Raw genomic sequence first — 57,671 nt, 5'->3', positions numbered from 1 at the left:
TTCTGTGGTTTCTGTTCTTAAACCAGAATGACACAGGGCACACGCATCTAATCTTTGTTGTCTGGATAATGAGCTGTACTTTATAATGTGTTTAGCAATCTTATCATAAGGGTTTTGTTTGTGATATTTTACGTGTTCTTTTACAGGTCCATGACAGCGTTGACAATCAATCCCATATACCAAATTTTCTCGATGAAATTGGTTGCCATTTTTATTGCCTGAGATATTCTGAGCATAGGTGGTATGGCATTCTAAGCAACGTTCTAAAACAGGTCTGGCTGGGGCTAACTGATCCGGTGCTCCCGGACTATTAATCCAACTATTAGTAGGAGTGAAATAAGAAGCTTGTAATTGAAACAAGTTATTATTATTCCACATCAAATAAGATTGCCCTTTAGTTCCAGAACCTACAACAATATTCATCTTTGCAGAATAAAAAGGAACATCTTGATCCTTGATTACTGGTTCCTGATAAAAACCAGTATTCTTTTCTATGAATTTAAAAGTAACATCATCGTTTAATCGTAATGTGTTTTTGCCTTCTTCAAAACTTCCTTTGATTGTGTTTTTGCTAGCAGGTTGGAAAGAATTAAAATGTGCGGTGCGATGATGATCTTCTACGATTTGTTGATGGCATTCTATACAAGCGGAAGAACTAATAAAATCCATTCCGTTTGAATGTGTAGCGATGGGTATGATGGCAACATATTCACTTTTGTTGTCTGATTTTTTTAGATTGAAAGCGAAATATGATACTGCACCAAGAATAATAATACCAATAGTTATAATGTACAATGTATTCTTTTGCATAAGTTCTGATGTGCGATTCTTTTACAAGATATAATAATTTTAAAACAGACACTTCTATAATGTATTTAAGAATTGATATAGGTCTGTTTCTTTATCTAGATTCAATTTCTTTTTTAGACGGTATTTAGATTTTAGTACACTATCAGGTAATACATTGAGCATTGTAGCGATTTCTTTAGTGGTAAGGTTCATTCTTAAGAAAGAAGCTAATCGTATTTCTTTTTCAGAAATTTCACTGTAGATGGACTTAAGCTTGTTATCAAAATTGTTGTGTACATCAGCAAAGTAAGATTTAAACACCTCCCAGTCTTTATCCTCGGCACTTTCTTTTTTTAATAACATCACGAGGCGTCTAAATTCAACTTTAAAAAGTTCAGGAGAATTCTTAATACGTTCTAGGTTTTCTTTTAATTCCTGGATGAAACTACTTTTTTGAACCAGATGCAATGTTTGTGAGGTGAGTTCTTTCTTTTTAAATTCGATTTCTTGCTTATAGATTTCCTCCTGCTTTTCACGTTCTATCGCATTCCTTTTTATACGTTGTCTGAATCCAAAAAACAGTAATCCTGAGAAGGCGATAAATGAAATCATTCCTCCAGCATATAAGGTTTTGCGTAAGTTGCTAATTTCTACTTGCTGGTTTAGGTTTTTTATTTCTTCTTTTTGTAAAGCAATTGCGGCTTCTTTTTTCTCTGTTTCATATATTATTTTTAGTTCTTCTATCTGTTGTGATTTTGTTTTATTAAAAATGCTATCGTTTAACAGTTGATATTGTTTTCGATCTTCTAGTGCTTTTTTCATTTGGTTATTTTGTTCATAAGTCTCAGACCTACTTTCATAAGCTATTTTAGAAAGATCAATCGCTTCAATAGAATCGGCTTTTTTAACAGATAGATTTAGAAAAGTAAGAGCTTCGTTGTATTTTCCCATCTCGGTAAGAATTCTTCCTTTTTCTCTTAAACTAAAAATTTCATTTGTTATAGAATTTATTTTTCGATGAATTTTTAGGGTGATATCCACATATTCTATAGCTTTAGTATACTGTTCATTATCCGTAAAAATCATTGCTAAGCTTCCATAAGCATTGGCTTTCATATCTGGAATATCAAGACTTTTTCCAATATCAAGACTTTTGTTAAAATAGTCCCGGGCTTGATCTTGTTCTTTAAGTTCTAAAAGTGCACTTCCGATATCATAGTATGTATATCCTTCCCAAAGTTTATCATTGGTTTCTAGATATATTCTAAGGGCTTCTTTAAAATATCCAATCGCTTCCTTATAATTTTTTCTAAAATGCTCTGTACGACCAATATTACGAAGAATATCAGCTTTTCTCCAGGGTTGTTCTTGTATAGTATCGATTATTTTCAATGCTTCTAGGCTTTTTTGAAGGGCAATCTTGTAATTACCTTTTTCCATGTATGTGCTTCCAATTTCGCCAATACTGATGCCGTATCTTAAGTAGTCTTCTTGTTCTAAATAAATATTACTAGCTTTTTCTTTCATTTGGATGGCTTCCGTAAAAGCTCCTTCCATTTTCTTGATACCTCCGAGAGCATCCAGAACCATAGCAATATTGTCCGGTTCATCTGTTTTTTCGAAATTTACTAAGGCTTGGTTGTAGTAAAACTTAGCAGAATCAGCATTTTGCCTAAGAATATAGCTTACCCCAATATGATATAATCCAATATTTCGTCCTAGTTCATAATTTATTTTTTCTGAAATGGAAACTGCTTTCCTTGCATAGTTTTCCCCTTTTTGAGGATCAGTATACGTTTCTTGATAGAATAATGCTTCTAAAGTCTCTATTTTAGGAATACCATCTGGTTGATTTTTATAAACACTCAGTAAGCTATCTAGTTTAGTATCGTTTTGCCCATATATAAATTTGAAATTACCAAGAAAAAAGCACAGAATTAAAGCATAAAATTTCATAAAGAATGGTCGTTTAGTTTCCATCTAAGGTACTTAATAAATACTTTAATTATATAAACTTGTCCATTGAAGGAATCATCTTTTTTAAACAAAAAATGTCTTAAAAATTGATTTTCTTCCACTTAATGAACTACAGAACCCCTTGAAAACACTAAGAAATTTCACAAAGAAGACTCGAAGTTAAGTGAAGCTAAAAAGTTATGTAACTCATTGATTTTTAATGCTTGTCCATACTTTGTCCATACTAAAAATTAGGTGCTAGGAGACTTTTCGGATAGTTTTGACTCGTTGAATCAAAAAAACATAAATCAATGAAAACTTCAATTTTAAAAATGCCCCAAGCGTTTATTTTAATTTGTATTATAAGTACGCTAATAGCATGTAGTTCTTGTAGTAAGGATGAAGATGTAATACCAGGAGATCCTGTTAATCCAGAGGCAAACAACATCAATGATTTTATTAAAAATCTTGATTATGATGCTAATCAATTATTGGGACTAGAAGATACAGGTGGAGAAGCGTTATTAAAGACTCCAGGAGAAACAACAACTGATAATTCGTATAATGAAGGAATAGAAACTACTTGTGTTAGGGTAGACTATAACCTTAAAGCAAATTTTGAAGACGTTGCGATTCTTCGTCCTACTAATGGTATCGTTTGGCCCGGTGCTTTAGTTATAGGAAATCAAACGATGAGAGATGGTTTACCCGAGGCATTTACACTAGGTAGAGCTCCTATGACCATTCGTTTGGACTTACCAGGTATTGGGGAAGCAGGAAATATTAGAATAGAAGATCCAAGAAATTCTAATGTACAAGCTAAAATTGATGAAGCATTAGAATATTGGAATGCTAATGCATATCAAGAAGGATATGTAAATGCTTCTAATTCATCCTATGCTGCAAGTACTTCGTACAGTTCTAAACAAATGAGTTTAGAAGTTGGAATGAATACCGAATGGGCTACAGGAGATGTTTCTGCGCAATTTAATTATGAAACTACTTCGACCAGAAGAGTGGCTATAATGGTATTTAAACAAGTTTTTTATACCATAACTATGGATACACCGGATAATCCGGCAGATGTTTTTAGAGCGGACGTATCATTAACTCAAATAGAGAATGCGTTTAATTCTACAACACCACCAGCATATGTGCATTCGGTAAATTATGGTAGAATTATTATGTTTAGAATGGAAACTACTGCTGAAGCTACTGAGGCTGAGTTGACAGGAGCGTTTAATTATGCTAGTGGTTTGAATAGTGCTTCTGGAACTGTAGAGGCGAAGTATAAAGAAATCTTGAATGAATCTAACATCACGACAGTAACCATAGGTGGTAACGCTGCTGTGGCCTCTGAAGCCGTTTCAGCGCAGAACTTTGGAGATTTACAATCCATTATAAAAGGCGAAAATGCAGTGTATAGTAGAGATAATCCTGGTGTTCCTATCGCTTATACGATTCGATTCTTAAAAGATAATAGTTTAGCCAAAATGGGATACACTACCGATTATGTAGCGCTTAACTGTACTGCCACAGGAAGACAACATAATCAAATAGAATTTATTAATAACGTTGCTGATAATTTTAGAATTGGTATCGAATATAAATCTAAACAAGAAGGTGGAACTATAGATTATGATAATATTGTCTGGAAAGAGAATAAAATTGATGGTTCGACTACAGCTATTACTCCACCTGACGGTGCTTATGATATTTTCTATTATGTAGAACGAGCTAAATTTGGTGCCGGATATGAAAGAAAATTAAAAGATAATATTGGTGGATATGTGCACGATTATGAAGACTGTTGGGAATCATACAGAGATATTCTTGAAGTAAAAGTAAGAACTTGTCAATAAAAAGATAGCATTACCCCTTTGCAAGGTCGGCATCCTAAGTTGTGATTCAACAGCTTGATGCCGGCTTTAGCGTTTTTCTAATTCAATTTATAATACACCGAATCATTTTCTAATGCTGTAAGCAACTCCGGAGATATATTTACCTTCTGTTTTCGACTAGGCATATGCAACTTTAGTTTTTCGGCCATTTCGAATATTACAAAATTTAAAGTGTGATTTCCAGAATGCTCTGTCAATAATTGCTTTAAACCATCAATTCTTTTATCAGAGAGGTCATTGATATCTAATTGTATGGTTAACTTTCTGGCATAGGTTTCCAGGACATCGTGTAGCAACTGAAAACTGTTAAACTGTATTCTAGGATCTCCTTTTTTACCGGTATCACGGTTTACCCAGCCTTCTTTTATAAAGGCTTTGGCATATACAAAGGTACTCTGTACCAAAAAAGGTCTGTGTTTTAGATAATCTTCTCCAAAAATCCTAAACTCGTGAGCGGTATTATAATCCTCAATAGTAAAAGTGGCCCAACCCTTTCCGTTTTTAGAAGTACGATGTTCTACTCCGGTAATCACTCCACCAAATGATATTTCACGATTCAGGTTGTTTTCTAAATCAGCAAAATTCAGTAATGTTCCGTTGCAGAAATATTTCATTTCGTATTTAAAATCATCCAGTGGGTGTCCAGAAATATAAATACCTACCACCTCTTTTTCTCGGGCAAGTTTCTCCATGGTCCCCCATTCTTCGCAAGGAGGAACTACTGGTTCTGGTATTTGAACATCACTGGCTTCTCCAAACAAACTTACTTGAGAGGAATTTTCATTCTCTTGATATTTAGCTCCATATTTCATGGCTTTTTCTAGGAAGGTAATTCCATCTCCATCTTGATGAAAATATTGGCCTCTATGTGTTTCGGTAAAAGAATCAAAACCACCTGCTAGCGCTAGACTCTCAAATGCTTTTTTATTAGCAGCACGTAAATCGATACGCTTTGCCATATCAAAAATGGATCTATAAGGCCCATCTTCTTTTCTGTTTTCTACAATGGTAGCAACAGCCCCGGTACCAACACCTTTGATCGCTCCCATACCAAATCGTACTGCGCCATCTTTGTTTACAGAGAATTTCCTATAGGATTCATTCACATCGGGGCCCAATACTTCTAATTTCATTCGCTTACATTCTTCCATAAAGAAAGTAACCTGCTTGATATCATTCATATTGTTAGAAAGCACTGCAGCCATATATTCTGCAGGATAGTGTGCTTTTAAATATGCTGTCTGATAAGCTATCCAGGCATAACAAGTGGAGTGGGATTTGTTAAACGCATAGGCAGCAAAGGCTTCCCAGTCTTTCCAGATTTTTTCAAGCTTGTCTTCGGCATGACCTTTTGCAGCAGCTTGTTCAATGAATTTAGGTTTCATTTTATCCAGAACCGCTTTCTGCTTCTTACCCATTGCTTTACGAAGTACATCGGCTTCACCTTTGGTGAAATCTGCCAGTTTCTGTGATAATAGCATCACTTGCTCTTGATATACCGTAATTCCGTAGGTTTCTTTTAGATACTCTTCACAAGCTTCAAGGTCATAGATAATTTCTTCGGTACCGTGTTTTCTGTTAATAAAACTCGGGATATATTCTAAAGGACCTGGACGATACAATGCGTTCATTGCAATAAGATCAGCAAAAACCGTAGGTTTTAGTTCCTTCATGTATTTTTGCATCCCGGGAGATTCATATTGGAACACCCCAACGGTTTCTCCTCTTTGGAATAACGCATAGGTTTCTTCATCATCCAGCGGAAAATTCTCAGGATCGAGTTCCACTCCGTGTTTTGCTTTGACAATTTTTACCGTATCCTTAATTAGGGTTAATGTTTTTAACCCAAGGAAATCCATTTTTAGTAAACCAGCACTTTCCACAACCGAGTTATCAAACTGTGTACAGTACATATCTGAATCTTTTGCCAAAGCTACAGGAACAAATTTGGTAATATCATCCGGAGTGATGATAACTCCACAAGCATGAATACCGGTATTTCTTACAGAACCTTCTAAAACTCGGGCTTGATTCAGTGTTTCGGCTTCCAGGTCACTTCCTTCAGCAATATTTAGTAATTCGTTTACTTTTTCTAATTCGTCACTTCTAAATTTTTTCTTAAGTACTGCTTCATCTACACCAAATATTTTCCCTAATTTGGACATGTTAGGAATTAATTTGGCTATTCTGTCAGCATCACTAAGAGGAAGATCCAATACGCGTGCAGTATCTCTAATAGAGGATTTTGCGGCCATCGTACCATAAGTAATGATCTGTGCGACCTGATTAGCTCCGTATTTTTCGATTACGTAATCCATTACACGTCCACGTCCTTCATCATCAAAGTCAATATCAATATCGGGCATACTTACACGATCCGGATTTAAGAATCTCTCAAAAAGTAGATCATATTTAATGGGATCAAGATTGGTAATCCATAAACAGTAGGCTACCGCTGATCCGGCGGCAGATCCACGCCCTGGTCCAACTGATACTCCCATATCTCTGGCTGCTCGAATAAAATCCTCTACAATCAAGAAATATCCAGGATATCCTGTATTCTCTATTACTTTAAGCTCAAAATCTAATCTTTCGTCAATCTCAGGAGTAATTTCTCCGTATCTTATTTTTGCTCCTTTATAGGTAATGTGTCTTAAGTATGCATTTTCTCCTCTTTTACCTCCATCGATCTTGTCTTCTTCTGATTGAAACTCCTCTGGTATATCAAAGGCAGGTAATAATACATCTCTGGCTAGAACAAACGGTTCTATCTTATCAATGACTTCCTGAATATTAATAATCGCCTCCGGAAGATCTTTGAATAGATTTTTCATCTCTTCAGAGGACTTAAAATAATACTCTTGGTTTGGCAAACCATATCGATACCCTCTTCCTCTACCTATAGGTGTAGCTTGTTTTTCTCCATCTTTTACACATAAAAGAATATCGTGAGCATTGGCATCTTTTTTCTCGCAATAGTAGGTGTTATTGGTGGCAATGGTTTTAATATTGTGTTTTTTGGAAAAATTAATCAGGACTTGGTTTACTCGGTTTTCATCTTCTTGATTGTGACGCATGATTTCTATATACAAATCATCACCAAACTCCTGGTGCCACCAAAGTAGGGCTTCCTCTGCTTGTTTTTCTCCTATATTCAACACTTTACTCGGAACTTCACCATAGAGGTTTCCAGTAAGTACAATAATGTCTTCTTTATACTGTTTAATAACTTCCTTATCAATTCTGGGTAAGTAGTAGAATCCATCAACAAAACCAATGGAAGACATTTTTGCCAGATTATGATATCCATTTTTATTTTTAGCGAGAAGCACAATTTGGTATCCATTGTCTTTTCTGGACTTGTCTTTATGATTCTCACAAACAAAGAATTCACAACCTACGATTGGTTTTATTTCTACTCCTGTAGGTTCCTCACCGTTTTCAATAGCTTCTTCATTAGCTGCTTTTACGCTTTTGTTATGATTTGTAACTGCAGAAACGAAATGAAAAGCTCCCATCATATTGGCGTGATCGGTCATAGCAACTGCAGTCATTTTATGTTTGGCAGTTTCTTTTACCAAATCAGGAATGCTGGTAGTTGATTGCAGAACCGAAAATTGTGTATGATTATGAAGGTGTGCAAAGTTTACTGAATCCAGCGCAGCAATGTTATCTTTAATCTCTTGTTGAGAGATATCAGAACCGCCCCGTTGATCCAGTGCCTCTTGGATTTTTTGTGAGGCTTTTTTGAGATTTATGTGCTTTAGACCTATTAATTGAATAGGTTCTGGGTTCTTTTCTTTAAAATTTTCGAAATAATCTGGTTGTACATCAAGTTCTTCTTGTGTAAAAACTTGTTTACGGATTAATTCAAAAAAACATCGGGTGGTAGCTTCTACATCTGCTGTTGCATTATGGGCTTCTCCAAATGCTGTTCCGAAAAGATACTCGTGTAATTCAGTTAACGTCGGAAGTTTAAATTTACCACCACGTCCTCCAGGAATTTGGCATAAACTAGCAGTGGTTTCTGTACAAGTATCTAGTACTGGTAATTCTTGTAGTTGATTATCAATGCCCAGTCTGTAAAATTCAGATCCCATGATATTGACATCAAAACCTACATTCTGACCTACAATAAATTTGGTTTTGGATAATGCTATGTTGAATTTCTCTAGAACTTCTGTTAATGTGATTCCATCTTGTTCAGCCAAAGCGGTAGATATTCCATGAATTTTCTCGGCATCATAAGGAATGTTGAATCCTTCAGGTTTTACTAAATAATCCTGATGTTCGATACAATTACCCATTTCATCGTGCAACTGCCAGGCGATTTGTATACATCTCGGCCAATTGTCAGTGTCACTTATCGGGGCGTCCCAACGCTTAGGTAAACCTGTTGTTTCAGTATCAAAAATTAAGTACATAAAAAGATCAGTTTCGAGAAAGTTCAATCTTCCGATGGAAGCGATTTTCAAAAATAACTAAAATGATAGGTTCGAGTGGTTAAAAGTTATTCAGATTTATTAACGATAAGGTATTTGTTTCTTTTTGGATACCTAAAAGATAGAGCTCAATAGATATTGTTAGGATTTATTAAAAATAAAAAGCGTTCACCAAAATAATTGATGAACGCTTTTCGAATTATAGTTGAGTTGTGATTAATATCCGTATTCAAATAATCCTTCTGTGACAACAACTCCGCTTGTAGTAGTAAATTCAAAACTACCGCTGATACATTTAGTTTCTGTATCGTGAGATGTTATTGTTAATCTACCCGAAACTGCAGAAGCTTTGTCATTGTATAAACTGTATGTTGCACTATATTCTCCCGATCCAGTTAAGGAATGAGTTCCAACGGTAACGTCTATTGGGAAAACGATAGTTATTTCTTCATCCTCGTTACTTGCTTTGATAAGAATTGACGGGTTGTTTACTCCAAATGGGATGGCATCGTGATCGTCGGTGATCATTTCATTACCATTAATCATAGCAGTCAGAGATGCATCAAGAAGACAAGGGTTGATTTCTTCCTCTTCTTCCTCTTCTTCTTCAACATTGATAATAATTTCCTCTTCCTCTTCAACTTCAGGAACAAAATTTTCTATAGGTAGTTTATAAAACCATCCATTTTGGAAGCTCATTGATTTTCCGTTACTTCCTTTTAGGTCTTCAAAATAAAAATTACCAGAAACTTGATTGTTATAAATTTCGGTAATAACTATTTGTCCGTTAGTTATTCCATCTTCTGAAATAAATTTTACGTTGTCTTCTTCAAAACTAACTTTGTTGATAGCTTGTTGTTCTAATCGGTACGTTCCGATATTTGTAGAAGAAGTAGTGAAACTGATGGATTCTGTGCCAGTATTTCCAACGATTACTAAAGTACCGTCATCGTGAATTATTGCTTTTCGAATATCAGGTCTGAATAATTTTCCATCAATCGTAGCTTGTAATCCTGGAGTGTTAAACTCCACATCAGTGGTGCAAGAATTAAAAATTAGACAGATAACTGCCAATACTAGGGTAGTTTTTTTAATCATACGCTTGGGGCTTTAAAAACCTAATTATGACAAAACTATAATTAGATGTTCGGGTACAAACATATAATGAAAATTTCAAGAAAACAATTTTTAAATGGAAAAAAACGTAATTTTTACCGATTAATGATAAAAAACATCGATGAAATACACAAAAACTCATTATGGATTGAATTTGAGTAAGTTTTTACACTTATTTAATGATTTCATATTTTATGTGGAGGTATAGTTATTTTGTGAGGTACATGAAGGAAGATTTTAAGATCAAAAATAAAGATGAGTCGTTCTAATGTTAATTTACTAAAAATGATTACATTTGCGCACTTAATTATAACCGGGGTCGAGTACCCAAAAATTAATTCATATGTCTGTTAAAATTAGATTACAGAGACACGGTAAAAAAGGAAAGCCTTTTTACTGGATCGTAGCAGCTGATGCTAGGGCAAAAAGAGATGGTAGATTTTTAGAAAAAATCGGTACGTACAATCCAAACACTAACCCTGCAACTATTGACCTAAATGTTGATGGTGCAGTAAAATGGTTACAAAATGGAGCGCAACCTACTGATACAGCTAGAGCTATCCTTTCTTATAAAGGAGCAATGCTGAAAAACCACCTTGCCGGTGGAGTTAGAAAAGGTGCTTTAACTGAAGAACAAGCTGAAGAAAAATTCAATGCTTGGGTACAGGAAAAAGAAGGCACTGTAGATGCTAAGAAAGATTCTTTAGCTAAAGCAGAAGCTGATGCGAAAGCAAAAGCACTTGCTGCAGAGAAAGAAGTGAACGCTAAGCGTGAAGCTGAAGCTGCAGAAGCTGAAGCTGCTGCAAAAGCAGAAGAAGCTGCCGCAGAAGCTACAGAAACAGAAGTAACTGAAGAAGCTAGCAACGAGGAAGAATAGTTGCATTACTAACGATGAAGAAAGAAGATTGCTTCTATCTAGGCAAAATCGTAAGCAAATTTAGTTTTAAGGGCGAGGTGTTGATAAAACTCGATACGGATGAACCCGAAAGTTATGTGAAAATGGAGTCAGTTTTTATTAACTATAATAAAAACCTGGTTCCATTTTTTATTGAAAGAAGTTCACTACATAAAAGTGATTTGCTTAGGGTGAAATTTGAAGATGTAGATTCAGAAGAAGATGCAGATGACTTGATGAAAGCAGAAATATATCTGCCGCTAGACCTGCTACCTAAACTTGAAGGTGATAAGTTCTATTTCCACGAAGTAATAGGTTTTAAGATCGTTGATCGTACTTTTGGAGAAGTAGGTATTATCAAACATATAAACGATAGTACGGCTCAAGCACTTTTTGAGATAGATCGCGACGGTATCGAAATTTTGATACCAATGAACGATGAATTTATAGATAAAGTGGATAGAGAGGCAAAAACAGTCTTTGTTGATACTCCAGAAGGATTGATTGATCTTTACCTTTAAGTAAAATTCCAAAAACTAAATTCCGACCTATAAATAGATCTAAAATTACTATTTGAGATTTAAATATTGAGATTTATTTGATGAAACCATTCCAGTTTAAACAGTTTATCATACATCAGGATCGATGTGCCATGAAAATTGGTACAGATGGAGTTCTGTTAGGTTCTTGGGTTCCAATATCTGATGAGATGAATTCAGTGCTGGATATTGGTGCTGGAACTGGTGTTATTGCGTTAATGATGGCTCAACGATCCTATGCAGAAACTATAGATGCCATCGAAATTGATGATCAAGCCTACGAGCAAGCGGTGGAAAATTTTGAAGCCTCGGACTGGGGAGATCGCTTATTTTGTTATCACGCCTCTTTTCAGGAATTTTTTCAGGAAATCGATGATGAGTACGACCTATTGATCAGTAATCCTCCATTTTATACGGATGATTATAAAACTGATGATTCAACTCGTGATATGGCCAGATTTGAAGATGCGCTTCCTTTCGAACACCTTTTTATAGGTGTTTCTCATCTACTTTCACAAAAAGGAAAGTTTGCGGTTATATTACCATATAAAGAAGAAAATAAAGTCATAGATATTGCAAAAGGAGTAGAATTGTATCCTCAAAAAATTACCAGGGTTAAAGGCACCCCTTCTTCCGAAATTAAAAGGAGTATGATGTTATTCGGTTTTAATGAAGTGTTGGTTAAAACAGATGAACTTATTATTGAAAACTCTAGACATCAGTATACCGAGGAGTATATTAAATTAACGAAAGACTTTTATTTAAAAATGTAAGAGAAGTGAATAAAAAAAGGAGAATTATAAAAATTCTCCCTTTTTCCAAATTTAATCACTCTACGAAGTTTAATTTATATTTCTATAAATCAACACTCTTAAGATTTTTAAAATAACTAGTCTTTAGCTACCCAGTTTCCTTCTGCATCACAATGAACTTCTACTGTTTCTCCATCTTCTTTAGTAAGTTCTAATTTAAACTCAGAAGCATCTTCCTTAGCGGCAGCTTTACTGATCGTTGCCCCGGCAAAATCTTTCGCCACAGCGTCAAGTACTGGTTGTGGTAAATTTTCAACAGCTAATTCAATATATTTTTCCTGAGTAGTAACTTCTACAGTTTCATCAGAAGACATCTCTTGTGCACTAATTCCTTGCGTTCCTAATAAAAGTCCAAAAGCTACTACTGGTAATACAAATAAATTTTTCATTTTGTTTTTAGGTTTTAATTATTCTTTATTTCGTTACTTAATGAAAAGGAATAATTATGCCAGAAGACTTTTAAGGAAGCTTAATTGGTTAAATTATTGAAAATCAATTGTTTAAATAAAAAACTAATAATGTTAAGGGTATCAAAAATGTGTAGAAATCGGTTTCGAAATGCGGAAATTATCCACAAATTTCGTGAAATTTACCGTTAATGTGTTTCTGTTATGAGTGGCTTTACCGTTATAGATTTTAAGTATTAGATATCCTCAGTGTTTTGTATTATATTTTAAGAAGTCAAAAAAAATTGGTTGCTCTTTTTTCATTAATTACATTTGTTAGCGGTTTAGTAACCATAATTTTGAAAATAGTATAAAATATAAATAGAAAATATAATGAAGCCCGATCTTTTTGAAGCACCAGATTATTATAATTTAGATGAACTCTTGACAGATGAGCATAAGTTAGTTCGCGATGCTGCTCGCAGTTGGGTGAAACGAGATGTATCTCCTATTATTGAAGAATATGCTCAGCGTGCTGAGTTTCCGAATCAAATTATTGCAGGATTAGCAGAAATAGGTGCGTTTGGTCCTTATATACCGGAGAAGTACGGAGGTGCCGGATTGGATCAGATTAGTTATGGATTGATTATGCAGGAAATAGAAAGAGGAGATTCTGGAGTTCGTTCTACGGCATCGGTTCAATCTTCTTTAGTGATGTACCCTATTTGGAAATACGGTAGCGAAGAACAACGAAATAAATACCTTCCTAAGCTAGCTTCAGGAGAATTTATGGGATGTTTTGGGCTAACCGAACCGGATCATGGATCTAACCCTGCCGGAATGACAACTAATTTTAAGGATAAAGGGGATCACTATTTACTTAACGGAGCCAAACTATGGATATCCAATGCTCCTTTTGCTGATGTAGCAGTAGTTTGGGCAAAAAATGAAGAAGGAAGAATCCACGGACTTGTTGTAGAACGTGGTATGGAAGGTTTTTCTACGCCAGAAACACATAATAAATGGTCGCTTCGTGCATCAGCAACTGGAGAGCTTATTTTTGATAATGTAAAAGTGCCTAAAGAAAACCTATTGCCGGGAAAAAGCGGTTTAGGAGCTCCGTTAAGTTGCTTAGATTCTGCGCGTTTTGGTATTGCTTGGGGTGCCATCGGTGCGGCAATGGACTGTTATGATACAGCTTTACGCTATTCTAAAGAACGAATTCAGTTCGATAAACCTATTGGAGGAACACAATTGCAGCAAAAGAAACTTGCAGAAATGATTACCGAGATTACCAAAGCACAATTGCTTGCTTGGCGATTAGGAGTTTTGAGAGAAGAAGGAAAAGCTACTACCGCTCAAATCTCTATGGCAAAACGTAATAATGTAGATATGGCTATAAAAATTGCGAGAGAAGCCAGACAAATTCTCGGAGGAATGGGTATTACAGGCGAGTATAGTATTATGAGACATATGATGAACCTGGAAAGTGTGATTACCTATGAAGGAACTCATGATATTCATCTTTTAATTACAGGAATGGATATTACAGGAATTGCTGCTTTTAAATAATATTGAATTTTTAAATTATTAACGTCTTAGTTTTTCTAAGACGTTTTTTTATGGATATTTGCCGCTCAAAAAAATCAAACAATGAAAAGGATATTTTTAATTTTAGTATGTGGTTTATTTGTATGTTCATCTTTTGCTCAGGATATGGCAAAGGTAGAACCGGTACAATTTCGAATAAATTTTCTAGCTCCGGGAGCAGAAGTTGAATTTGGAGTAACTAAAAGTTCTACCATATTACTAAATGCAGGGTTTTTGTGGGGTATTGGAACAAGTGAAGATTTTAACGGAACTACCGAGACTAACTTTGCGATTTTACCGATACTTGATGGTCAATACCGATACTATTATAATCTGAAACAAAGAGAAGAAAAAGGTAGAAATATATCCAAAAACAGTGGTAATTTTATTGCGCTAAAAGGAACCTATTATTTTACAGAAGGTTTTCTGGAGGCTTTGGAAGGAAATGATGAAGACCTTTTTACCGATGAAAGTGATCTGTCTGTAATTGGATTAACATATGGAATACAGAGAACATATTTTGATTGGCTTCATATAGGTTTTGAAGGAGGTATAGGTTACGGACAAACTCGTACAGATAATTTAATATTGCCCATACTATCATTTACTATTGGATACGCTTTTTAATTAATTGATAAGTGATTAAAAATATTTAAACAGATGAAAATATTTGGACATCGTGGAGCAGCTGGATTGGTTGCCGAAAACACATTAGAATCTATAACCGAGGCATTGAAGTATAACGTAGATGGAATTGAAATTGATGTGCATAAGTGTAAATCGGGAGAGTTGGTAGTCATTCATGATGAAACATTACAAAGAACAACTAATGGAGTAGGAAAGGTATCAGAGTTTACCTGGAAAGAATTGACAAAATTAAGAACACCTGAAGGCTATAGAATTCCTAAGTTAAGCCAAGTGCTAGATCTAATAGATGCAAGATGCATTTTAAATATAGAATTAAAAGGAATTGGAACAGCTCTGCCCGTTGTAGAACTTATAGAAAATCGAATCAAGGATACAAAATGGGATTATGACCATTTTATCTTATCCAGTTTTGATCATGCACAGTTGTTTCAGATAAAATATAGAACTTCTTCATTTAAATTGGGTGTGCTAACCGAAAAAAAAATCTCTTCCATATTAAAAGTAGCCGAAACGTTAGAAGCTTTTTCTGTACATCCGCTGATTTATTCATTAACAGAGGAAGAAGTTGCTTTGGCAAAAGATAAAGGTTATAAAGTGTATCCCTGGACCGTAAATGATCCATCCAAAATAGAATCATCAAAAACATGGAAGGTTGATGGTATCATTACAGATTTGCCTAATTTTGCTTAATGCAGTATGATCTTTTAATAATTGGTGGCGGAGCAGCTGGTTTTTTTACTGCTATTAATGTAGCAGAAAATGATCCAAGTCTAAAAATAGCTATTCTCGAAAGAGGAAAAGAAGTACTTTCCAAAGTCAGGATTTCTGGAGGAGGACGATGTAATGTGACTCATGCAGAGTTTATTCCTGATGTTTTAACTAAGAATTACCCACGAGGTGAGAAAGAACTAAAAGGGCCTTTTCATACTTTTATGACGGGCGATACAATGGAATGGTTTGATCGTCGCGGTGTAGCCCTAAAAATAGAAGATGATGGCAGGATTTTTCCGGTTTCTGATTCATCGCAGACGATTATAGATTGTTTTTTATCAGAAACCAAGCGGTTAGGTATCAAGGTCCTAACGAATCATTCGGTAAAAGATTTTTATCAGGAAAAGGATACCTGGAAAGTAATTACTAGTCAAGGCAATTTTGAAACAGTAAAACTGATGATCGCTACAGGAAGTAATCCTAAAATTTGGACAAAACTTAATTCCTTGTATCATAAAACTATCGATGCAGTTCCATCATTGTTTACCTTTAATATAAAAGATAATAGAATCAAAGGTTTACCGGGAATAGCAACGAATGCCTCCGTTCAAGTAAAGAATTCTAAATTATCTAGTGATGGTCCGTTGCTTATTACACATTGGGGAATGAGTGGTCCGGCGATTCTTAAACTTTCTGCTTGGGGAGCAATAGAATTGAATTCCTATCAATATAATTTTGAAATCATAGTGAATTGGATACAGGATTATTCTCAAGAAGAAGGATTGAATATGCTCAAAGTACTAAAAAATAAAAATCCAAAGCAACAAGTGTCTAAATACGCCCAGTTTGAGCTGCCTAAAAGACTTTGGCAAAGTTTAGTTGCCGCTTCTGGTATTGAGAGTACAACTCGATGGGCAGATACCAATAAATCCCAACTTAATAAACTTTCAGAAGAACTAACCAAAGGTGTTTTTCAGGTAAATGGGAAAAGTACGTTTAAGGAAGAATTCGTTACGGCAGGAGGAATTGACCTCAAAGAGATAAACTTTAAAACTTTTGAAAGTAAGAGATATAAGAATTTGTATTTTGCAGGAGAGGTGTTAAATATAGACGCCATAACAGGAGGATTTAATTTTCAGAATGCATGGACAGGTGCTTATATCGCTGCTCAGGCTATTACGTCAAAATAAATGAATATATATATCGCTTTACTTCGCGGAATCAATGTGGGTGGCCATAAAAAGATAAAAATGGCTGATCTTAAAGAGATGCTGGAAAAGTTAGGATTTAGCGATGTAGTGACCTATATCCAAAGCGGAAATATTGTTTTTAGAGATGCTTCAGGGAATATAGATCTTTTAGAGACCAAAATTCAGACTGCCATTAAGAATCGTTTTGATTTTGATGTACCTGTATTGATAATGACTCACAATACGCTGAATGAAATTTTTCAGAAAAATCCTTATACCAAAAGATTGGAAAGTGGTGAGATTGATGATAAAAAAATGTACTTCATGCTTTTATGTGATCAACCGGATCCTTTAGCAGTAGAAGAACTTTCTAAAGTATCTTTTGATCCGGAAGAATTCATAATTACTAAAAATGTAATTTACTTATTTGCCGCTATTGGGTACGGGAAAACCAAACTGCATAATAACTTTTTTGAAAAAAAATTAAACTGTCAAACAACCACTAGAAACCTCAGGACATTGAGTAAGTTGTTGGAATTAAGTTTTTTAAAAAATTAAGTTGTTTTAATACTTCTCGGAAATCTGTGTAAAATTTTGTACCTTAAAAAGGTTTAACCATTACCTTATTAACTATGAAAAAAATTACACTAGCACTTATTATTATTTTTATTTCCAATAGCACTTTCTTTGCTCAGGCCAGCGATAAAGAGCCTATAAAACAGTTATTGATGGATTATATTAATAAGATTAACGATCTGGAAAGAGGGGCTAAAAAAAATGATGTTTTGTACCTGTTTGATGAAAAATATAGCGGTAATACCGTTTATGTAAATTTATCAGGTGCTTTAGTCAGAAAAAATTATGACAAAAAGAATGTTTCCTCTCAATTAGATGATATTATTAATGATGATAACTATAACTTTCGGCTTACGTTAGACAAAGTTGTTTTTCAAAGTCAAAAAGACAACGCCGGAATCATTTCTGCCGTGGTTACGTTTGAATCCTTTATCAATAAAAAATTAGCCGAGAAAGGAACGATGTTGATGGATATGGTCGGGGTTAAGATCGATGAACGATGGAAGATAGTTCAAAATAATATGGTGCGCGTCTCTGAAGCCAAGGATATTGGAGAATGTGTTTGTTATATGTATGGAAATGGTGATACTAAATTTGTAACAGAAGTATACTTTCCTGCCGGATTAGAGTACAGCCAGAAATTAGAATCTTTTCAGATTACGAGAAAAGATGGTTCTAGATTAATAAAAACTCATAGTGAGGAGTTTTCTTGGAAAGGAAATGGTGGTTTATATTACAAAGGAAAATCTATTGGTCAAACAAAAGATGCTAAACTAGCGATACAAGCAGCGGTTAAGAATTTATATAAGGATTCTTGCGTTAAAGTGATATTTAACTAGACTGATATCCTGATTATAAAAATTTTTGAAACCAGAAGTCAAGATATCCTGCTAAATTATTATTTGGCAGGATATTTTATATTAAATTTTAATGATCAGCGGAGCATTCAATCTCTTAAGAATCCTTTCCAGGAGATTTCTATAGCTTGATTGATGTGCTTGTCCAGCAGTTTTACTTTTTCATTTTCATGGATTTTTACAAGAGATACTACATTTCCAAAAAATAGTTCTTCCATGACCATTGGATTGTATGATTTAAATACTTTTTGGCGAATGCCTGTTTTAAAAAAATTTTCGATTTCACCGTAGTATTGCCTTGCTTTATCCTTTAAAGATTGTGGAATCTCAGGAGACCTGGCTATTTGCTCAGAAAACACAAAGGCAAGTGGGTTGTTTACAAAATAGTGAAATAGATTGAGCCACATAATTGAAAACTGCTTTTTAATATCATCTTCAGGGATGTTACGCATTACTACAGTTCCGAAATCTTGTGTAAGCATTAAATAGAGTTCGGTTATGATCTCTTCTTTGTTCTTAAAATGATGATATACAGTTCCATTGGCAACCCCAGATTCTTTAATGATTTGCGAAAGAGAGGTTGCTTGTATTCCTTGTTTTGTAATTAATTCTAAAGTAGTTTGTAAGACGATTGACTTCTTGTTCATAAATAATTTATTCCTTCATTCTTGGTTTAGTTAAGTTGCCATATACTAAAATTCAACGCAGTTGCAAAAGCAACCCAAATCAAATAAGGGATAAGTAGGTAAGCGGCCGTAGAGTTAACAACTTTAAACCACCTGATTGTAAACAATAAAAGGATAAACAGGGCAAGTATATCCACAAGTGCTATCAATGGATTGCGCATTCCAAAGAAAAAAATAGACCACGCAGCATTGAGTAAAAGTTGAAACCCAAAATGATATAACGCAGTTTTTACCCATTTATGATAAAAACCTTTACTCCAAACAATTCCTGCTGCAATTCCCATCATAATATAAAGGATTGTCCAAACAGGAGCAAAAAGCCAATTAGGGGGCGTAAAGGACGGTTTTTCTAAAGTTACATACCAGGTGCTAATCGATGTTTGAGTAGCAATACTGCTCAAAAACCCTATTAATAGGCATAATAAGACAGCGATACCTATACGAAGTAACTTTTTTTTCATTAGGATTAGTTAGTTAAATACTAAAATAGCAATTTATTTTTACTAGCTTACTCTTAAAACCACATAACCGCTTATCTTTGCCAAAATTATTTTTGCATTATGGGTGATTATAGTCAGTTTATCACTAAAATATCTTCGGTATTACCAAATAAAGGATCTATTTCCTGTACATCACCAAGCAATATAGCATTAGTAAAATATTGGGGCAAACGACCGGTACAATTGCCAGAAAATCCTTCTATAAGTTTTACATTAGATACTTGTAAAACAGAGACTACATTGAAATATGAAAAGTTAGAAAATGTCTCAGAAGACTTTCAGTTTGAACTTTTTTTCGAAGGAGAACCAAAACCGGATTTCAAACCAAAAATCCAAAGCTTTTTTCAAAGAATTTCTGAATATGTTCCATTTCTTAAGCATTATAAATTTGTAATAGAAACTAGTAATACTTTTCCACATAGTAGCGGAATTGCATCTTCTGCAAGCGGTATGAGTGCTTTAGCATATTGTTTAATGCAACTAGAAAAACAGATCAATCCAAAGATGTCAGACAAAGAGTTTATTAAAAAAAGCTCTTTTTTGTCTAGATTAGGATCAGGAAGTGCTAGCAGAAGCATAGAAGGCCCCATAACAATATGGGGGGAACATAATGAGGTCGAAGGGAGTAGTGATGCTTACGCGGTTAGATTTCCCTATGACATCCACCCAAATTTTGCAGATTATCAAGATACCATTCTTCTTGTAGATAAAGGTGAGAAACAAGTAAGTAGTTCTGTTGGTCATGATTTAATGCACGGCCATCCTTTTTCATCAGAACGATTTAAGCAGGCAAATAAAAATATTATTTGGCTAAAAGATATTTTAATGTCAGGAGATTTAGATGAGTTTATTGAAGTAGTGGAAAGTGAGGCATTAACATTGCATGCGATGATGATGACTTCTCTGCCCTATTTTATATTAATGAAACCGAATACATTGGCGGTAATCAACAAAATTTGGGAGTATAGAAAGGAAACAGGATCTAAGATTTGTTTTACACTGGATGCCGGAGCAAATGTACACGTATTGTACCCGAATTCTGAGAAAGACAGAGTGATGGACTTCATTAAGAGCGAGTTAGTTGTATATTGTCAGAAAGGACAGTATATTTGTGATAAAATAGGATTAGGCGCAAAATTGTTGTAACTTTATCCTAAATGGTTAAACAAATTGGATAAAAGGAGAACAAACTAATGAAGGGACCACTATTTTACTCAAAAATACTTTTATTTGGTGAATATGGAATTATCAAAGATTCTAAGGGTCTTTCTATTCCTTATAACTTCTTTAAGGGTGCTTTGAAAGTGACTGATAATCCAAATGAGCAAGCTATTAAATCCAACAAAAGCTTACGTGATTTTGCGAACTACTTGGAAAAAATTCAGGATAAAGGTGTTGTGAAATTCGATTTACAAAGATTGAAAGAAGATGTTGAATCCGGAATGTATTTCGATAGTAGTATTCCTCAAGGATATGGAGTAGGTAGTAGTGGTGCATTAGTCGCTGCCATTTATGACAAGTATGCAGATGATAAAATTACGGTTTTAGAAAACCTTACTCGCGATAAACTACTGAAACTTAAAGAAATTTTTGGGCTAATGGAATCATTTTTCCACGGTAGTAGCTCTGGTTTAGATCCTTTAAATAGTTATTTGAGTCTTCCAATCCTTATCAATTCTAAAGATAATATAGAACCGGCAGGAATTCCTTCACAAAGCGTTGATAATAAAAAAGGAGCTGTGTTTTTATTAGATAGTGGTATCGTGGGAGAAACTGCTCCTATGGTAAGTATCTTTATGGAAAATATGAAACAAGAAGGTTTCCGTACAATGCTTAAAAATCAATTTGTAAAACATACAGATGCGTGTGTTGATGATTTCCTTCAAGGAGATATCAAGTCATTATTCTCAAACATTAAACAATTATCGAACGTTGTTTTAGATAATTTTAAGCCTATGATTCCTAAACAATTCCATGCACTGTGGAAAAACGGAATCGAAACTAACGACTACTATCTTAAACTATGTGGTTCTGGTGGCGGAGGTTATATTCTTGGATTTACCCAAGATTTCGATAAAGCTCAATCTGCTCTTAAAGATTATAAATTAGAGGTGGTTTACAACTTTTAATAGGTATACATCAGGATGCTTTCCAGAAAAAATAAACTCATTCTTCTAAAGTTATTGAGTTTGTTTTCTATTGTTAGAGGTTATAATATTCTTGTTATTGTCTTTGCGCAATACCTTACTTCTGTATTTATTTTAGCTCCTCATATACCATTGAGAAATGTTCTTTTTGATGCTAATTTGTTCGTCATTGTTTTAGCTTCTGCCGGAGTAATTGCTGCAGGATACATTATCAATAACTTTTACGACCGAGAAAAAGATCTTATCAATAGACCACAGAAAACCATGCTGGATCGTTTAGTGAGTCAGCGTACCAAATTAACCGGGTATTTTGTACTTAACTTTCTTTCGGTAATATTTGCTAGTTATGTTTCATTTAGGGCGGTTATGTTTTTCTCCTTGTACGTTTTCGGGATATGGTTCTATTCCCATAAACTAAAAAAAATGCCCTTTTTAGGAAATTTTGTTGCTTCAACATTATCTATAACACCGTTCTTTGCCGTATTTATTTACTATAAAAATTTTGACGAAGTTATTTTTGTTCATGCTACTTTTTTATTCTTAATGCTAGTGATGAGAGAAATGGTTAAAGACCTCGGAAACCTAAGAGGAGATGTCGCTCAGAATTATAAAACAATACCTATTATTTATGGTGAAGCTACTTCTAAAAAACTAATAAGTTTACTTGTTCTTGCTTCGTGCATTCCTATTTATCTCCTCCTTACAAAATATGAAATAGGTTATATGTACCTCTATTTCTACGTATGCTTGGGACTGTTGTTTTTATTTCTGATTGCTTTATGGAAATCAGACGGAAGAACACATTATGTTTGGTTACATAATATCCTGAAACTGATTATTGTATCTGGTGTGTTTAGTATTGTGCTAATTGATGTTAATATGATTTTGGATAGGATATTTTGGTAGAAAACAAAAAAAGCAGCTACATTATATGAATGTAACTGCTCTTTATATGTTTTGAATCAAAGTTTAAGCTTCAGGATTCAATACTTTTAATCTTAATTTGAATACTTTGTTTCCTGTTCTAGTGATATCAGAATCAACTTTTTTGTAGTTTAATCTAGACTTAACATAAGATTCCACTGCTTCTTTTTCTGAATCAACGTTTAGGATTACAATTTCTCCTTTGGCATTTAAGATAAACTCTATACTAGCGTTAATTTCGTTACGATCTAACCTGATTTGAGGTTTGTCTAATAAAAGAACAATCTCGCTTCTTAATTTTTGTTCTGTGGTTTCTTTTGTGGTTTTGTCATTTGCAAAAATCTGAGTTGACGCTAAAACTGCTACTACTAATACAATTAACTTTTTCATTTTTTGTGTTTTTGATTTGAGTTATAAAATATTGTTTGTTTAAATTTTATAGTACAAATGTAGATGTGATAGGTAGATTTTTTTGAATTTGAATTTTATTAGAATGTGTTCCTAAGTTTACCATTGTGTAAAAAAGAGAACGTTTTAACATAAATTGAACTTTGAATAATATATACTTTTTATAAGTTTACTTTGGGAGTATGAAGGTGGATTGATTTTTTTGGTGTTAAATTCTCAAATCTTGATATTATAGAGGTGCGAATAATTAAATTTTTGTCGCTACTCCAATGTTAACTTAAGGTTACCGAAGGGTTTAACCGTAATGCTGATATTTGAAATTAAGTGATTGAAAATCAATTTTTTGAACGTTAATTATTCGTTAACTAAATCCTTGAATTTTGTAAATCCTAACAGAAAACCTGAATGCATAAACTATAAACCTAGACATTCTTGATGAAGAATCAATTACTTACTGTTGCATTGGCACAGATATCACCAATATGGTTGGATAAAAATGCCACTATAGAAAAAATAAAAGAATCAATTATCGAAGCGGCCTCAAAAAAAGCAGAGCTTATCGTGTTTGGTGAGACGTTATTGCCGGGATATCCTTTTTGGGTTTCGCTTACAGATGGCGCTCAGTTCGATAATAAGATTCAGAAAGAAATTCATGCCCACTATGCTCAGAATGCTGTGGTTATAGAACACGGTGATCTGGATGAGATTTGTGGTTTAGCAAGGGAACACAAAATTGCTATTTATTTAGGTATTATAGAACGGCCATTGGATCGAGGTGGACATAGTCTGTATGCATCTTTAGTATATATAAATGAACAAGGAGAGATTAAATCAGTACACCGCAAGTTACAACCCACATATGAGGAACGATTAACTTGGGCGCCTGGAGATGGAAATGGACTCCGTGTTCATTCACTCAAAGCTTTTACCGTTGGAGGCTTAAACTGTTGGGAGAACTGGATGCCACTACCAAGAACAGCATTATACGGACAAGGAGAAAATCTGCATGTGGCCGTTTGGCCGGGAAGCGATTATAATACCAAAGATATTACTCGTTTTATAGCTAGAGAATCTAGATCCTATGTGATTTCGGTTTCTAGTTTAATGCGGAAAGAAGATTTTCCTCCAACTACTCCACATTTAGATGAAATTCTGAAAAAAGCTCCCGATGTTTTGGGTAATGGAGGTTCTTGTATAGCAGGGCCTGATGGAGAATGGATTCTGAAACCCGTACTTCATAAAGAGGGATTGTTAATAGAAACTTTGGATTTTAATCGCGTATTACAAGAACGCCAGAATTTTGATCCGGTTGGGCATTATTCCAGACCAGATGTTACACAATTGAGTGTCAATAGAGAACGCCAAAGTACAGTTTGGTTTGGTGAGGAATAGTTGTTATTTCTAAAAACTAAACAACTATCTTTGCAAAAAATGTAAGATATGAGTCGTGGAGACAATTCCAATAGAGGAAAAGGAAGTGGAAGACAAGGAGGTAACCCAAAAAGGAAGTCATATGCCAGAGGTAATGCTCCCATAAAAAATAAAAATAACTCACCAAAGAAGATTTCTGATTCTGATGAAATCCGATTAAATAAGTTTGTTGCCAATTCTGGAGTTTGTTCTAGAAGAGATGCTGATTTGTATATTAAGACCGGCAGTGTTTGGGTAAACGGAAAACCAATTACAGAAATGGGGTATAAAGTGAAACTAACTGATGAAGTTAAGTTTGACGGTAGGCTTATTACTCCGGAGAAGAAAGAATATGTGCTACTTAATAAGCCTAAAGGTTTCGTGACTTCTATGAGCCCTGAAAAAACCAGAACCGTAATGGATTTGGTAGCGAATGCTTCTAAATCCTTATTGAAACCAGTAGGGAGATTAGAACGTAATACGACAGGATTGTTATTGTTTACTAATGATGTAGATTTAGAAAAAAAATTGACACATCATAAAACAGGAGTTCGCAAAATATTTCACGTAGAGTTAGATCGTAATCTTAAATTTGAAGATTTTCAGAAAATTGAAAAAGGAATCAAATTAGAAGAAGGATTTATACAAGTGGATGAGATTTCATACATAGAAGGAGCTTCAAAAAATGAAATCGGAATTCAATTAATGTCTTCAAAAAATGGAATCGTAACAAAACTCTTTGAACATCTTAATTATGGAGTGGTCAAACTCGACAGAGTTATTTTTGCAGGATTGACCAAAAAAGATCTTCCCAGAGGGCATTGGCGTATACTTACCGAGCAGGAAGTTATTAATTTGAGGATGATGTAGTTCGAAAGGGATTTAACAAATTTAAAAATAGAAGCGATGGATATAATCCATCGCTTCTATTTTGTTAATACCTCGCCAGCAACTCCTTCAATTCGTCATAATATTGTTTGGTAAGATGTACACTGTGTCCTGCACCTTTAATCAGAGTGCGCTCAATCTTATCTGGATATAAATCTTTTAATCGTTTGGAATGTTCTTCTGGTTTGATCAGAAAATCTCTGGTGCCGTGAAAAACTCTAATAGGACACTTTACCTCTCCTAAGAATTTATATGATGGGATTTCATAGTTAATTAAGGCTTGCGGAACTGGAGCCATGCTAGCAATAAATTCGTTCCATGCGTAATAGGGAGCTTCCAGAATCAGCAATTTAGGATTGTTCTTTGCAGCAGTATAAGATGCAAATCCGGTTCCTAAAGAAAAGCCTAGTATTATAATATCTTTTTCATCATAACGGGTCAGGGCAAAATCATATATTTTTTGAGCATCGTTATATAATTCTGATTCTTCTTCATAAAAGCTATCACTTTTACCATATCCTCTATAATCAACAAATAAAACATCAAAATTGTTCTCGGTATATAAATAAGCTCGTTCTCCCCACTCGTGGATTGCTCCGGCATTACCGTGAAAATAGAGAATCAACCCTTTACTAACCGAATCCGTTTTGAATAATAAAGCATTTAAATTTACATCATCTTCTACTGCAATATTGATTTCTTCAAAAGGCTGATCAAAGGAATATGTATAATCTTTGGGTAGTATTTTGGGATTGAAAAAGAAACGTTCCTGCTTGATATACAAAAAGATATATCCGCAAAGAATCAAAACAACAATAAATGCTGCGAATCTTAATAAGCGTCTTCCTATTTTTCTGAAATTAATTTTCAAGATATTGTTGTGTTTTTTTTAATACGAACAGGCTTGCTGTTGACTCTATAAAAAGAGCAAAACCTTCCTCTTTTTTATTAAAAAGTTTGATAGTGTTGTTGTCCAATAATTTCAAAATTTCATCATTTAATGAAGAATCGAAAGTAATAAGGAAAACATCGTCTTGATGATGTTCGATCTCAAAATCACCAGTATCAATCTTTTGTGAATCTATGAATAGGGTAAATTGATTTTCTAAAAATGTAAGTTGATAATCACAGCTCAGTCTAGACGAATTTGATTCACAATAATGCTTAGAGGTCATGTATTTGCATAAATCCCAATTGCCTTGTAATGAATCTTGTACAGCTTCTACACTTTGAGAAAACGAAAAATTACTTATAAATATGATTATAAGTAGGGAGAACATTTTACTATGTATTACGGTAAAATTCAATTATAAATAGACTTTAAAGAAACTCTTGTCGTGTTCTTAATAACTTCAAAAATAAAAATACCAAATACAATACTATATTCCAGAGCAACAAACCATAAATTTTCTTTAAAATCAGGATGTATATATGCTGTATAACTAAGAATAATGACAAAAGACCACCAAATCGGGAACTTGTATTTGGTAAAAACACAAAGTGCTAACGGAACAGCTAAATACCAAGGATGAACAGTTGTTGATAAGAAATAATAGCTAGAAATACCAATAATCATCACCGTAATGAGTTCAGTTGTGGTGTTGTTTTTTCTGAAAAAAGTGAGTAGTAAAAGAATACCTATCACAATCATGGGCAAAATCTTCCCAACCGTCCCAATAATGTTCCATCCAATAGTTTGATAACCAATCCAACGGATGATATAATAAATACTGGCATTGAATTCAAAATTCTGAAACCAAAGCCCAATAGTTTCACTAAAATTAGAAATAAATTCAGAAGACAGAAAAGGAGCAAAAAGAAGTATTGTCATTAGAATGATAATACCATAAAACCCTATAAGCTTCAGCAATTGATTTTTAAGGTTGATGTTATTGAATCCAGTGATAAACTTCTGAAAAAATAGTGGTAAAAATAATAAAGGGATTAGTTTAACTGAAACAGAAAGCGCTAGAGCAATAGCTGCCCAATACCAATATCCTTTTTGTAATAAATACAAAGACCAAATAATGAAAAATATCATTACTGCTTCAAAATGAAGATTCCCGGTAAGTTCTATAATAGCAAAAGGATTCAACAGATACCAAAAGATTCTGTTTTCAGGAATATGGAGTATTTGTAAAAGTTTTCTTCCAAAGAAAAAAGTGCCAATATCAGCCAGAATAATAAGTGTTCTCATGATAATAACTGAACCTAGGATACTTTTTCCGGCAAAAACCCCGGCAATCAGATAACAAAATTGACTGATTGGAGGATAATTGGTATAATGACTACCGTTTAGAGCGCCCATTCCATCATATAATTCTTGAGCTTGAGTAATTGGTGCATTACCTTGCGCAATCCAGCTTTCTGGTAATGATAGATATGGATTAAATCCTTCTAGTAGCATTCTACCATCCCAAATAAACCGATAAAAATCTTGAGAGAGATTTGGTATGGCAAAAAGAAATAGTATTCTAAATCCCAACGCGATAGCAGCTAAGAATTTGATGTTACTAGGATTCGTTTTAATAATCTTATAAGAAAGAAAAAATAACCCGGTCCATAGCGCGAGCATCTTAATGAAATCTGTACGCTCTAATTGATATGCAAAACTGCAATAAAATAAGCCACAAATGAGAGTGAAGATAATGGAAAACTTATTGTATTTCCATAACCTAATCATTATAACTTAGAGGTAATAGATTTGAAGAATACGAATCCAAATCCAAGGAATAGCATGATGTGAAATAAAAACAACCCAAAATCCTGAAGCTTAAAAGCGCTATACAATGCAAATGCGAAATAACACATTAACAATGCTTCTATTATTGTGTTTCCGGAGATGTTTTTGTTGACATATTTATTTCCTTTCCAGGAATCCTTAAGCGTATTGATATTAAATTTTGGAGTTCTTACAAACTCGCTTTTCTTTCCGAAATGACCTTCTAAAACTGCCATAGAGTTATGGACAGAGAATCCCATGGCAATCGAAAAGAAAGTGAAAAACATTTTTATGTATTCTATAAAATTCCAAAATCCGCCACTATGTATTTTCTTAAAAGTATGCCAGTAACAAAAGAAAAATATGACTGTGCTTAATGCAAAAAAGGCAATCACATTAAAATACCAGCTAAACATGGGGTTGCTGTTTTTAATATACATGACAGGTACACTTAACACAGCGACTAGTAATACTAATAAAAACATACTACTATTCAGTAAGTGAAAGAAACTATGGAATTTAGTTTTGAAGGGAACTGTTTTATCCTTAAGTAGTTTCCAATATAACTTTTGGAAATTTTCTGCGGCACCTTTGTTCCATCTAAACTGTTGAGAACGAGCAGCGCTAATAACAACAGGTAGTTCTGCTGGAGTTTCTACTTCCTCAAGATATTTAAATTTCCATTTTTTAAGTTGTGCTCTATAGCTTAGGTCTAAATCTTCTGTTAATGTATCACCTTGCCAGTTTCCTGCATCTTCGATACATTTCTTTCTCCAGACACCGGCTGTTCCATTAAAATTTATAAAGTGATCTTTATAATTACGGCCTACTTGTTCCATGGTAAAGTGGAAATCCAATGCAAACGCCTGAATTTTAGTCAGCATAGAATAATCTCTATTGATATGTCCCCAGCGAGTTTGTACGACTCCAATATTTTCGGTTTTGAAATAAGGAATGGTCTGTAATAGCCATTTTTTACCTGGAAGAAAATCAGCATCAAAAATGGCTATAAATTCACCTTTTGCAATTTTCAACCCTTCTTTTAAGGCTCCTGCTTTAAACCCTGTTCTATCTTCACGACGAATATGTTGAATATCTAACCCTGTTTTTTGTAATTTCTCAATATGAGCAGCGGTAGTATCCACAGATTCGTCTGTAGAGTCATCTAATACCTGTATTTCTAATTTATCTTTGGGATATTCTAATAAGGCAATATTATCCAGTAAGCGTTCCATTACGTAGAGTTCATTATAAACCGGCAATTGAACAGTGACGTATGGAGTTTCTTCTTCTTTGGAAAGGTCAAAAGTAGGAGAATTATCAGCCAGTTTGCGAGATTTAAGATAGTTGAAAAGTAAATTCAACTGTGCTAAACTGTACAAGAAAATTATTAATAAGGCTAATGTATAAATAACAATGATAGCAATATCCATTACTGAAAGCTATATTTAAAAATCCAACTTAAAATCTTAACGCCTGCAAAGATAGCACCTTTTATGGTTCCTGAAACTTTTGACACACCTATTCTCTTTTTATATCTAACAGGGACCTCTACATACGAAAAACGTTTTTTTATGGCTTTTAGTTGCATCTCTACAGTCCATCCATAGGTTTTATCTTGCATGTTTAGTGTTAGAAGCTTATCGTATTTGATAGCTCTAAAAGGCCCGAGATCCGTAAATTTAGCACCAAAAAACAATCTCATTAAACTAGTGGCAAGCCAATTTCCAAAAATCTGAGGAACCGTCATAGATCCTTGTTCTCTTAGTTTTTTATCTCTTGCCCCAATGACCATATCGATGTTTTGATTAATTATCGGAGCAACAATTTTCGTCAATTCTTCTGGATAGTCGCTATAATCACCATCTAGGAACACAACAATTTCTGGGATAGGTTGTTGTGAGCCTAAATAATGTAACCCTTTTAAACAAGCATATCCATACCCCATTCTTTCCTCTGTTAACACCGTAGCTCCAGCCCGCTTTGCCACAGTTTCTGTATTGTCAGTAGAGTTATTACTTACTACAATGATCTCCGAAACTATATCAGGAATTTCAGTAATTACGCGACCAATAGACCCTTCTTCATTAAAGGCAGGTATGACAACTTTGATTATGGGATTCATTTATAGAGAAGCATTGGGATTATCTTTTTTAAAGCTAAAAACATCAGTCCATTCTCCGGTTTTTTGATCATCAACGTATTTTTCAGCTTTAAAAAGTTTGTCATTTTTATATAATAGACAGTACCCGTTTTTTTTGTTATTTTGATATTGATACTTTCTGGTAATTTGATCTTTCTGATTACCAGCGGCAATATCGTAAATAATCCACCATTTTTCTGCTTTATCGTTTGTAAAATGTCCTTCTTTAATAAGTTTATTTTCTGAGGAGTAAAAATACCAATACCCATCCTTCTTATTATTTCTGAAATGTCCTTGCTCCGAAATATTTCCGTTAGGATGGTATGCATACCAATAATCTATTTTTTGATTCTCTATAATCCAGCCTTCAGCTTTGATCGAGCCATCATTATAATACTCTTTATGATATTCTTTGCTAACTGTTATTTGGTTGTTAAAAAAAGAATATATCACCGCGAATATAAAAAGCTTATGTGTCATAATATGTATCTATAAACATTTAGACGAAAACCTTTTATAATACCAACAAGAAGGGATAAAAAAAGATGATTTTACTCCTTGTTTAAGCGCAAGTAGATGTATTGGTGTTCTTACTTTTGAATAAAAAACAAACAAAAATTGCGTTTTGTCGGATTTTTTGTTATTTTTAACGATAACTAACAACAATAAATTGTTGTTCTTTTCAAAGTTTAACGGGGCTAATTAAATAGATATTTATATGAATATTACTATTACATCCCCAAAGTTTCCCCGATTATTTCGATTTGATAAGGTGTTATTTACAGTAATGTTTATAGCGCTTCCTGGAATTATACTAGACGGTATTGTAGAGTATAATGAAGGAGGTTTTAGTGCCTATTTTTATAGAGCGGTAATTACTTTTACAATAGTTACTATGGGCTTGCTATTGCAGAAAGTAGGTCTTATAAGAAAGTCAAGACTACTTACCCTTTCTGTATATGCAATTGTTTTAGGGATGATGTCTTCCATTTTTTTTGGAGTACAGGATCCGAATTTCAGATTTGAATCATTTTTTCTAAAAGTTGAGGTAATCGTTTCTCTACTATTTTTTGCAGTAGGAATGTTGGTTCATTTTAGACATATTATTATTTTATTGACCATAAATTTTCTTTTCATAACACTGTCTATGTTTTATTACCCTAATTTCCCATTAGAGAAATTAGCATTTTATTTTGTGATTGTTAGTGGTGGTGGATTAATGGCATATTTCTGTCAGAGATTACTTGTGCAATTATCCAGAAAAGTAAAAGAAGCCAATAGATTGATTAGTATCAAAAATGAGGAACTAAAGGAGATGAATCAATCTAAAGATGATTTATTTAGAATTATCGGACATGATTTGAGGACACCGTTTTATCAGCTTAGGTCTTTAATTGATATGGTGGATGAGGTTGATAATGAAAAAGAGCGAGAACATATTAGGAGTATGATAAAAGAGGCTGCTGATAAGGGGAATAATTTATTGGAGGACTTATTAGAATGGGGCAATATTTATAAAAAGCAATCACAAGTATTACTTGAAACAAAAGAAATATCGGTGATTGTAGACAAAGTTTTTGCATTTTCAGACTTAAAAACAAAAAAGAAGGAAATTAGCCTGATAAATAAATTACCAAGGGATCTTAAAGTGACTATTAATCCTGCTATGATGGAAACTGTAATGCGAAACCTAATCGCAAACGCCATAAAATTTTCGCATCGAGGTTCTGATATTATTGTGAAATCAGAAAAAATGGGGAGTCACATAAGAATAGCTATAGAGGATAAAGGAATAGGGATGTGTGATAATAGCCTTTACAATCTATTTACAAAAGAAAAGAATAATTCTACCAACGGAACTGAAAATGAAAGAGGTACTGGATTCGGATTAAGTATCGCTAAGAAACTAGTAGAAAAACAAAACGGTATTTTAGAAATAGAAAGTGAGTACAATAAAGGAACTACAATTAACTTGTATTTTCCTCATACTATGAGTGCGTGATAATAACAACCTAACTTTTAAATATAAAAAACAGCCTAATCTAAAGGCTGTTTTTTATATACTGATATTTTTATGCTTATTTATTATTCACATAATCCATTAGATCAACGTCATTTCCTAATAAAATCTCATTAGAATTAATTCTCCCATCTAAACTATCGTTTTCTAACTTTAATACACCTCTAGGGCATACTGCTGAACAAATTCCACAACCCACACAGCTGGATCGAACAATGTTTTCGCCTTTTTGTGCATAGGATCTTACATCGATTCCCATTTCGCAATAGGTAGAACAATTACCACAAGAAATACATTGACCTCCATTGGTAGTGATTCTGAATTTAGAGAATAATCGCTGCTGGATTCCAAGTATTCCCGCCATAGGACATCCCATACGACACCAAACACGATTTCCAAGAATTGGGTAAAACCCGGTTCCGATTACTCCAGAGAAAATAGAGCCAATACCAAAACCATAAAACGTTCTTAGTGCAGCGTCGGCAGCGTAACTTTTATCGTTTAGACCGAAGGAAAAATATTTTGCTTGAATCTGTATTTGACTTAAATCTACAAAAGCTATTAAAACAAGGAAAGCAATGGTAAGAATAAAAAAACCTGTGGCTCCTTTGACAGCACTTTTATTAAGTTGATTTCTCTTGTAATAAAGGATACCTACAAATAGTAAGGTTAAAAATACTCCAACACTTATTAAAAAAACATTCTTTGTAAACCAATACTTAGTAGGATCATATCCCAAGTACGTCGAGACTGTGGCTACAGTCATAATTACAGAAAACACTAAAACAGTATGAATCATCCATCTTTCTAATTTCCATGCGTTCATACTTTTGTCGGATAACTGACGGAAAGAATCGCCTGCCGTCTCGGCTAATCCTCCACAACCACATACCCAGGAACAATACCATCTTTTTCCATATTTATAAGTAAGAAAAGGAGAAATAACAAAAACCATCAATACAGCAAGGATTAAAAAGAACAATCCTATAGTTTGTGCATTGATAAATTGATCTACTCGCCATTGTTCAAATGCATAGTAGTTGAGAGGCCACATGTTTTTTAAGTCATTATAAGGTAATGAAAATGTATCTGAGTTTAAACGAGCCATTAGTTCCGGTATTACAAAGGCAAAAGCGGTTTGAAAAAACATAACACTAATGGTTCGTAATTGTTCATAACGATTGTGTTTATATTTCATTAAGAACTTAATTCCAAAAGCAACAATTGCGATGGTATACAATGTTCCGTACACAAACCATTGGCTTGCAGGATTACCGCTAAGTAAACGACTTAATGGATCAAATAATCCTACTAATCCTGTATTCGCTCCGTCTACTCCTTGTCCAAGCCCTAAAAGTTCTGCAAAGAAGTATAAAACAATATAAAAGCCTGTGAGTGCTATTCCTGCTATCCAGGCAAGTACTCCTCTGGAAGATAAAGATTTGAACCATACTCCATCATTTTTAATTCCTTCTAGCTTTTTATCATAGGCTCCTTTTGAGAATACTATAATTCCAATTGTCAATGCCGCTAATGAGATAGTGAGCCAGGCTGCTTTATTAGGTAAGTTAATATTAAATGTAGCTAGTGATAATACTAATAAACCAGCCATTCCGATAAGAACACCAATTTTTTGTTTTGTATTAAGACTTTTAGGAGGTTGCCCTGTTAAAGCCATATTTCTTTCTATTGCCATTTTTTATGCGTTTATAAGTTGTTGCTTTTGAAAAGTATTTAAAATATCTTTTTCGAAATGTCTAAAAAACTCAGGATCGAAATTGGCTTCTGCCAGATGTTCCATAACATAGTCTACATCTCTTTTTTCCGTTAGCCATTGGTCAAATGTTTCATGACGCATTCTTATTCCGAAGGTATTTAAACCAAGAAATTCTCTGGATTCTTTATGGTATGAAACAGTAATACATTTAGTATCATCTTGGTGTATCCAATGAAATTGTTGTTCGTATTCTTTGGGTTTCCCAAATACCCAACCATAGGTTTGATATTCGATATCCAGAAACTTGGCACTATTAAACCAATGTCCGGGTTTGTATTCAATTTTGTTTCCGCAGATAGTTTGCGCAACCGTTTCACCCATCATTCTTCCTGTATACCATACCGCTTCAATAGGTCTTCTGCTACCAATAGATTCGTGTTGTTCTGCACAGTCACCTATAGCATAAACATTAGGGATACTTGTTTCTAGAAAACGATTTACTTTTACGCCTCTTCCTAATTCGATTCCGGAATCCTTTAAGAAATCTACATTTGGTGATACACCTGCAGTAAGTCCAACTACGTCACAGTCTATGATTTCTCCAGTTTCTTCGATTACAACAGATTTTACTTTTCCATTATCGTCAGCAATTATTTCTTTAAGATTTGTGCTTAAACGAAGATCAATATGATGATTTTTAATGTGTCTGTTGATCATTCCACTTTCACCAGCAGGCAGAACACCGTTCCAGAAACTACCTTCTCGCACCAAAAAAGTAACAGGGATATCTCGCGAGCGTAACATTTCGGCTAATTCAATACCTATCAGACCTCCACCAACAATCACGGCTCTTTTACAGACTTTTTTGTTAGGAGCATATTTTTCAAGGTTTTCCAGGTCTTGTTTATGATACATACCCATCACTCCATCCAGGTCCTGACCGGGCCATCCAAATTTATTTGGTTTGGAACCTACAGCTATGATAAGTTTGTCATAAGGCAGATTTTCTCCACTTTCAAATATCAATTGGCTTTTTGCATGGTCTACTTTTGATACATACCCACTTTTTAATTCTATTCGATTTTTTTCCCAAAACCAATTTTCATAAGGCTGTGTATGTTCAAATTTCATATGACCCATGTAGACATACATTAGTGCTGTACGGGAAAAGAAATAATCCGTTTCAGCAGATACAATGGTGATTCTTTTATCTGACATTTTCCGGATATGCCTTGCAGCAGTGACACCAGAAATTCCGTTGCCGATAATTACAATGTGTTCCATAAGTTGTGTGTTAGTTGAATTCGATTTTTAGTTTCAATAGTGAAGCTTCCGTTTGTAAGTCGTTTATAAATATAAGAACTTAAGGAGAGTTAGTAATTTAGAATGAATCTAAAAATCGGTAATTCTGTAAGGTTTAACAAGATTTTTGCACGTGTTTAATGCCCCTAAAGCGGATAAGGATATCCATAAAGAAATTAAATTTAATTTGTAAGTAGCCGATATGCCCTTCGACTTAATGCGAGTTAGCAAGCTAAACTTTAACCACTTTAACTCATATTCACACAACTTCAGTCAATGAAGTTTTTAAAAAAAATACCTCATGAAAAATATAATATTTACACTAGTTTTTTTAATAGGAGCTATTAGTTTTTCTCAAGATACTGATGATTTTTTTGCTAAGTCCGATGCCTTTTTCAAAAAACACGTGACTAACGGAAGAGTAGATTATAAAGCAATAAAAAATGAAGCTACTGCATTAAATGAATTATTGGATATAGCTTCTGGCATCAATGTTTCTAAAAGCAATCCAAAAACTTTTCAGGCATTCTATATCAATGCTTATAACCTGGCTGTTATTAAAGGAATCGTAGATAATTATCCAACAAAGTCACCATTAGATATAAAGGGTTTCTTTGATAAAACGAAATATACTTTAGGCGGAAAAACTACAACACTGAATGATCTGGAAAATAAAATATTACGTAAAAATTTCCCAACAGAAGCCCGTTTTCATTTTGCTTTGGTGTGTGCGGGATTAGGATGCCCTCCAATAATACCGGAGGCATATAAACCCAATACTCTTGAGAAACAATTGAAGCGTCAAACGACTATCGCATTAAACAATCCTAACTTTATTAAAGTGAAAGGAAAAAAAGTACAACTTTCCCAAATTTTTGAATGGTACAAAGGAGATTTCACACAAAATGGTTCAGAAATAGATTATGTAAACCAATATAGAAAAGAAAAAATTCCTACAGGAGCCAAAGTATCTTATTACCCATATAACTGGAGCTTAAACATAATTCAATAAAAACACAATTATATAAAGAGTGAACACGCTCATAAAAATTAAATCTATTAAAATCATGAAATCTACTAAAAACCTCATAACCTCATTTTGCCTTTTATTAACGATCTCTTTTGCATTCGCTCAAGATGATGAGGATCAAGGATCTGTTATACAAACATTAACTCCTTCAAAATTGATCGGTAAAGGTCAATTTGATATCAAATGGTTTAATAATTTATACACAGAAACCGAAGATCTTTTTGGTCTTGGAGGAGAAAAACGTGATATTCCTAGAAATACTTTTTTTACATCTACTTTGGAAGCCTATACAGGGATCGGTAATAACAAAAGATGGAATATTGGAGCAATTTTAGAATTTAGATCTAACGCTGTTGGAGGAAGAAAAGCTTTAGATGTTTTCCAGTTTGATGGAGAGCGAGGGACTGCAAGATCCGGATTTACCTCTATAGCGCCTTCAGTAAAGTTTGTACCTCTTAAAAATGTAACCAACTTCTCGATCCAGAGTTCGTTTTTTATTCCATTAGTAGATAATGAAACTGAAGATGGTGTGTTTTTAGATCAAAATGGATTTATTTGGCAAAATAGATTCTTTTATGACTATACGTTTCCAGGAAACAAATTTCAGATTTTTGGAGAGATCAATTCTGAGTTGAATTTCGGAAAAGAAGAAGATAGTTTTGCCAATAATAGTTTGCGCTTAACTCCCGGTGTATTTTTTAGTTATTTTCCGAGCTCTAAGTTTACAGTATTGGCATTGGCGCAACATTCTGAATTAATAGATCTCGGAAATGATTTTGATCAAAACTTTACAGCACTAGGCGGTGGAGCCAAGTATCAATTAACAAAAGAACTTAACATTGAAGCCTTATATACTAATTTTGTAAGAGGTAATAGAACGGGTTTAGGAGAGACTTTTAACATTGGATTAAGAGCTGTTTTTTAATATAATATCGTATTTTCAGCAGTGTAAAAAGTATATATGAAACGATTTTTTGTACTGCTAATTTGCTTGATTTGTACCAGTTGTTCTGGACAGCAACCTAAAATAAACGGAGTTAGTTTTGTAGGCTCTCCAAAAGAAATTAATGAAACCCATATAGATCCAGTAGTTAAGGTCAATGCAAATTGGGCAGCTGTAATGCCCTTTGGTTTTGTAAAGAATCTAAAAGAACCATCTGTTGTTTTCAACATAGAAAGACAATGGTGGGGAGAACGAGCAGATGGAGCCAAACGCACGATTGAGTTACTTAATCAGAAAGGAATTAAGGTAATGATGAAACCCCAAATATGGGTTTGGAGAGGAGAGTTTACCGGTAATATTAATATGGATTCTGAACAAAACTGGCAAACTTTCGAGAAGTCATATGAAGATTTTATACTGTTGTATGCCCAATTAGCTCAAGAAATGAAGGTTCCTATTTTATGTATTGGAACTGAATTGCACACTTTTGTACAAAAAAGATCCGACTACTGGAGCAGGTTGATAAAAAAAATAAGATCAGTATATAAAGGAAAGTTGACATATGCAGAGAACTGGGATCAGTTTGGTAAAGCTCCTTTTTGGGATCAACTGGATTATATAGGTATTGATGCTTATTTTCCGGTTTCTGATAGTAAAACACCCACTTTAGAGGAGCTGAGAGAAGGTTGGCAAATACATAAAACCAAAATAGTAGCATTACAAAGAATTATCGGCAAACCTATTCTGTTTACAGAATACGGATATAGAAGTGTTCATTATACCGGAAAAGAACCTTGGGATTCGAACAGAATAAATGGTAATGTAGATTTGAAAGCTCAGACTAATGCATTGACGGCTTTGTATCAAGAATTTTGGGATGAACCTTGGTTTGCAGGCGGATTTCTTTGGAAATGGTACCACAATCACGATAAAGTCGGTGGAGAAGAAAATAATAGATTTACAATTCAAAATAAGCCCTCAGAAAAATTAATACAATCACTATATAAAGACGATGAAAACTAGCACAATTGGATTTTATTTTTGCCTGTATTGTCTTTTGTTCATATCCGTTACGAGTGTTGCACAAGAATTGAAGGTGGTTGACCTTAAGGTACAGGGAAACAAAAAAACCAAAGCATCTTTTATAAAAAAAATAGCAAAAGTAAAAGCAGGAGCTACTCTGGACTCAATTGCTTTAGAAGAAGATATCAAAAGAATTAAAAGGTTGCCATCCGTCGCTCACGCCTATTACCAGGTTTTCAAAGCTCAAAACGAAGGGGAGTATAATGTTTTTTATACGATAGAGGAAAATTTTACGATTATTCCCAGTGCTAATGTATATACAACGAATGATGATGAGTTTGCTTTTAGAATAGGTGTGTACGAGTTTAACCTTTTTGGACAAAATATTACGTTTGGCGGTTTTTATCAGGATGATATATACAGTTCTTTTGGGGTTAACTTACGAGCTCCTTTTTTATTTAGTAGTAAAATAGGGTTGGCATTTAACTATCAGAACCTTACCACGCAGGAACCGGTATTTTTGGATACAGGCACAGCCGATTATAGATATAACAACACATCCTATGAATTACTGGGATTATACCAGTTTAATTTTCAGAATCGAGTGGAGCTAGGAGTAAACTATTTTAATGAAGATTATAGTTATAAAAATGGAGCTACAGGTCCTGATGTTCCTTTGGATTTTGATGTGAATAAATTATTATACAAATTGATTTATGAATATAATGATCTCGACTATGACTTTCAATATGTATCAGGATTTAGGAGTATAGCTAATTTTCAATATGTAATTAGTACAGAAAATGTGTTACCCGACTTTTTAATCGGTTGGAATGATTTTTTGTATTACCACAGAATAGGAAAAAAAGGCAATTGGGCATCACGATTACGTCTCGGGTTAGCAACTAATGATGATTCACCTTTTGCACCCTTTGCAGTTGATAATAATCTAAATATTAGAGGTGTAGGCAATACAATAGATAGAGGAACCGGAGTAATTGTATTGAATACAGAATACAGACATACCATATACGATAAAGATTGGTTTGTTTTACAAAGCAATGTTTTTGTGGATGGTGGTAGTTGGCGAAATCCTGGAGGTGATTTTGGTGATTTTGGAGACTCACAGAATTTTAGAATATATCCTGGTGTTGGACTACGATTTATGCACAAACGTATTTTTAACGCCATTTTCAGAATAGATTATGGTTATGGAATTACGGATGACGCAACAAATGGTTTTGTGTTTGGAATCGGGCAATATTTCTAGAGCAATTGGGATTCATTCTTTTCATGAATCCCAATTATTGTTCATTGCTATTATTCAAATATACCTGAAATACACATATGCGTTTCTCTTGTTCCTAAGCAACATCCATTTGATAAAGGGTAGCCTCCACAATTCAAGCATTTCTGAGCGTTAACAGGATTCGGACAAACTCCAAGATTACCACCGTTTACAGATCGTTGTTCTTCTTTGCTAAGCGTTTGAGCGTCTTTTAAATTTAAAATGTTTTTTAACATAATTAAGGTTTTAAGAATGATATTTCCTCAAACATTTAGAGACACTTGAGGTTTGTGTCTATAAATTTTAGTAACGCTAAAACGGGGAATTTGTTGCTTTTTATAATTTATTTATGATTTCAGAAGCGGCTAGTTTAGTGCTCTCAAAAACTTCTTCATTCATAGTTGTTCCTTCTATTGGCAAGAAGGTAATATCTGTTATTCCAATAAGTCCTAAAACAGTTTGTAAATAAGGCTGAAGATAATCTAAAGCTTTCATTTCCGGAGATGAATATACAGCTCCTGCTGAAGTTATGATATAAGCTTTTACATTTTGTACCATTCCATAAAATTCGCCTTGTTCATTTACTCCAAATGTGCTGTTAATTCTAACGATATGATCAATCCATGCTTTTAAAGCAGAAGGAATACTAAAGTTGTACATAGGAGTGCTTATTAGAAGTATATCTGTTGCTTTTAATTCTGAAATAAGTTCATCAGATAATTGAATAGCTAGGTTTAATTCCTCGTTCAATTCTTCTTTCGGCGTGTAAAATCCTTCAATTGTTTTTTGTTGGATATGGGCTATTGGATTATTAATAATATCTCTTGTAATAACAGAACTTTCTAAATTCGTTTTTTGCCATTGTTGTTGAAATTGATCTGCTATTTTTCTGCTATCAGAATTCTCATTTCTGGAACTAGCATCTATTCTAAGTAATTTCATGTATTCTATTTTTTAAGGTTTAAAAATTCATAAACTGAGGTAAAATCTAGATCTCCATACCCTTGTTGTTTTGCTTGTGCAAAAATTTCTTTGGTAGTATTCAGATTTGGAGTTGCAACACCATTTTCATAAGCAGAAATACTTGATAAATGAAGATCTTTTTGTATCCATTTTAATGGGAAATTAGCTTCATAATCAGAATTTTCAAGCTTTGAGCGAATAACAGACATTACAGGAGCCACCACAGGAGTGTTGAGTAGAACATTGAATAAGGTGTCTTTTTCTAATCCCATTGCTTCACCCATAACCATTGCCTCTGCAAAAGCTACCATAGATTGCCCTAATAGTTGATTAATTAACATTTTTATAGAGGATCCAGCACCAACTTTTCCTAAGTGTAATGTTTTTTTACCCATTACATTAAACAATGGTGCAGCTTCATTTATCGAAGATTGATCACCTCCCACTAGAAATAATAATTCTCCATTCTCTGCAGGAGCTTTGGTTCCGGCAACGGGAGCATCCAAATATCGAATACCCAGTTGTTTTGCCCGGTTATCCATTTCTCTGGCAAAAGATGGATTAACGGTACTACAATTAATCCAAAGACTATTATCTTTTAAAAGAGAAAGAAATCCCTGATTTCCTGTAGCGACTTCTTTTACTATTTTGGGAGTGGAGAGCATAGTAACTAAAATGTCAACATTTTGGACTACTTCTTTAGGTGAATCAGCCCATTGTGCTCCATTACTTATTAAGTTAGTTGCTTTTTCTTTAGTTCGGTTATAAATTACCAGAGGATAGCCAACATTTTGAAGATTAGCAGCCATTCTGCTACCCATAATACCGAGCCCGATAAATCCGATTTTTTTCATTCGTATCTGTTTTTATTTCTGAAACAAATGTCATTGAAAGTGAAGAGGATAAGTTTTCGGAAAAACCAAAAATTGTGTTTTTCGGTCAAAAGTTTAAATTAAGATATCTTTTCGATACTTAATCTGAAATTGTTTTGGAGAAATGTTGAATTTTTTCTGAAACACCTTGATAAAATGTGAGATGTTTTCGTAGCCTGTTTGCAGAGCAATAGTTGTTACAGAATCATTGGAGTCTTTTAGTAAAAGAGCAGCTTTTTCCATGCGTCTTTCGATTAACCATTTTTTTGGAGAAATCCCAAACTTAGATTTAAAATCTCTTCGAAATGTTGAGATACTTCTTCCTGTGAGATACGCATAGTCTTCTATATCCAAAGGTTTATCAAAGTATTCAGACATAAAAGTTTTGATGTTCTTTTTAGCCCTTTTTTTCAGTTGAAAAAGTTTCGAAACAAACGCATCGCCTTGTTTCGAAATACTTATAAGATGTAATAATTCTAATAGTTTAGGCCTGGTAAATTGATGTTGGTTTTTACCTTTATAAAGAGTAATCAGCGTATCTGTAAATAATCGTAAATTCTGATCATACTCTAAAATCAAATTTTCTACAATATTCTCAGGGTTATAGGTTTCAAAATTGCGCAAAAATTCATTTGTAATTTCTTCATCAAAGAAGAAGACGATAGCTTCAAAAGATTCATCTTTTGGAATGATGTCTGATATCATATACAACCCTCTTGGTAAAAGAATGATTTGATTTTTATTAACAATGTTCAAATCACCTTCTGTCGTTTCAACTTGCAAAGCACCTTTTAAAACTAAGGTTAGCGCATGCGAAGCCAAGTAGCGCTGATTCTGCAAATCTGCTTGTTGTACACTTTTTAGAATTACACAAGAAAGACCATCTACTAATACTTTTTCTATTCGAGGATGCCGGTAAAATGCTTGAGGAACTACTTTCATAACAAACAAATATCAATAGAATATACCATAATAAATACCAGAATTTATTAAAAGTAGCGATTTTCGGTCAAAAGATGTTATGGAACAAACACTAAAGTGCCTTCTAGTATAAACTCATCTGCAATTGCATTTTCTTTCATACGTTTAAAAATACTAGGTGAGTTATGGTTAATACCATATTTTGTTCTATCAATAGCATGTTTGAATTTAAGCACTATACCAGATTTGATTTGTTCTATTTTTACTGGAATATTCTCTGTATTTGTTTTTCCTTTGATAGTTAGTTTTCCGATTAAAATTGTTGTACTGTTTTTAACAAGTGTTTCGTTATTAATGGAAAAAGTAGCTTCTGGGTATGTTTTCACTTCAAAAAAATCTTCATTTTTTAAATGACTTTTAAGATCGTTGTTTTCATGATCAATGCTTTTCATATTAATGATAATGTTTAAATCTGAAATTGCAGTATCGTTTATAGAAAGAGTCCCTTTTTTAGGAGCTATAGTTCCTTTTAAGGAGTAAGAGTTAAAAGCCGCTTTTCCTGTCCAGAACATCGTTGATTTTTTAGTATTTAATATATAATTCTGACTATGGATTTCTTGCACTCCAAGTATAAGGGAAAGAGTGAGAATGATTAGCTGTATTATTTTCATTTTGAATATTTTTTAATTTAAAAGGTTATCTGTGGTATCGATTTTTTCATATCCGCATACTTTTTCTCCATCTTTTGTAATACCAATAAAGTACCACATAGCCCATCCTCCGTAAAGTGAACTGTCTGTACGCCAATTTTGTGACCAGGTATAGGGTTCAGACTGTTTCATAACTTCTTTTTTAGTCCCGAAGTTTTTGTTTAATTCTTTTAATGGATATGATTTCCTAAGGTTCCAGGTATTATTATAAAAAAGATAAGCTCCATACTCAATAATTTTGATCTCACTTTCTTTACACAGGATTGCGGTGTTGTGTTTCCAGTAATATCGCTCATCAATCTTAATAGGATCAATGGTTTTAGGGAAGTTGTTTACTTCAATTGCTTTGCGTAAGCTTTTTAGTTTCTCTGGTATTTGATGGTTAACAGGAGTTCCATATTTTATTTGTGCAGTTAATGAGTTTAAGGTGAATGCTATTAATAGTATAATTGCTGTTCTCATATTCTTATTATTTTATTTTTTCAGCGATCCAAACTGCTAAAAACCCTCTGTCAACAGCGTGAGTGGAACCATATAGTTTTCCGTTTTTGTAGTAAAAGCTGGTGTTATAACTTCCACTATTGTCACCAGAGATAAGCGCAACATAGATAAGACCTAGTTGTGTATTAACTTTTCCATTTTTTATTTCAACCCCTTCTCGATAAAATGTTCCGTGTACTGAATTAGCATCTATTTTATCTATGCGCATCATAGCAAAATTGTTATCTGTCTTATCTTGCGGACTCATATCTAATTGCCATTCGCCAACCAGTAATTGTAGATCTTTATTATTTTCTTGAGAAAAGCTTGAGAAAGAAGTAATGAAAAGAATAAGTAGACTTACTTTTTTTAAGATCGTGAGATGTTTCATTTTTTCTGATTTTAGAATTTATTTGAGACAAATATTAGTCAAATGCATAAAAGAATCGTTTCAATTTGCTAAATGAGACGGATTTTTAGAGAAATAAATGGTGCAATTTTTTAATTGAAACCTCTATTGTCCTGATTTTAGAGCGCTTGGGGGATTTCCGGTAATTTTCTTGACAGCTCTATTAAAGGAGGCTTTAGAATTAAAACCTGCATCATATGCTAATGCGAGAAGGGTAAGATTATCATTTTTGGGATTACTAAGCAACTTTTTTACTTCTTCAAAACGAAGTTCGTTTATATAATCAGTAAACTTTTTCTGATAGATTGTGTTTAGGCATTTAGTAACCAAATAGGGTTTTACAGAAAGTTGTTTTGACAGAGAAGCTAGTGTAAGCTCTGGGTTTTTGAAGAGCTGTTCTTCCTTCATTTTAATTTCTAAAGTTTTACTAATATTTTGCAATTGCTCTTTCTCTTTATCAGAGATGGCAGCAATTTGTTTGAATGCACTTTCTTTTCTTCTAGCAAAACCTTCTAGACCTAACCAATAGGTAATAATTGCCATTCCTATAAATACAGGGTGACCATAGAAAAAATTACTTGCGAAATTGAAGAAGAAAAAGTCGATTAATATTCCAAGTACATATATGATAGAGAATATTTTCATCACTAAAACGACTCTTTTAATCCAGTCGAGTTTTTCTTTAATAATCTTAAATCCTTCTACCTGAATAGTATTGCTAAGTATTTTTTCAGCTTTGATACTATAAAAAACAATTAATGCTCCGGAAACGATAAACATTGTAGGGTAATGCATCCATACTACATATCCCCAATATCCTAACCAGGAGAGACTCTCGCGAGTACCATCCCAATAAAAATTTTGTGCTTTTATAAAAAAGCTCCACGCAAATTCTATAAATACAGGTAAGAAATGGATCCAATCTTTTTGGACTAACCTGAATTTTGGATTGACATAACTTTTTACAAAAAAGTAGATAAGTGTTCCGTAGATCCAATTATATTCTAATAGAATATGATACCAGAAATCGTATCGTCCCAGCCCAAAAATGTTTAAGGTTTCTACAATAAGGCGATAAGAGAAGAAAAATAGAATGGTAGCTAGAAATCGATTAGCAATGTAATGCAATCCTTGTTTTTGCCATAAAATGATACCGAAAATGATTCCTTGTATGGCACCAATACATAATAATATGATCAAAAGTATCTCTAACGTTTTCACTGCATTAAAGATATAGAAGAAGATTTAAGAAACAACTTTTTCTTTATAATATCGATACAAATCTTCTGATGAAGCACCGAGCCATCTTCTCATATGTATGTTCAAAAAGTGGTATTGTAGTCTCCAAACTCCAACTTCTCTATAGCGCCTGGCAGAGGTAACAACATATTTAGGGATGATAACAAATTTGTTTATGGCAAAAAGTCGATCAACCAGATCATTGTCTTCGTATACTACATAAGCCTCGTCATAACCATTTATTTCTTTGAATAATGAAGCAGTGATAAACTGGCTTTGATCTCCACCACGGCAGCGTTTACTTTCGAACTGTGTTAACCAGCCCAGAAAACGAAGCCACCAATGATTAGAGTCAAATTTCATCCGGAAACATCCGGCTTCATTTCCCTTATGCACTTCTTTTATAATATCAATATCATATCCTTTAGGAGGAAATGAATCTGCGTGTAAAAAATAAAGTATATCTCCCGATGCTTCTGCAGCTCCGGCATTCATTTGCTTGGCACGTCCTTTTTCTGAAGAAACTATTTTAATAGGAGTCCTTTGTGTATTCGAAAAATTTTGAACTGTTTTTTTAGATTCATCCACACTCCCTCCATCAACAACAATAATTTCTTTGATGGTATCTTCTGTATTTTTGGCTTGTATCAAATGGGAAAGCAGCTTACAAATTGTAGCTGCTTCATTAAGAATAGGGATGATTATCGATATTTTCAAAAGTTTGGGTATTATGCGGATATAAAATTACTCATTTAAACTCCAATCGTATTTTTTGTACCCTTTCTTTTTCTGTTTATCAATCTTAATTTCAGAATACCTATTAATAAAAGCCTTCGCATCTTCTCCATCTACCTTGAAATCTTTTTTAAACCAACTGAAGATTTTAGACACTTCAACTACTTCTTCAGTAATCGTATTTCTTTTAGGATCATTTATAAAATTTCTAGTGAGAGTTTCTAGTGCAGTATCTACATTTGAAGCTGTAAAAGCTCTATTCCATACAATTGGACAAGAAAATGAAGCGCAGTTAATTGCAAAATGAATTCTGGGGTCACCTAATTTTCTCAGAATTTTGTGTTCTAGTTCGTTTAAACTATGCAAAACACCATTGATTTTAAAAAACTGTCTATCCCAAGGATCTTTGATTTCTTTGATACTTTTTAAAGGATAATTATCTATGATTAACTTTATCGTATACGCATTGTATGCATTTATCCAATACGCTAATGTTTCTTCCTTGCTCCAGTCCTTTGAAGGCGGATTGTTAGAGAGGTATGCGAAATATTCGTATAGTTGAGCACTATCTCTCATAAACCCTTTGTAGTCTACTTTACCATCCTCGGAAACATTAATTAACAAAATTTGATCCCAAATAGCATGATCAAGGTTTTGTTGTGCTTTAGCCTGAAAAGAGATAAATACGATTATTATAAATACAATTATTTTTGGGGTGTTCATTTTCTTGTCTTTTAAAAAAATCTTCAAATGTTTTTTATATAAAACTGAAGTGAGTTCAACTTATGCTTACTTTTTTATGTTTCTAAATAACGAAATCTTTAATTAATATTCGTTAAATACTTGGTGTTAGTCCAAAGTATATGCCAGAACTTACAACTGAAATATAAAAGGTTTTATCGCCGCTCATTTAAACTCCAATCATACTCCATATATTCTTGATCCATTATTTTATCAATTTTTGTAGTAGAGTATTGATTAATAAACGATACGATATCGCCATTATTAAAATCATCCTTATACCATTGAAACACCATTGATACATTCACTTTTTCATCCGTGATTACATTTTTCGCAGGATTATTTATGAATTGATGTGATTTATCTTCTAATGCCGTCATAATATTTCTGGCAGTATATGCTCTGTTCCATAGTTTAGGAGAAGATTTTGTAGCGCAATTAAGTAAAAAATGAATTCTGGGTTCCCCCATTTTCCTTAGAATGGTATGTTCTATATCATCAAGACTGTATTTTATTCCGTTAACAGTTATCTGCTTTTGTTTCCATGGGTTTTCCAGATCATTGATGGATTTTATAGGATAATTGTCAATAATCATTTTCATAGCAATTGCATTGTACAGGTTTACCCAATAAGCAAGTTTTTCTTCCTTGCTTGACTCTTCTTTTGGATAATTATCTGCTAGAGATTTGAAATACTTATCAAATAAATACTTATCTCTTATAAAACCAGGGTAATTAACTTTTCCATCATCAGAAACATTGATTAATAGTATTTGATCCCATACCATATGATCAATATGGTTTTGTGCGTTCATCTGGAAAAAATTGGACATGAATAGGGCTAATACTGTTGTTTTTAGGGCATTCATTTTTAAAATTTTAGTAAGTTATGATTAATATATTGGTTTAATTCTTTTCAAAAAATTGCTGAGATAATTAAAAATCTAAGCTATCATCAGAAAACTTAAACCTTTGTCTGTATATGACTTTTATCCTTACATAAAATTTTAAAATACAGCTAAATAGAGTTTTGTCGGTTGTTAGACTACTTACCTTTATAATATTGTAGATTACGATTGGATTGCGTAATATTGCAATCGAACTATTTTTATATGATTAGTACAACTTTAACACTTCCTTGTGGAGCTAAATTGAATAACAGGTTGGTGAAATCTGCTATGACAGAGCGCATTAGCAATAATAGATTTGAGCCTACCAAAGGACACGAACAATTGTATAAAGATTGGTCAGAAACAGGTGCTGGATTATTGATCACAGGCAATGTAGTGATCGATCGAAAACATCTTGAATCTGCGGGAAATGTTTGTTTTGATGATGAAAAGATGTTATCAAAATTAAAATCCTGGGCAAAAGCAGGTAAAAAACAAGGTAATCATATATGGGTTCAGATTTCTCATTCCGGAAGACAAACCAATAGATTTGGGACTAATAAACCTTTAGCACCTTCTGAAGTACAACTGAAAAAGCTGGGACTTTTTGGTAAGCCTAGAGCAATGACAGAAGAAGATATTCTAGATGTAATACAACGGTTTGTGAAGGCCGCTAAACTGGCTAAAGAAGCTGGTTTTACGGGAGTTCAGATTCATTCTGCTCATGGATATCTACTAAGCCAGTTTTTATCACCCAATACCAATGTGAGACCTGATCGTTGGGGTGGAAGTATTGAAAACCGAAGCCGTTTATTACTTACCATCATTAGAGAGGTTAGAAAAGTTGTTGGAACTGATTTTCCGATATCTGTTAAGTTAAATTCTGCGGATTTTCAAAGAGGAGGATTTACCGAAGAAGAATCACTGGAAGTAGTAAAAATGTTAGATCAGGAAAAGATTGATCTGCTCGAAATATCAGGAGGAACGTATGAAAAACTTGCTTTCTTCATACTGAATGAAGAAGATTCTGAACTTAAAGAAAGTACTAAGCAGAGAGAAGCCTATTTTATCGATTTTGCTAAAAAAATAAGAGCCGTTAGTAAGCTGCCTCTAATGATTACCGGTGGTTTTAGATCCTATGATTTTTGTAATGAGGTATTAGCAAATGGAGAAGTTGATTTGATTGGTATGGCACGTCCGTTTATTACCAATAGAGAAGATATATCTAAGTTCCTCAATGGAGAATTATCACATCTTAAAAACTTGGTGCTCCGCACTGGATTAAAACAGTTTGAAGATGCTGCAGAAGGTGGTTTTTATGCCAGACAAATCATACGATTTTCTAAAGGAAAAGGATTAAAAACCAATATGAGTCCTCTTTGGTGCTCTTTATTTTTAATATTGTACGAATTCAGAAAAGCTATGGCTAAGAAACTAGCGTAGGTCATAATTATGAAACCACTATTGTATTCTTAAGAGGTATTTCGATCAAGACCTTTGTTCCCTTCGAATTATTTTCGGTGCCCAGGTTCTCAAAAACTAAATTATAATCCTGAATACTGTCTTGAGCAAAAAGAATCAAACGCTCTTTGGTAATATCTATTCCTAAAGATTTATGAGTGATGCTTTTCTTCTTTTGGATTTCCAGAGCCTTTAACATTCCTATTCCATTATCCTGAATGGTTATCTTGAGTTTTTTCTGATACTGACTAATGTTAATTTTGATTGACTTTTTCCCTTTTTTATTTGCTAATCCATGCCAAATTGAATTTTCTACAAAAGGTTGGAGTATAAAAGGAGGAATTTTGATACTGCTTGTTGAAGTAATATTAGGGTCAATTTTTAAAGTAAAATGAATTTGATTTTCGAACCTAAGGTTCTCCAGGAGAACGTACAATTTTGTAATTTCTATTTCTTTTTCCAGCGATACATATTCTTCTAATGAATGGTTTAGAATATTTCGTATTAACTTAGAAAATTTATTAAGATGATCTATTGACTTTTCTTTATTATTGCTAATGATACTCGCTTTTATCGAGTTTAGAATGTTAAAAATAAAGTGCGAATTTACCTGGCTTCGAAATACCTTGGATTTTAGTTTGTTTATGCTATTTTTAAACTCTAGTTCGATTTCCTTTTTAGTGAAATTTTCGATGCGATCTGTTAGGATTTGATTGTTGTATTCCACCAATTTTTTATTGGTTTCTAATTGATCAATGAGCTTTTCCTGATACTCATTTCTTTGCTCAAATATCAGGTATACTTTGATTCCTAAACCCACTGCAAAAAATATAAACTCTATAAGAACTCCAATCATAAAAAATATCAGTGGGAAATCTATTTTTTTAGTAACCGAAAAATACATGGATGTTAAAGCGGATAGAACATATACAGTTGATCCGATAATTATAAAATGCTTAGCCGGATCGTTGGATTTGAGTATTTTATATAATACATATGCTGCAAAAGGTACAAAAAAGGGGATATAGAAAAAGAGTATAAATTTCTCAAAATTGTATGAGATACTCCTGGTAGGGGTATGCAACACAAAAAAATTAAGTAGTGTAAATCCTAAACAAATTATACCCATTCCCCAGATAAATTGTACTATTAATTTATCCAGTTTTGGGTTATGTTTTTTGAAATTAAAAAATGTTCTAATAAACTGCGTATATAGTAAGTAATAAACAAATTGTACCGGCCAATTGATAAGCGAGGTGAGTGGTACGCCATAAATTATACGAGACTCGTGGATCAAAGTCATAGCCTGAAAGGCTATATAGATATTTAGGAATATCGCATATAAAGAATAATAAAGAAAACTTTTTTCCCTTACTTTTAAAAATATAAGAAAGGTGATGGTGGAGAGCAAGAAAATTGCTCCAAGCGTCCATCCAAAAAATAGAACCCTTGATAAATATGCGTAGTTTTCAGACAAATGTTCTTTATTTAAGAATATGTTTTAATAATTCATTTTTCTTACTTCTGGAAACAGGAATGTTTTTACCATTAAGCAGTATTACTTCACCTCCATCACCTCTGTAATATTCTTTAATTGAATTAATATTTACGATAAAAGATTGATGTATTCTTATAAAGTGTTTTTCATCTAATTGAAGAGATAATTGCTTCAGATTTTTAGAAATCACGTGTTTGATACCACTATCCATAAAAACTTGGGTATAACTACCATCAGATTCACAATATAAGATTTCTTTTTGGTCTACTAGAACTATTTTTTTTTCCATTGGTAAAGCAATCTTAGCATTATTGGTATCTAGTATTTCTAGATTATGTTTTATATAAGATTTCAAGTTTTCTCCTAGTGTTTTATTTTGTTTATTTAGGACTACCTTATGCACTGCTTTTATTAATTCCTCCTTCTCAATAGGTTTTAAGAGATAGTCAATTGCATTCATTTTAAATGCTTGTATGGCGTAATTGTCGTAAGCGGTTGTGAATATGAGATCAAAATTTCTGAATTCTAATTGATTTAAAAGCTGAAATCCATCCAGTTCAGGCATTTCTATATCCAAGAAGAGGACATCTGGCCTCACCTTGCTAATGGCTTGGATAGCTTCTGTTGGTTTATTGGTAGAAAATAACACTTCTACTTCCTTACAATTGGTTTCTAATTCCCATTTTAAGGTGTCAATTGCTAACTGTTCATCATCAATTATAATTGCTTTTAACATTTTGTTTAGGTTTATTTCCTACAATACTAATTAATTTATTCTAATCCCTTACACGTTTAGATTCCTTAAACTCTTTATTTTTTTCCTGATTTATATTAGAAGTCGCTAAATACGAATTATTGAACACAGGATATAAACTCCTGGTTGAATAGCAACTTTATTGTTTTAAAATTTGCGCTATGACTATTCGTTGTTAGCTGATTATTAGATTTTTGAATCAGTTTTTATGAAAGTTATGAGTTTATGTATTTACTAAAAAGGGGTTGTTTTTTATATGCAATTAGTAAGATTCACCCCTTTTAGTTTTCTGAAGACTCCTTTTAAAACCTTAAAACCTATTCTTCAAAATGCAAAACCTAACAAAGCAATTATTGTTTATTGATCACCTTATTATTTGTACAGAACATGAGATGGTAAGAGCAGTTTAAATCTTATTGACTTTTGTTTTAATTTAAAATTATTCTTGCAAGGATAGACATAATGCTTGAGTGTCTCTAAATGTTCAAGCACTCACTTAATTAACTTTTAATTTTCACAATTATGTTAAAGAACATTTTAAACATTGAAGGAGTTCAGAAATTGGCCAAAAGCGAACAGAAATCACTTCAAGGAGGTGCTTTTTATGGTTCCTGCAGTATGAAACCTGGAGGGATTTGCTGTATGAATGGAGCCTGCTATCCTGGGTACTGCCGACGAAATGGCTGCTTCTGGTGGTAATAATTAGATTGAATATTAGAATTGGGGGAATGGGATTCCTGTTTCCTTAATTCTTCTTATCCAGAGCTCTCTTTTACTCTAAAAACTAAATCAATCTGAATTAAAAAACTCTTGCAAGAATAGACATAAAGCTTGAGTGTCTCTAAATGTTCAAGCACTTACTTAATTCACTTTTTAATTTTCATAATTATGCTAAAGAACATTTTAAAAATCGAAGGAGTTCAGGAATTAGATAAAACCGAACAAAAATTACTTCAAGGTGGTTTAGGATGGAGACCTTGTACTCAAAATCAAGGATTATGCTGCCAAGGGGGCGGAAGTCAATGTTATGCAGGAGTATGCACAAGAAGAGGTTGTTTCTACTATTAGTAGAATGACATTTTAAACCTTAAGAACTAAACTACAATGTTTGAATTAGGAGAATCATTATGATTCTCCTAATTCTTTTTTGGTTCAATCTTAACAACATCCACCACCATCATAATGATAAGTAGATTCACTAATGAAGATGTCATCTCTTCCTAAATCCGCAATAGCACCGGCAGTTTTATCACAAACAGCTATAGGTTGATTTTTTAGCAGTATATGACCTTTTTTATCATCAAAATAATCTTCATCCCCGTAATAAATGGCAGCTTTACCTGTAAATATACACGGCCCATCTTCTGGCATTGGATCTTTGATCGCGGCAACTTCTATAGATTCTATATATATTAATTCATCTGTTTCGTAGTTTTTAGGATCTAGAATTCGATAAGGCTTGCGTGCTCTAATCTCGATAGTACCAAAACCAACATCGGTTAATGCTTTTACATACTCGGCTATTGGTAAACTACCACTAAGACATAACGCTCTTAGTCTTTCATCATTTCTTAAGGTGTCATTCATAGGTTGCTCACAGGTAGGATCGCTCATCACTAGTCTTCCGTGAGGTTTTAAAACACGATACATTTCCTCGATTGCTTTTTTTAAATCTTCTGCTTTAAAAATGTTAAACAAACAGTTTTGAGCAGCAACATCGATACTATTATCTTCTACAGGAAGATTAAGTGCGTCACCAAATCTTAAATCCACAAACTCACTCTTGAACCAATCATTTTGCTCCTCTGCTTCTATAAAATTTTTACGAGAAGCTTCCAACATTTCTTGAACGACATCTATACCTATGACTCCGCTTTTTTGACGAGAAAAGTAGGAGAATTGTAACAATTCCATTCCTCCTCCAACACCCACATAAAGAACTTTGGGATTATTAGTCAAGTCACGAGCATTAACAGTGCTTCCGCAACCATAATTCATTTCTTGCATGATCTTTGGAATTTTCAATCCGGGTAACTCCCAAATAGGATTTGTGGTACAGCATAAACCTACATCGGGAGTTAATGCTGCTTCTTTATATACGTCGTGTGTGGTTTCTAAATAACTCATATTATTATGTTTTCTTCTTTTTGAAAAGAGGGAATTTCTTAATTTATACTATTTACAGAGATTTTATTAATTCTTTGAATAAAAGAATCATTTCCGGTTCTGCTTTTCCGGCCATTGCTATGATTTCTTGGATATCTACTGGTTGAAGATTATCTGGATCGCACTCATCTGTCAGAACGGAAACCGCGGCCACAGGGAGACTTAAATGATTTGCTACAATAACTTCTGGAACCGTACTCATTCCTACTGCATCGGCTCCAATAATTTTTAGATAGCGATATTCTGCACGAGTTTCTAATTGCGGTCCAACTACTGATGCATATACTCCTTTATGCAGATTGATATTATTTTCCTTGGCAATTGATTCTAATTTGTTACTAATTTTCGCATCATAAGGAGCGCTCATATCGGTAAAACGAGTTCCTAATTGTTCCACTCCTTTAAATGCCAAAGGAGAACCTCCCTGAAGATTAATATGATCATCAATCAGCATTAATTCACCTTTTTTGAAGTTTAAATTAATTGCTCCCGATGCATTAGAAACTAATAACGTTTTGATTCCTAATTGATGCATAATTCTAACAGGGTACGTCACGTCTTGTAGTGAGTACCCTTCATATAGATGAAAACGTCCTTGCATTACCACTACTTTTTTACCTTCTAATTTTCCATAGATTAACTTTCCTTTGTGGAATTCCACGGTTGCTGTAGGGAAATTGGGAATATGATTATAACTTACTTCCTTTATGATTTCTATTTCATCTAGTAACTGTCCTAATCCTGTTCCTAAGATGATACCTATTTCTGGATTATCAAATCCTTTTTCTTGTAAGTATTCGGTTGTTTCTTTAATGTATTTAGTCATTTTGATAGCTTAATAAATGTTGAAAAACTGGGATGTCTTTGATATCTTCATAATAATCTACATCATTACGTTCTTCTAATAATTTGATATTGGTTTGTTGTAAATCGTTTAATGTATTCTCTAATACTGTATTTGTTCCCCAGGATTTGTTTCTAAAAACTTGAGAGTTCAGGGTTTTCATTCCTAATAAATAATAGCCTCCATCTTCAGCCGGACCTAGAACATAATCATGCGTTTCTAATGCATTGAATGCATTTTTTATGTCCGATTGACTAAGATCATACATGTCGCTTCCTATAATAATGATATTGGTGTATCCAGCTTTAAATCCGTTTTGGAATGCATTATACATCCGATCACCAAGGTCTTCTCCTTCTTGTTGTTTTTTATCATAGATATTAGAATCCCAGATATCGTTCTCTCCAATTCTTGTAGAATAGTGTACTTCTTTTGTTAGCTCAAGTTTTTTAGTGATGGATACGGTGTGCTCTAACAAAAGCTTATACACTTCCAGAGCAGCTTGATCTCCTATAGTTGCTGCTAAGCGAGTTTTGCATTTACCCAATTCCGGATTTCGGGTAAAAATCATTAAGAGGTTCTTTTTTTTCACTGTGTGTATACTTTTTTTCCTTTATGTAACCATTTCCCCCATTGTTTAGAAAATGCGTGTACGGTGTCTGTTTCTTTTTCGTTTGAATCAACGACCTGATGATTATTATTTTTCCATTCAAAAATTCCGCCATATAGATTTAATACATTTTGATATCCTACTTTTTTTAGTTTTTCTGAAACATCTTCTGATCGTATTCCTAAACTACAGTAAACAACAATTTTGGATTCTTTGGGAATGTTTTTATTGGATAGTGTATCTATATTAAAATGATCATATCCTACGTGAATAGCACCTTTTAGATGGCTCGTTTGATACTCTTGTATTTCTCTTGCATCTAATAAGATTACTTCACTTTGGATCTTACTTAATTCTTTAACCGATATATAAGGTATACTCTCATTATTATACTGATCAAGCAATTCATCAAGTGAATCCTGACTCATAACCAAAAATGGCAAGGAAATAAATAGTAGTACTGAGGTTATTTTTCTCATATAAAAGTATGACCTATTATTGTCGCTATACAATGTATTATAATATTAAAATAAAGTTTAGCTTACAGAAGTCGATGATTTAAACTACATACGAATTTTTTATATAAGCTTGTTTTGATAAGAAAGGGCCTGGTTAGAATTGAAATAACCTTAGACCGCGCAAAGAGGAGAACCCTTGTTATAAAAAGAAGGGAGATGATTATTATATTTTAGTATCTCTGTATATTTCGGTATCTCTATGGGAGAATGACAAATATGATATATAATCGCCCGAAGAGCATTTGAAAAAGTAAAACTTAGTCTACAAATTGATTTTAGATCTTCGGGATTGTCAATGTCTTGTAAAACTTCCAGCTCTGCTACTTCGATTTTTGCAGTTTTAATCAAAAGCGATATGCTCTTGGCTAAGTTTTTGGATTGCCAGGGAAGTTTTAAAAAAGTACTTAAACTAAATTGAGATTTATGTAATCCCATGAGATAAAATCCACCATCGACAGATGGACCAAGCACAAATTTGTTGTTTTCTAATTGTCTGGCACTTTCTAACAAATGATGCTTCCTTAAATGAGGAGTGTCATTTCCTATTGTGATTATATTTTCGAATCCGAGATCATAGGTGGTTTGGATTGCATTAACAAAACGTTCCCCAAACGTTTTTCCATGCTGATCTTTTTCTGTAGAAATAAAATAAGGAATCCCCGAATTTTCTACAACTGCAATTGTTTTTTTAGTAAGCTCGGTAAATAGTTTTTCACCTCCAATAATAGGTTTATGCAGAAGCTCTTCCTTAGAAGAGTTCGCAAAAACTAATATGGCGGTTTTTTTGTTCATCTATCGATGTTTATTATGCTACGGTTCCTTGACAACTACTTCCTGCACCGGCAGTACAACCATAACAGTGCTGAGAAATAATAATATTTCTGTTTTGTAATAATTCTTCGTTATACTCACTAATATGTTTTACTTTACTTGCCACTTTAAGGTCTAACATTTGGTTAAAGTCACAGTCATAAAGCCAACCATCCCAACTTATCGAAATCGTATTGGTACACATTACATTTGCTACAGCAGATGGATTATAGGCCTCTACCAACGCATACATATAATCTTCATAATTCTCTGAAGCAATTAGATAATCCAAAAATCTACTGATGGGTAAATTAGTAATTGCAAACAAATTATGAAAGTGAATTCCAAAATCTTCTAATAGCGCTTTTTTAAAATCCTTCTCCATAGAAGCCTGATCCCCTGGTAAAAAAGCACCCGAAGGATTGTAAACCAAATCTAATCTTAAATCGCTATTCGGCATGCCATACCCTCGCTCATTAAGTTCCTGTAGCGCTTTGATGGACTTGTCAAAAACACCATCTCCTCGCTGCTTATCTGTTTTGCCCCTTGTCCAATGGGGCATTGACGAAACTACATGAACATTATGCTTTTTGAAAAAATCGGGCAGGTCATAATACTTTTTATTTGCTCTGATAATAGTAAGATTACTTCGTACAATAAAATCTTTTATTCCTGCTTTACTCGCCTCTTCTACGAACCATCTAAAATTAGGATTCATTTCTGGGGCACCGCCTGTAAGGTCTAATGTATGGGCTCCGGTTTTTTTAATAACTTCAAGACACTGTAGCATGGTCTCTTTCGTCATAATTTCTTTTCGATCCGGACCTGCATCTACATGACAATGTTCGCATACCTGATTACACATGTATCCTACATTAATCTGTAATATTTCCAGTTTGTTAGGGCGTAAAGGATAATGACCAATTTCAGCAATCTTATCTGCAAATTTTGGTAATTCTCCATTGGCAAATATGCCGTTATTAAGAATCTCTAATTGCCTGTGAGAGTCAGCGAGTTCGTTATTTCTATTTTTTAGTGACTTGGTAGCCATAAATTGTTTTTAAGCAGTAATACTTTCTTTTTCAATAACCTGGATGAACAACCATCTATTTACATAGACAATTTTTCATATTTATTCATCATCTGAACACCATGTACTAATGTTGCTCCACTTTCAATAGCGGCTCCAGCATGTACTGCTTCCATCATTTCTTCTTTGGTAATACCTTTCTGAAGTCCGTCTTTTGTATATGCGTCAATACAATAAGGACATTTTACCACATGAGAAACTGCTAGTGCTATTAAAGATTTTTCTCTTGCAGTTAGCGCTCCTTCTTCAAAAACTTTTCCATAGTAATCAAAAAATTTAGTACCAAGTTCTTCACTCCATTCTGTTATTTTTCCAAATTTTCTAAGATCAGAAGGATCATAATATGTTTTAGACATGCTGTGTCAATTTTTAGTTATGGGAATTTATTGTTAGTCGTATCA

The 57,671-nt window shown here is 33.6% G+C and carries 59 protein-coding genes (1 of these 59 running past the window's edge); 23 read left to right on the top strand and 36 right to left on the bottom strand.

From position 1 onward, the window contains the following. Together ACFSR1_RS10600 and ACFSR1_RS10595 are read right to left on the bottom strand one after the other, a co-directional pair. Positions 1 to 810 carry the 5' portion of a multiheme c-type cytochrome gene (locus ACFSR1_RS10600; RefSeq protein WP_378292278.1) on the bottom strand. It extends 420 nt beyond the left edge of the window, so only the first 810 of its 1,230 coding nucleotides appear in the window; it begins with the start codon at positions 808 to 810; the stop codon falls past the left edge of the window. Between the two features lie 54 nt (positions 811 to 864). Then, positions 865 to 2,769, bottom strand: coding sequence for a tetratricopeptide repeat protein (locus ACFSR1_RS10595; RefSeq protein ID WP_378292276.1), 1,905 nt, complete (start codon positions 2,767 to 2,769; stop codon positions 865 to 867). A gap of 287 nt (positions 2,770 to 3,056) precedes the next feature. Between ACFSR1_RS10595 and ACFSR1_RS10590 the strand changes: the two genes are divergently transcribed. After that, a complete protein-coding gene (locus tag ACFSR1_RS10590; RefSeq protein WP_378292274.1) occupies positions 3,057 to 4,607 on the top strand; it encodes a thiol-activated cytolysin family protein in 1,551 nt (516 codons plus the stop codon). Positions 4,608 to 4,684: 77 nt separating this feature from the next. On the opposite strand, the gene dnaE is transcribed toward ACFSR1_RS10590, so the two are convergent. Beyond that, positions 4,685 to 9,070 carry a DNA polymerase III subunit alpha gene (gene dnaE, locus ACFSR1_RS10585; RefSeq protein WP_378292273.1) on the bottom strand — a complete coding sequence of 1,462 codons (4,386 nt, stop codon included), beginning with the start codon at positions 9,068 to 9,070 and terminating at the stop codon, positions 4,685 to 4,687. A gap of 234 nt (positions 9,071 to 9,304) precedes the next feature. After that, positions 9,305 to 10,186 carry a DUF6252 family protein gene (locus ACFSR1_RS10580; protein ID WP_378292271.1) on the bottom strand — a complete coding sequence of 294 codons (882 nt, stop codon included), beginning with the start codon at positions 10,184 to 10,186 and terminating at the stop codon, positions 9,305 to 9,307. Between the two features lie 361 nt (positions 10,187 to 10,547). Here ACFSR1_RS10580 and ACFSR1_RS10575 point away from each other — a divergent pair, with 361 nt between their 5' ends. The 3 genes from ACFSR1_RS10575 to ACFSR1_RS10565 all read left to right on the top strand — a co-directional run bounded on the left by ACFSR1_RS10575 (position 10,548) and on the right by ACFSR1_RS10565 (position 12,411). After that, complete coding sequence (locus tag ACFSR1_RS10575) at positions 10,548 to 11,081, top strand: 30S ribosomal protein S16 (protein WP_378292269.1); 534 nt, start codon at positions 10,548 to 10,550, stop codon at positions 11,079 to 11,081. Positions 11,082 to 11,095: 14 nt separating this feature from the next. Beyond that, positions 11,096 to 11,620, top strand: a complete 525-nt coding sequence (gene rimM / locus ACFSR1_RS10570) for a ribosome maturation factor RimM (RefSeq protein WP_378292267.1) — start codon at positions 11,096 to 11,098, stop codon at positions 11,618 to 11,620. 80 nt (positions 11,621 to 11,700) lie between these two features. Next, the gene (locus tag ACFSR1_RS10565) at positions 11,701 to 12,411 is read left to right on the top strand and encodes a tRNA1(Val) (adenine(37)-N6)-methyltransferase (RefSeq protein WP_378292265.1); all 711 of its coding nucleotides are present in this window, start codon (positions 11,701 to 11,703) and stop codon (positions 12,409 to 12,411) included. Between the two features lie 116 nt (positions 12,412 to 12,527). Here ACFSR1_RS10565 and ACFSR1_RS10560 read toward each other — a convergent pair whose 3' ends face one another. Next, positions 12,528 to 12,839: a hypothetical protein gene (locus ACFSR1_RS10560; RefSeq protein WP_378292263.1), complete on the bottom strand. Its 312-nt coding sequence runs from the start codon at positions 12,837 to 12,839 to the stop codon at positions 12,528 to 12,530. 390 nt (positions 12,840 to 13,229) lie between these two features. Between ACFSR1_RS10560 and ACFSR1_RS10555 the strand changes: the two genes are divergently transcribed. The 6 genes from ACFSR1_RS10555 (at position 13,230) to ACFSR1_RS10530 (ending at position 18,390) form a co-directional block, all read left to right on the top strand. Next, positions 13,230 to 14,408 carry an acyl-CoA dehydrogenase family protein gene (locus ACFSR1_RS10555; protein ID WP_378292260.1) on the top strand — a complete coding sequence of 393 codons (1,179 nt, stop codon included), beginning with the start codon at positions 13,230 to 13,232 and terminating at the stop codon, positions 14,406 to 14,408. Between the two features lie 81 nt (positions 14,409 to 14,489). Then, positions 14,490 to 15,053, top strand: a complete 564-nt coding sequence (locus ACFSR1_RS10550) for a hypothetical protein (RefSeq protein WP_378292253.1) — start codon at positions 14,490 to 14,492, stop codon at positions 15,051 to 15,053. A 33-nt stretch (positions 15,054 to 15,086) separates the two neighbouring features. Next, complete coding sequence (locus ACFSR1_RS10545; protein WP_378292251.1) at positions 15,087 to 15,764, top strand: glycerophosphodiester phosphodiesterase; 678 nt, start codon at positions 15,087 to 15,089, stop codon at positions 15,762 to 15,764. After that, complete coding sequence (locus ACFSR1_RS10540) at positions 15,764 to 16,975, top strand: BaiN/RdsA family NAD(P)/FAD-dependent oxidoreductase (protein WP_378292249.1); 1,212 nt, start codon at positions 15,764 to 15,766, stop codon at positions 16,973 to 16,975. Before ACFSR1_RS10545 ends, ACFSR1_RS10540 begins: the two co-directional genes overlap by 1 nt. Further along, on the top strand, positions 16,976 to 17,533 hold the full coding sequence (locus tag ACFSR1_RS10535; RefSeq protein ID WP_378292247.1) for a DUF1697 domain-containing protein: 558 nt from the start codon (positions 16,976 to 16,978) through the stop codon (positions 17,531 to 17,533). It abuts the gene before it with no gap. 74 nt (positions 17,534 to 17,607) lie between these two features. Beyond that, positions 17,608 to 18,390, top strand: coding sequence for a hypothetical protein (locus ACFSR1_RS10530; RefSeq protein ID WP_378292245.1), 783 nt, complete (start codon positions 17,608 to 17,610; stop codon positions 18,388 to 18,390). A gap of 107 nt (positions 18,391 to 18,497) precedes the next feature. Here ACFSR1_RS10530 and ACFSR1_RS10525 read toward each other — a convergent pair whose 3' ends face one another. Beyond that, positions 18,498 to 19,055 carry a TetR/AcrR family transcriptional regulator gene (locus ACFSR1_RS10525; RefSeq protein ID WP_378292244.1) on the bottom strand — a complete coding sequence of 186 codons (558 nt, stop codon included), beginning with the start codon at positions 19,053 to 19,055 and terminating at the stop codon, positions 18,498 to 18,500. A 26-nt stretch (positions 19,056 to 19,081) separates the two neighbouring features. Then, positions 19,082 to 19,555, bottom strand: a complete 474-nt coding sequence (locus tag ACFSR1_RS10520; protein WP_378292242.1) for a TspO/MBR family protein — start codon at positions 19,553 to 19,555, stop codon at positions 19,082 to 19,084. A 99-nt stretch (positions 19,556 to 19,654) separates the two neighbouring features. Here ACFSR1_RS10520 and ACFSR1_RS10515 point away from each other — a divergent pair, with 99 nt between their 5' ends. The 3 genes from ACFSR1_RS10515 to ACFSR1_RS10505 are packed head-to-tail and all read left to right on the top strand — an operon-like array spanning position 19,655 to position 22,647. Continuing rightward, positions 19,655 to 20,740 carry a diphosphomevalonate/mevalonate 3,5-bisphosphate decarboxylase family protein gene (locus tag ACFSR1_RS10515; RefSeq protein WP_378292240.1) on the top strand — a complete coding sequence of 362 codons (1,086 nt, stop codon included), beginning with the start codon at positions 19,655 to 19,657 and terminating at the stop codon, positions 20,738 to 20,740. 47 nt (positions 20,741 to 20,787) lie between these two features. Beyond that, positions 20,788 to 21,723: a mevalonate kinase family protein gene (locus tag ACFSR1_RS10510; RefSeq protein WP_378292238.1), complete on the top strand. Its 936-nt coding sequence runs from the start codon at positions 20,788 to 20,790 to the stop codon at positions 21,721 to 21,723. Between the two features lie 15 nt (positions 21,724 to 21,738). Next, complete coding sequence (locus tag ACFSR1_RS10505; RefSeq protein ID WP_378292236.1) at positions 21,739 to 22,647, top strand: geranylgeranylglycerol-phosphate geranylgeranyltransferase; 909 nt, start codon at positions 21,739 to 21,741, stop codon at positions 22,645 to 22,647. Positions 22,648 to 22,710: 63 nt separating this feature from the next. Here the strand turns inward: ACFSR1_RS10505 and ACFSR1_RS10500 are convergent, their stop codons facing one another. Next, the gene (locus ACFSR1_RS10500; RefSeq protein WP_378292234.1) at positions 22,711 to 23,055 is read right to left on the bottom strand and encodes a hypothetical protein; all 345 of its coding nucleotides are present in this window, start codon (positions 23,053 to 23,055) and stop codon (positions 22,711 to 22,713) included. 453 nt (positions 23,056 to 23,508) lie between these two features. Between ACFSR1_RS10500 and ACFSR1_RS10495 the strand changes: the two genes are divergently transcribed. Both ACFSR1_RS10495 and ACFSR1_RS10490 read left to right on the top strand, forming a co-directional pair. After that, entirely contained in the window at positions 23,509 to 24,465 is a 957-nt protein-coding gene (locus ACFSR1_RS10495) for a carbon-nitrogen hydrolase family protein (RefSeq protein ID WP_378292232.1), read from the top strand. A 48-nt stretch (positions 24,466 to 24,513) separates the two neighbouring features. Then, entirely contained in the window at positions 24,514 to 25,353 is an 840-nt protein-coding gene (locus ACFSR1_RS10490; protein ID WP_378292231.1) for a pseudouridine synthase, read from the top strand. A gap of 64 nt (positions 25,354 to 25,417) precedes the next feature. On the opposite strand, the gene ACFSR1_RS10485 is transcribed toward ACFSR1_RS10490, so the two are convergent. From ACFSR1_RS10485 to ACFSR1_RS10460, 6 genes are all read right to left on the bottom strand, one after another. Continuing rightward, positions 25,418 to 26,242, bottom strand: coding sequence for an alpha/beta hydrolase (locus ACFSR1_RS10485; RefSeq protein WP_378292229.1), 825 nt, complete (start codon positions 26,240 to 26,242; stop codon positions 25,418 to 25,420). After that, the gene (locus ACFSR1_RS10480; RefSeq protein WP_378292227.1) at positions 26,232 to 26,651 is read right to left on the bottom strand and encodes a hypothetical protein; all 420 of its coding nucleotides are present in this window, start codon (positions 26,649 to 26,651) and stop codon (positions 26,232 to 26,234) included. Before ACFSR1_RS10480 ends, ACFSR1_RS10485 begins: the two co-directional genes overlap by 11 nt. Before the next feature lie 23 nt (positions 26,652 to 26,674). Beyond that, positions 26,675 to 27,946, bottom strand: a complete 1,272-nt coding sequence (locus tag ACFSR1_RS10475; RefSeq protein ID WP_378292225.1) for a mannosyltransferase — start codon at positions 27,944 to 27,946, stop codon at positions 26,675 to 26,677. A gap of 107 nt (positions 27,947 to 28,053) precedes the next feature. Next, positions 28,054 to 29,526 carry a cellulose synthase family protein gene (locus ACFSR1_RS10470; RefSeq protein ID WP_378292223.1) on the bottom strand — a complete coding sequence of 491 codons (1,473 nt, stop codon included), beginning with the start codon at positions 29,524 to 29,526 and terminating at the stop codon, positions 28,054 to 28,056. Continuing rightward, positions 29,526 to 30,218 carry a glycosyltransferase family 2 protein gene (locus tag ACFSR1_RS10465; protein WP_378292221.1) on the bottom strand — a complete coding sequence of 231 codons (693 nt, stop codon included), beginning with the start codon at positions 30,216 to 30,218 and terminating at the stop codon, positions 29,526 to 29,528. Before ACFSR1_RS10465 ends, ACFSR1_RS10470 begins: the two co-directional genes overlap by 1 nt. Beyond that, the gene (locus ACFSR1_RS10460; protein ID WP_378292219.1) at positions 30,219 to 30,716 is read right to left on the bottom strand and encodes a toxin-antitoxin system YwqK family antitoxin; all 498 of its coding nucleotides are present in this window, start codon (positions 30,714 to 30,716) and stop codon (positions 30,219 to 30,221) included. A gap of 238 nt (positions 30,717 to 30,954) precedes the next feature. Here ACFSR1_RS10460 and ACFSR1_RS10455 point away from each other — a divergent pair, with 238 nt between their 5' ends. Then, positions 30,955 to 32,238, top strand: coding sequence for a sensor histidine kinase (locus tag ACFSR1_RS10455; RefSeq protein WP_378292217.1), 1,284 nt, complete (start codon positions 30,955 to 30,957; stop codon positions 32,236 to 32,238). 76 nt (positions 32,239 to 32,314) lie between these two features. Here ACFSR1_RS10455 and ACFSR1_RS10450 read toward each other — a convergent pair whose 3' ends face one another. Both ACFSR1_RS10450 and ACFSR1_RS10445 read right to left on the bottom strand, forming a co-directional pair. Then, the gene (locus tag ACFSR1_RS10450) at positions 32,315 to 33,952 is read right to left on the bottom strand and encodes a 4Fe-4S binding protein (protein WP_378292215.1); all 1,638 of its coding nucleotides are present in this window, start codon (positions 33,950 to 33,952) and stop codon (positions 32,315 to 32,317) included. Between the two features lie 3 nt (positions 33,953 to 33,955). Continuing rightward, a complete protein-coding gene (locus ACFSR1_RS10445) occupies positions 33,956 to 35,257 on the bottom strand; it encodes an NAD(P)/FAD-dependent oxidoreductase (protein ID WP_378292213.1) in 1,302 nt (433 codons plus the stop codon). A gap of 319 nt (positions 35,258 to 35,576) precedes the next feature. Here ACFSR1_RS10445 and ACFSR1_RS10440 point away from each other — a divergent pair, with 319 nt between their 5' ends. The 4 genes from ACFSR1_RS10440 to ACFSR1_RS10425 are packed head-to-tail and all read left to right on the top strand — an operon-like array spanning position 35,577 to position 39,541. After that, the gene (locus ACFSR1_RS10440) at positions 35,577 to 36,287 is read left to right on the top strand and encodes a DUF547 domain-containing protein (RefSeq protein WP_378292211.1); all 711 of its coding nucleotides are present in this window, start codon (positions 35,577 to 35,579) and stop codon (positions 36,285 to 36,287) included. A gap of 55 nt (positions 36,288 to 36,342) precedes the next feature. Continuing rightward, complete coding sequence (locus ACFSR1_RS10435; RefSeq protein ID WP_378292209.1) at positions 36,343 to 37,230, top strand: hypothetical protein; 888 nt, start codon at positions 36,343 to 36,345, stop codon at positions 37,228 to 37,230. 36 nt (positions 37,231 to 37,266) lie between these two features. Then, entirely contained in the window at positions 37,267 to 38,271 is a 1,005-nt protein-coding gene (locus ACFSR1_RS10430; RefSeq protein ID WP_378292207.1) for a glycoside hydrolase family 113, read from the top strand. Then, positions 38,261 to 39,541: a POTRA domain-containing protein gene (locus ACFSR1_RS10425; RefSeq protein WP_378292205.1), complete on the top strand. Its 1,281-nt coding sequence runs from the start codon at positions 38,261 to 38,263 to the stop codon at positions 39,539 to 39,541. The genes ACFSR1_RS10430 and ACFSR1_RS10425 overlap by 11 nt, the downstream gene beginning before the upstream one ends. 50 nt (positions 39,542 to 39,591) lie before the next feature. Here the strand turns inward: ACFSR1_RS10425 and ACFSR1_RS10420 are convergent, their stop codons facing one another. The 11 genes from ACFSR1_RS10420 to ACFSR1_RS10370 all read right to left on the bottom strand — a co-directional run bounded on the left by ACFSR1_RS10420 (position 39,592) and on the right by ACFSR1_RS10370 (position 47,498). Continuing rightward, positions 39,592 to 39,795, bottom strand: coding sequence for a hypothetical protein (locus ACFSR1_RS10420; protein ID WP_378292203.1), 204 nt, complete (start codon positions 39,793 to 39,795; stop codon positions 39,592 to 39,594). A 100-nt stretch (positions 39,796 to 39,895) separates the two neighbouring features. Further along, positions 39,896 to 40,501: an FMN-dependent NADH-azoreductase gene (locus ACFSR1_RS10415; RefSeq protein WP_378292202.1), complete on the bottom strand. Its 606-nt coding sequence runs from the start codon at positions 40,499 to 40,501 to the stop codon at positions 39,896 to 39,898. Positions 40,502 to 40,506: 5 nt separating this feature from the next. Then, entirely contained in the window at positions 40,507 to 41,376 is an 870-nt protein-coding gene (locus ACFSR1_RS10410; protein ID WP_378292200.1) for an NAD(P)-dependent oxidoreductase, read from the bottom strand. Positions 41,377 to 41,469: 93 nt separating this feature from the next. Next, complete coding sequence (locus ACFSR1_RS10405; protein ID WP_378292198.1) at positions 41,470 to 42,336, bottom strand: helix-turn-helix transcriptional regulator; 867 nt, start codon at positions 42,334 to 42,336, stop codon at positions 41,470 to 41,472. Between the two features lie 77 nt (positions 42,337 to 42,413). Continuing rightward, on the bottom strand, positions 42,414 to 42,986 hold the full coding sequence (locus tag ACFSR1_RS10400) for a YceI family protein (protein WP_378292196.1): 573 nt from the start codon (positions 42,984 to 42,986) through the stop codon (positions 42,414 to 42,416). Positions 42,987 to 42,998: 12 nt separating this feature from the next. Further along, positions 42,999 to 43,487 (bottom strand): hypothetical protein, encoded by a 489-nt coding sequence (locus ACFSR1_RS10395; protein ID WP_378292194.1) that lies wholly within the window; start codon positions 43,485 to 43,487, stop codon positions 42,999 to 43,001. A 7-nt stretch (positions 43,488 to 43,494) separates the two neighbouring features. Next, positions 43,495 to 43,896: a hypothetical protein gene (locus ACFSR1_RS10390; RefSeq protein WP_378292193.1), complete on the bottom strand. Its 402-nt coding sequence runs from the start codon at positions 43,894 to 43,896 to the stop codon at positions 43,495 to 43,497. A 123-nt stretch (positions 43,897 to 44,019) separates the two neighbouring features. Beyond that, positions 44,020 to 45,135 carry a helix-turn-helix domain-containing protein gene (locus ACFSR1_RS10385; protein ID WP_378292191.1) on the bottom strand — a complete coding sequence of 372 codons (1,116 nt, stop codon included), beginning with the start codon at positions 45,133 to 45,135 and terminating at the stop codon, positions 44,020 to 44,022. A 24-nt stretch (positions 45,136 to 45,159) separates the two neighbouring features. After that, complete coding sequence (locus ACFSR1_RS10380; RefSeq protein WP_378292189.1) at positions 45,160 to 45,870, bottom strand: TIGR04283 family arsenosugar biosynthesis glycosyltransferase; 711 nt, start codon at positions 45,868 to 45,870, stop codon at positions 45,160 to 45,162. A 27-nt stretch (positions 45,871 to 45,897) separates the two neighbouring features. After that, the gene (locus ACFSR1_RS10375) at positions 45,898 to 46,611 is read right to left on the bottom strand and encodes a DUF547 domain-containing protein (protein WP_378292187.1); all 714 of its coding nucleotides are present in this window, start codon (positions 46,609 to 46,611) and stop codon (positions 45,898 to 45,900) included. Positions 46,612 to 46,784: 173 nt separating this feature from the next. Beyond that, positions 46,785 to 47,498, bottom strand: coding sequence for a DUF547 domain-containing protein (locus ACFSR1_RS10370; RefSeq protein WP_378292186.1), 714 nt, complete (start codon positions 47,496 to 47,498; stop codon positions 46,785 to 46,787). A gap of 243 nt (positions 47,499 to 47,741) precedes the next feature. On the opposite strand from ACFSR1_RS10370, the gene ACFSR1_RS10365 reads away from it, so the two are divergent. Continuing rightward, the gene (locus ACFSR1_RS10365) at positions 47,742 to 48,962 is read left to right on the top strand and encodes an NADH:flavin oxidoreductase/NADH oxidase family protein (RefSeq protein ID WP_378292184.1); all 1,221 of its coding nucleotides are present in this window, start codon (positions 47,742 to 47,744) and stop codon (positions 48,960 to 48,962) included. 7 nt (positions 48,963 to 48,969) lie between these two features. Here the strand turns inward: ACFSR1_RS10365 and ACFSR1_RS10360 are convergent, their stop codons facing one another. Beyond that, positions 48,970 to 50,457: a histidine kinase gene (locus ACFSR1_RS10360; RefSeq protein ID WP_378292182.1), complete on the bottom strand. Its 1,488-nt coding sequence runs from the start codon at positions 50,455 to 50,457 to the stop codon at positions 48,970 to 48,972. A gap of 7 nt (positions 50,458 to 50,464) precedes the next feature. Continuing rightward, positions 50,465 to 51,214 carry a LytR/AlgR family response regulator transcription factor gene (locus ACFSR1_RS10355; RefSeq protein ID WP_378292180.1) on the bottom strand — a complete coding sequence of 250 codons (750 nt, stop codon included), beginning with the start codon at positions 51,212 to 51,214 and terminating at the stop codon, positions 50,465 to 50,467. A 540-nt stretch (positions 51,215 to 51,754) separates the two neighbouring features. Here ACFSR1_RS10355 and ACFSR1_RS10350 point away from each other — a divergent pair. Both ACFSR1_RS10350 and ACFSR1_RS10345 read left to right on the top strand, forming a co-directional pair. Beyond that, positions 51,755 to 51,931 carry a hypothetical protein gene (locus ACFSR1_RS10350; RefSeq protein ID WP_378292178.1) on the top strand — a complete coding sequence of 59 codons (177 nt, stop codon included), beginning with the start codon at positions 51,755 to 51,757 and terminating at the stop codon, positions 51,929 to 51,931. 189 nt (positions 51,932 to 52,120) lie between these two features. Next, positions 52,121 to 52,300 carry a hypothetical protein gene (locus ACFSR1_RS10345; RefSeq protein ID WP_378292176.1) on the top strand — a complete coding sequence of 60 codons (180 nt, stop codon included), beginning with the start codon at positions 52,121 to 52,123 and terminating at the stop codon, positions 52,298 to 52,300. 90 nt (positions 52,301 to 52,390) lie between these two features. Here ACFSR1_RS10345 and arsM read toward each other — a convergent pair whose 3' ends face one another. The 7 genes from arsM to ACFSR1_RS10310 all read right to left on the bottom strand — a co-directional run bounded on the left by arsM (position 52,391) and on the right by ACFSR1_RS10310 (position 57,626). Beyond that, positions 52,391 to 53,359 (bottom strand): arsenosugar biosynthesis arsenite methyltransferase ArsM, encoded by a 969-nt coding sequence (gene arsM / locus ACFSR1_RS10340; protein WP_378292174.1) that lies wholly within the window; start codon positions 53,357 to 53,359, stop codon positions 52,391 to 52,393. A gap of 52 nt (positions 53,360 to 53,411) precedes the next feature. Continuing rightward, positions 53,412 to 54,224 carry a purine-nucleoside phosphorylase gene (locus tag ACFSR1_RS10335; RefSeq protein ID WP_378292173.1) on the bottom strand — a complete coding sequence of 271 codons (813 nt, stop codon included), beginning with the start codon at positions 54,222 to 54,224 and terminating at the stop codon, positions 53,412 to 53,414. Then, positions 54,217 to 54,843 (bottom strand): TIGR04282 family arsenosugar biosynthesis glycosyltransferase, encoded by a 627-nt coding sequence (locus tag ACFSR1_RS10330; RefSeq protein ID WP_378294493.1) that lies wholly within the window; start codon positions 54,841 to 54,843, stop codon positions 54,217 to 54,219. The genes ACFSR1_RS10335 and ACFSR1_RS10330 overlap by 8 nt, the downstream gene beginning before the upstream one ends. After that, on the bottom strand, positions 54,831 to 55,331 hold the full coding sequence (locus tag ACFSR1_RS10325) for a rhodanese-like domain-containing protein (protein ID WP_378292171.1): 501 nt from the start codon (positions 55,329 to 55,331) through the stop codon (positions 54,831 to 54,833). The genes ACFSR1_RS10330 and ACFSR1_RS10325 overlap by 13 nt, the downstream gene beginning before the upstream one ends. A 150-nt stretch (positions 55,332 to 55,481) precedes the next feature. Then, positions 55,482 to 56,162, bottom strand: coding sequence for a TIGR04282 family arsenosugar biosynthesis glycosyltransferase (locus ACFSR1_RS10320; protein WP_378292169.1), 681 nt, complete (start codon positions 56,160 to 56,162; stop codon positions 55,482 to 55,484). Between the two features lie 13 nt (positions 56,163 to 56,175). Then, positions 56,176 to 57,231: an arsenosugar biosynthesis radical SAM (seleno)protein ArsS gene (gene arsS, locus ACFSR1_RS10315; RefSeq protein WP_378292167.1), complete on the bottom strand. Its 1,056-nt coding sequence runs from the start codon at positions 57,229 to 57,231 to the stop codon at positions 56,176 to 56,178. A 59-nt stretch (positions 57,232 to 57,290) separates the two neighbouring features. After that, positions 57,291 to 57,626, bottom strand: a complete 336-nt coding sequence (locus ACFSR1_RS10310; protein WP_378292165.1) for an arsenosugar biosynthesis-associated peroxidase-like protein — start codon at positions 57,624 to 57,626, stop codon at positions 57,291 to 57,293. Between the last annotated feature and the right edge of the window lie 45 nt (positions 57,627 to 57,671).

The organism is Aquimarina rubra, from assembly GCF_042684305.1.
Classification (GTDB): Bacteria; Bacteroidota; Bacteroidia; order Flavobacteriales; family Flavobacteriaceae; genus Aquimarina; species Aquimarina rubra.
This window is presented reverse-complemented; position numbering and strand designations above follow the sequence as displayed.

Coding starts and splice junctions, on each gene's coding strand:
- ACFSR1_RS10595 (WP_378292276.1), bottom strand. CDS start 2,769: ATGGAAACTAAACGACCATTCTTTATGAAATTTTATGCTTTAATTCTG.
- ACFSR1_RS10590 (WP_378292274.1), top strand. CDS start 3,057: ATGAAAACTTCAATTTTAAAAATGCCCCAAGCGTTTATTTTAATTTGT.
- dnaE (WP_378292273.1), bottom strand. CDS start 9,070: ATGTACTTAATTTTTGATACTGAAACAACAGGTTTACCTAAGCGTTGG.
- ACFSR1_RS10580 (WP_378292271.1), bottom strand. CDS start 10,186: ATGATTAAAAAAACTACCCTAGTATTGGCAGTTATCTGTCTAATTTTT.
- ACFSR1_RS10575 (WP_378292269.1), top strand. CDS start 10,548: ATGTCTGTTAAAATTAGATTACAGAGACACGGTAAAAAAGGAAAGCCT.
- rimM (WP_378292267.1), top strand. CDS start 11,096: ATGAAGAAAGAAGATTGCTTCTATCTAGGCAAAATCGTAAGCAAATTT.
- ACFSR1_RS10565 (WP_378292265.1), top strand. CDS start 11,701: ATGAAACCATTCCAGTTTAAACAGTTTATCATACATCAGGATCGATGT.
- ACFSR1_RS10560 (WP_378292263.1), bottom strand. CDS start 12,839: ATGAAAAATTTATTTGTATTACCAGTAGTAGCTTTTGGACTTTTATTA.
- ACFSR1_RS10555 (WP_378292260.1), top strand. CDS start 13,230: ATGAAGCCCGATCTTTTTGAAGCACCAGATTATTATAATTTAGATGAA.
- ACFSR1_RS10550 (WP_378292253.1), top strand. CDS start 14,490: ATGAAAAGGATATTTTTAATTTTAGTATGTGGTTTATTTGTATGTTCA.
- ACFSR1_RS10545 (WP_378292251.1), top strand. CDS start 15,087: ATGAAAATATTTGGACATCGTGGAGCAGCTGGATTGGTTGCCGAAAAC.
- ACFSR1_RS10540 (WP_378292249.1), top strand. CDS start 15,764: ATGCAGTATGATCTTTTAATAATTGGTGGCGGAGCAGCTGGTTTTTTT.
- ACFSR1_RS10535 (WP_378292247.1), top strand. CDS start 16,976: ATGAATATATATATCGCTTTACTTCGCGGAATCAATGTGGGTGGCCAT.
- ACFSR1_RS10530 (WP_378292245.1), top strand. CDS start 17,608: ATGAAAAAAATTACACTAGCACTTATTATTATTTTTATTTCCAATAGC.
- ACFSR1_RS10525 (WP_378292244.1), bottom strand. CDS start 19,055: ATGAACAAGAAGTCAATCGTCTTACAAACTACTTTAGAATTAATTACA.
- ACFSR1_RS10520 (WP_378292242.1), bottom strand. CDS start 19,555: ATGAAAAAAAAGTTACTTCGTATAGGTATCGCTGTCTTATTATGCCTA.
- ACFSR1_RS10515 (WP_378292240.1), top strand. CDS start 19,655: ATGGGTGATTATAGTCAGTTTATCACTAAAATATCTTCGGTATTACCA.
- ACFSR1_RS10510 (WP_378292238.1), top strand. CDS start 20,788: ATGAAGGGACCACTATTTTACTCAAAAATACTTTTATTTGGTGAATAT.
- ACFSR1_RS10505 (WP_378292236.1), top strand. CDS start 21,739: ATGCTTTCCAGAAAAAATAAACTCATTCTTCTAAAGTTATTGAGTTTG.
- ACFSR1_RS10500 (WP_378292234.1), bottom strand. CDS start 23,055: ATGAAAAAGTTAATTGTATTAGTAGTAGCAGTTTTAGCGTCAACTCAG.
- ACFSR1_RS10495 (WP_378292232.1), top strand. CDS start 23,509: ATGAAGAATCAATTACTTACTGTTGCATTGGCACAGATATCACCAATA.
- ACFSR1_RS10490 (WP_378292231.1), top strand. CDS start 24,514: ATGAGTCGTGGAGACAATTCCAATAGAGGAAAAGGAAGTGGAAGACAA.
- ACFSR1_RS10480 (WP_378292227.1), bottom strand. CDS start 26,651: ATGTTCTCCCTACTTATAATCATATTTATAAGTAATTTTTCGTTTTCT.
- ACFSR1_RS10475 (WP_378292225.1), bottom strand. CDS start 27,946: ATGCTCGCGCTATGGACCGGGTTATTTTTTCTTTCTTATAAGATTATT.
- ACFSR1_RS10470 (WP_378292223.1), bottom strand. CDS start 29,526: ATGGATATTGCTATCATTGTTATTTATACATTAGCCTTATTAATAATT.
- ACFSR1_RS10465 (WP_378292221.1), bottom strand. CDS start 30,218: ATGAATCCCATAATCAAAGTTGTCATACCTGCCTTTAATGAAGAAGGG.
- ACFSR1_RS10460 (WP_378292219.1), bottom strand. CDS start 30,716: ATGACACATAAGCTTTTTATATTCGCGGTGATATATTCTTTTTTTAAC.
- ACFSR1_RS10455 (WP_378292217.1), top strand. CDS start 30,955: ATGAATATTACTATTACATCCCCAAAGTTTCCCCGATTATTTCGATTT.
- ACFSR1_RS10450 (WP_378292215.1), bottom strand. CDS start 33,952: ATGGCAATAGAAAGAAATATGGCTTTAACAGGGCAACCTCCTAAAAGT.
- ACFSR1_RS10445 (WP_378292213.1), bottom strand. CDS start 35,257: ATGGAACACATTGTAATTATCGGCAACGGAATTTCTGGTGTCACTGCT.
- ACFSR1_RS10440 (WP_378292211.1), top strand. CDS start 35,577: ATGAAAAATATAATATTTACACTAGTTTTTTTAATAGGAGCTATTAGT.
- ACFSR1_RS10435 (WP_378292209.1), top strand. CDS start 36,343: ATGAAATCTACTAAAAACCTCATAACCTCATTTTGCCTTTTATTAACG.
- ACFSR1_RS10430 (WP_378292207.1), top strand. CDS start 37,267: ATGAAACGATTTTTTGTACTGCTAATTTGCTTGATTTGTACCAGTTGT.
- ACFSR1_RS10425 (WP_378292205.1), top strand. CDS start 38,261: ATGAAAACTAGCACAATTGGATTTTATTTTTGCCTGTATTGTCTTTTG.
- ACFSR1_RS10420 (WP_378292203.1), bottom strand. CDS start 39,795: ATGTTAAAAAACATTTTAAATTTAAAAGACGCTCAAACGCTTAGCAAA.
- ACFSR1_RS10415 (WP_378292202.1), bottom strand. CDS start 40,501: ATGAAATTACTTAGAATAGATGCTAGTTCCAGAAATGAGAATTCTGAT.
- ACFSR1_RS10410 (WP_378292200.1), bottom strand. CDS start 41,376: ATGAAAAAAATCGGATTTATCGGGCTCGGTATTATGGGTAGCAGAATG.
- ACFSR1_RS10405 (WP_378292198.1), bottom strand. CDS start 42,336: ATGAAAGTAGTTCCTCAAGCATTTTACCGGCATCCTCGAATAGAAAAA.
- ACFSR1_RS10400 (WP_378292196.1), bottom strand. CDS start 42,986: ATGAAAATAATACAGCTAATCATTCTCACTCTTTCCCTTATACTTGGA.
- ACFSR1_RS10395 (WP_378292194.1), bottom strand. CDS start 43,487: ATGAGAACAGCAATTATACTATTAATAGCATTCACCTTAAACTCATTA.
- ACFSR1_RS10390 (WP_378292193.1), bottom strand. CDS start 43,896: ATGAAACATCTCACGATCTTAAAAAAAGTAAGTCTACTTATTCTTTTC.
- ACFSR1_RS10375 (WP_378292187.1), bottom strand. CDS start 46,611: ATGAACACCCCAAAAATAATTGTATTTATAATAATCGTATTTATCTCT.
- ACFSR1_RS10370 (WP_378292186.1), bottom strand. CDS start 47,498: ATGAATGCCCTAAAAACAACAGTATTAGCCCTATTCATGTCCAATTTT.
- ACFSR1_RS10365 (WP_378292184.1), top strand. CDS start 47,742: ATGATTAGTACAACTTTAACACTTCCTTGTGGAGCTAAATTGAATAAC.
- ACFSR1_RS10355 (WP_378292180.1), bottom strand. CDS start 51,214: ATGTTAAAAGCAATTATAATTGATGATGAACAGTTAGCAATTGACACC.
- ACFSR1_RS10350 (WP_378292178.1), top strand. CDS start 51,755: ATGTTAAAGAACATTTTAAACATTGAAGGAGTTCAGAAATTGGCCAAA.
- ACFSR1_RS10345 (WP_378292176.1), top strand. CDS start 52,121: ATGCTAAAGAACATTTTAAAAATCGAAGGAGTTCAGGAATTAGATAAA.
- arsM (WP_378292174.1), bottom strand. CDS start 53,359: ATGAGTTATTTAGAAACCACACACGACGTATATAAAGAAGCAGCATTA.
- ACFSR1_RS10335 (WP_378292173.1), bottom strand. CDS start 54,224: ATGACTAAATACATTAAAGAAACAACCGAATACTTACAAGAAAAAGGA.
- ACFSR1_RS10325 (WP_378292171.1), bottom strand. CDS start 55,331: ATGAGAAAAATAACCTCAGTACTACTATTTATTTCCTTGCCATTTTTG.
- ACFSR1_RS10320 (WP_378292169.1), bottom strand. CDS start 56,162: ATGAACAAAAAAACCGCCATATTAGTTTTTGCGAACTCTTCTAAGGAA.
- arsS (WP_378292167.1), bottom strand. CDS start 57,231: ATGGCTACCAAGTCACTAAAAAATAGAAATAACGAACTCGCTGACTCT.
- ACFSR1_RS10310 (WP_378292165.1), bottom strand. CDS start 57,626: ATGTCTAAAACATATTATGATCCTTCTGATCTTAGAAAATTTGGAAAA.